The organism is Flavobacterium sp. FlaQc-48, assembly GCF_044007335.1.
In the GTDB taxonomy this organism is placed as follows: domain Bacteria; phylum Bacteroidota; class Bacteroidia; order Flavobacteriales; family Flavobacteriaceae; genus Flavobacterium.
The window spans coordinates 1-57,671 of sequence record NZ_JBIPCR010000028.1 but is presented as its reverse complement, the minus strand read 5'-3'; the positions used below and the strand labels follow the sequence as shown (position 1 = coordinate 57,671).

Genomic DNA, 57,671 nt, shown 5'->3' with positions numbered 1-57,671 from the left:
TAAATCCGAAGTTTTACATTTAAAAATGATTTTTCAAAACTATGAAAACAATAAATAAAATTATACTAATAAGCCTGGCTATATTAACTTATTCATGCGAAGATATTCTCGAAGAAGATATTACAAATGATATTGTACAAATTATTTCGCCGGCAAAAGATGCTAAAATTGAAAGCAATGTAGTCAGTTTTAAATGGAATAACCTAAAAGGTGCAGACAAATACCGTGTTCAGGTTTTTACAAATGATCAGGTATTATTACTGGATTCATTGACTACAAAAGCAAGTTTAACGCTTCCGCTAAATGCAGGAAATTATCTTTGGCGTGTACGTGCAGAAAACTATGCTTATCAATCGACCTACTCCTTCCCTTCTGGTTTTTCGACCATTATCCCCGATGATTTAACCAATCAGCAAGTTGTATTATCAAGCCCTGATAATGATAAGTATGTAAAATTTGTCAATGTAACACTAAATTGGGAAAAACTGAATAAAGCAACAAGTTATAGCGCAAAAGTTATTAATACGGCAACCGGAGAAGAAGTTTTTTCTAAAAGTGATTTAACAGACAACTCTGTAATGCTTGACAAGCCAACATTAGCTGATGGAAATTATGAATGGAGAATAAAAGCAAAAAATACAGATAGTGAAACAAAACAATATTCATCCAGAAAATTTAATATTGACACGACTCCACCCAATCAGCCCAAAAACACGCTTCCGGCAGACAATTCGAATCAAACAGTTAATACGGCAGTAACGTATACGTGGAGCATACCAGCGGATGTTGGACTCGCAAAATCTCCAATTTCATATGTAGTCGAATTTGCCAGCGATGTTACTTTTAATTCTATTGTTCAAACAATTAACAGCAATACAACAACACTACAATATACATCTACAACGACAGGAGTATACTACTGGAGAATTAGAGCTATTGATGGAGCTGGAAATATTGGAACTAATAGCACAGGATACAAGTTTACAGTAAATTAATAATGGCAAAAAAAAAGATCAATATAATTCTAATTATCGTAGTTTTAGGCCTATGGGGAACCGTAGGTTTTAAGACTATTAATCGCTACTTTGGCGATAACACCATTATTGCAAATACTGAAATGCAGACAAAAAATGTATCTCTTAAAAGAATCGATAAAGATACATTTGAGTTAAAAAAAATAAATAGAGATCCGTTTTTAAACAAGGAACTTCAGGAACAAGCAGCCCCGGTAAAATTGGTTCCTTATCATAACCCGATAAAAAAAGTGCCTGTAATAGTACCTAAAAAACCAATTGCAAACGTTAATTGGCCTACATTAAAATATTTTGGATATTTAAAGTCTAAAGACCAGGAATTGTTTTTGCTAAAAATAGATTCAAAACTGCATAAACTCAAATTAAACGATCCTGTAGATGGTTTGGTTGTAAAACGAAAATTTAAGGATTCTATCGAGGTATCTTTTAACTCACAAAACAGAATAATTCATTTGAGGTAGATGCTATAGCTAAATTATATTTTTAATTTTTTCTTACAGTTTAAGTACATACGGTACATAAAGGTTTGAAAATAAATTTAAAAACGAAAAAAGCTTCAGAGAAATCAAGGGCAATGAAAAAGATCCTTGTTTTGATCGGGTTTATTTTTTGGACAACAAAAAAACGCTTATAACAGGATTTAAAAATATCTGTTGTAAGCTTTTTTCGTTTTATAACTGTTTTCTTATTTACATTTATATGAGTCTGTTTTTGACTTGTAGAGGGTGTTTTGTGTAAGCGTATTTATTTTATAATTTCTTATATTAATTTGAGTATTCTTTTTAAGTTGACTTTAAAAAGGTTCTGTCGCATCTGTCAGAATCAAATATAAGAATTTAAGTAATTTAAAAGTCAGCACGCCAATTTACAGAATGATTTAAACATAGCTATTCCTGGTCCAAACATTTGATTCTTTCTCAGCATATGTACAACTTCAATTCCGCTTAAAGTTCGTCTGGCCGATTCAAAACTTTTAAAACCCAATCCGTTTTGTATGCGCCACTTGATAAAACGATGATCCTGTTCGACAATATTGTTGAGATGTTTACACTGCCGGATTTCAATCTTTGGGAACGAACGTTTGTTATATACTTTATAGCTCCACTTTTATCAATATTTATTACTCTTGGCCGGCAGTTATTACTAATTGCTTTAATTAGAAAAGACTGAGCGCTCATTCTCTGTCTTTTTCTGGTCAAAAGAAAGTCTGCTGTATTGCCTAATTTATCTACTGCTCTATATAAATAAAACCAAATACCTTTTACTTTAATATTCCTCTCATCCATTCTCCAACTCGTACCCACTCTGCCTTTTCTCTTCTTCATCTCTGCCTCAAACAAAGGTATAAACTTATAAACCCAGCGTTGGATTGTGGGCAGATTGAATTAAAACCATTAAAATAAGTTACAATGTTTAGGTATTTTCGTCAAACTTGTAAAGGAAAAACCTTAAATTGTACTGAATCAATACTTTAAAGTAATTTCAGCGATAGCTGATTAATATAAGTTCAGTATGGAAGGAAATGTTAGATATTACGATCCTATTTTTAAAGAGAATGCTGTTCTATTAAGTCATAAAAGAGAAACAGTTCTGGAAACTGCAAAAGAACTTGACATCACCCCTAAAATGCTTTCTAAATGGCGCTGTATATATAAGACGTTTCGAAAAGGGAGTTTCCCCGGCAGAGGCCACAAAAGGATGTATCACATAAATTCAAAAATCTTCGAATTAGAAAACAAACTTACTGAATCACAGCTACGTTTAGAAATACTGAAAAAAGGCAGTCAATATATACATCAAGGGAAGCAGGAACTTTATAATTTTATCTATAAAAACAGAAAAAAATATTTGATAAGTAAAATGTGTGAGGTTCTTGGTGCTTCTACATCAACATATTACTCATGGACACAACAACCTTTTACAAAAAGGGAAACTCGAGTACATCTTCTTAAAAAAGAAATAGTTTCCGTGTTTTTCGAATTTAAACAACACCACGGAAGTATATTAATCACGAGAGAGCTTCATCGCAGGGGATATCAGATCTCAGATACACAGGTATCATTTTGGATGAAACAGCTTGGACTGCGAAGTAAAGTGAAAAAGAGATTTAAAGTAACAACAGACTCTAAACATAATCTCTATACCTCGCCAAATGTCTTAAACAGACAATTTAAAGTGGACAGACCTTCTAAGGTATGGGTTTCGGATATTACCTATATACAGATTGATAAAAGATTTTTATATCTAACTGTTATTATAGACCTATATGATCGAAAAATAGTAGGCTGGAATTTGAGTTCCGGTCTTTCTACTGTAACAACTATTATTCCTGCCTGGAATATGGCCGTAAGTAACCGTAAAATTTTAGATGGATTACTATTTCACTCTGACAGAGGTGTACAGTATGCCAACAAAGTCTTTACCAATATTCTAGATGGCTATAAGTGTACCCGAAGTATGAGCCGCAAAGCAAACAGCATCGATAATGCTGTTTCAGAAAGCTTTTTTAATTCATTAAAAAGAGAACTAATATACAGTCAGAAAACATTATTAACTCCAAAAGAGATGAGAGCAGAGATATTTGAGTATATAGAAAACTGGTACAACAAAAAAAGGAGACATTCAGCACTTAAATATAAGACAATTGAAGAGTTCAATGCAGAGATATAATGTCAAAAGATAAAATGGTTACTTACATTTATGAAAGCAAATAAAAAAGATTACCACCGTGATTTCAAACTCAAAGTCGTTAAGCTAAGCTTTGAAAAAGTGAAACTAGAAGACGTAGCTCGAAAATTCAACATAACATGCGCCTCGTTGTTGCACTGGAGAAAAAACTATATTATAAACGGCGAAGAAAATTTCTCTATTTTAGGAAAAACAGAGTTAACTCTCCAGGAAAAAAAAATATATGATCTTGAAATAAAAATTAGAAAGTTAGATATTGAATTTAAAATTATTAAAGGAGCAGCAGACTACCTTCAAAAAGGACCTCCTTTTATATTTGAATATATAGCTAAAAATGAACAAAGTTATTCAAGTTATATGATGTGTAAAATTCTTGGTGTAAACTTAGGAAGCTACAACAAATGGAAAAATGAATATGTTTCTGAAAGACAAAAATGGAAAATGATGGTTAAGCAAGAAATAGCAACGATATTTATATCATCTCAAAAGCGTTATGGATCTAGGCGCATAACAGCAGAGCTTCACAAATCGGGATACCAGTTATCTTCTAATACAGTGCTTATCTATATGCGAGAATTAAATCTGAGTGTTTCAGTAAAAAAATATAAATTAAGAACTTGAAAGTGTTTATCTTTAGGTTATCTCCAATCATTCCTGATAATTATTTAGTTACCGATGCATTGGAGTTTCCTCAAATTTTGCGCTAAAAAGCTAAGTTCCTTTTTAATGATATTTCACCAGTCTAAGTTTTCTGGCAGAATCGTGGCGTGCAACTCTTCACATGGTACTTAATTCATTAAAATCAAACTCTTCCAGATTGTGGTTCGAATTGCAGTGCGGACACAATTAGACTTATAATTATTCAGAAAGATTTTTGCTTTCGATTTTTTTTGATAAACTGGCAGATGAAAGACCAGACGAACAGGTCCTGCAGTCAATTATTTTAGAAAACTTGATTCTGCTGTATAATCAGGGTATGATTCTATTAGATGAAATGACTGACCGGAGCACTATCACTCCAAAAGGGCTTAAAGCTGCGGCCTTAACGGAAGACAATTGCAATAATGTGGCTGTAATTTCTTTTAACCCAAAAAAGTAAGATTTCCCTAAATAGCAGATGGCTGGAATACAAACTTTTTTACAAATAAGAATTCCCATTTCATCAGAAATTTCTAGGCGCTTTTTATAATATTCCGTGTCTGGACGCTTTAGCCTCCGAAGGATATTTTTTATTGATAAATAACATTAAAAAATTTTCAGCATAAAAAAAAACATTCTATATTTGCACCCGCAATGAGAAAATGATTGCGTCTTACTGGAGGAATGGCAGAGCGGTCGAATGCGGCAGTCTTGAAAACTGTTGACTGTAACAGGTCCGGGGGTTCGAATCCCTCTTCCTCCGCTGAAGGCTTAAAAGTTTAGTATGTATAGACTTATTGAAAAGGCCTTAAAAATTAGTAGCCCTGCAAATCATTAGATCTGCAGGGTTTTTATTTTTTATAGCTTTTCGCTATGAGAAAAAAAAAAGGATCAATACTAAAACCTGTAGAGTAACAAAAATTAAGCATAAATATTGCTGATTCTAAAAACTAGAATAAGTAATATCCTCTTCTGGCATGAAAATACTTCCACTTAACAATTTTCTATCAGTAATTACAGAAAGCACATTCCCTAAATGATTCGACAACTCATATTGTTTGTCTCCTACAAAACGGTAAGCTGTAATAGGCGCTCCAACTATAGTTGCTTTTCCTTCTCCTTGAGCCAGTCCTTCGCAGACATCACCTACACCATTAGCATTAGCGTCTTCCTGCAATGGGTTAGGGATTGTGGGGCAATTATCGCATACATCGCCTATACCGTCACCATCTGTATCGATCTGGTCAAAATTTGCGGTGAATTTGCAATTATCGCAACTGTCTCCTACCCCATCTCCATCGCTGTCAAGCTGGTCAAAGTTAGGAATATATTTACAATTATCACAGGCATCGCCTCTTCCGTCTTTATCAGTGTCTTCCTGCAATGGGTTAAATACATAAGGGCAATTGTCATTAATGTCTAAAAGTCCGTCGCCATCGCTATCATCAGCTCTTTTGCCACAATAACTTTGCGAAAAAATATCACTCCTTAATGTCGCTTTTTCCCCTGTTGTAGAAGTAGTTGCCGTACCTTTTCCTTCATCAAAACCAAAATAATTGGTTTTGATATCCTCCGGTTCCTGACCGCTATCTACTCTATAGGGATTCGTGCGGGAGCGGTGAAGTCAGGAGACATTCGCACAGCACACACAATAAATTTATTCTTTAACTAGAACTCTTCGAAGAGCTGGGGTCAGAAGACATTCGCACAGCACACACGACAAATTTATTTATTCTTTAGAACTCTTTGAAGAACTGGTATCATTTTTTAATATATCATCGTAATTAATTGTCCAAGCATATCCATCAAAATTTAATAAGTTGATTGTTGATTCTTTTTCAAAGATATTATTTTTTAAAGCATAAATATCTACAGTATTTTTGAACGAGGGATTATATGATATATAGTATAAATTCTGGCCACAATTGAAATCAGTTAATGGAAGTAAACTATCGCTACTTTGAAGCTCAGGAAAAGGAACTACTTTATTTTCCCGAATATTTATCAAAATTCCTAAAATTTGATTTCTTATATTAATATCTCTAGAATTACTTAAATATAATAAATAATAATCACTCCCAAGTAATTGAAAGTAATATCCTTTTGAAACACTATCAAACGTCTCTAAATAGTCAGAAGTTAGTTTATAATTATATGTGCTTATTGAAATATCTGATATGAATTTTTTTGTCTTCTTTATTTTTACCGTACTTAAATTATTCATTCTAAGACAATAAGAAATATTTTTTAATTCTTTAAATCTTATATTAGACTTACCTATTCTGTGATAATCAAAAATAGAATCATTTCTTTTATCTAATTTAGTCAATCCGTAACCATAATCGGTCAACCCGTGTTCAAGTAGCATTTTTTCCAAGCCAATATTTTTACCTTGAGAAAAACCTATGCTAATACTCAAACTAATAAACAGTGTCACAAATATTTTAATCATGATTTTTTCTTACTTGTTAATTTAGGTCTTTCTAATTTTATTTCTTCTATACAAGTACTACAATCTTTATTTGAGGGACTATTGTATGATTTTTTTGCCTTGTAAAAGTAATGAGTTGCGTTAACCCCATAAGCAGTTGTTTGGGATACTTTTGTAACTGTTGACCCTTTAGCACTCTGTCCAAGCGTATAAGTCATAGCGTTCGCACAGCTGTACACAACAAATTTATTTATTCATTAGAATTCTTTGAAGAGCAGGCTCTTCGAAGAGCTAGATTTTATTTTATAACTTTAAAATGTAAAAAATTACTATTATTATTTAATTACTATTATTAAAATAGTAAGCATAAATATAGATAGAAAAATGTAAAACAACAACGCTATTAATTTTTTAGTTTCATAATGATACTCAAGAAGTAGTTTATCGTTTAGTTTTAAAACATCACTTTTATCAAGTGAAATCATTTTTCCTTCAAAAGAACTTGTAAATGTTTTATGCTTTTCATAGAATTCAGGATGTTTTTTTTTAACATGAGATGACATTTTAAAAGCTAAATTTAGAAGTTTAGTAATATAGAAGGGATATAAAATAAATCCATAAATTAAAGATAAAAAATTGAAATATGGCACTTTCAGAATAATCAGAAGTCCTGTAATGATTGTTACACTTAAAAAACTAATATATAAATTACGTATATTCATCATTTATCCAATTTTTTATCAATCATTTGAACTGTTGTTTCCATAGTTTTAATATTTCCTTGCGTTGCTGTGATATTTGCATTAGCATTTTTTAAATCTTTTTTACCCTCGTTATATTGCTCTATAGCCCATTTCTTATGAAGCTCTCCATTTTGACCTTTGTAATAATCTGAAGTTTTAAACTTAGAAATTTTTTCTTTTGCATCTTTTATATTGGAAAGAGCCTCTTTTTTATCTTTTTGTACACTAGTTAATGTCTCCTTTGCACTTTTAATCTGACCTGATAAGGATTCCCTAGCACTTTGCAACAAAGTAGTATACTTAGCTAAATTTGAAATAGGTTTTATTTCAGTATTACTATAAGCATAGTCTACAGAAACAGGGAGAAGACCCGCACCTAAACCAAAGGAAAAATAACCTCCTATATATTCTCCTGAAGTAGCAAGTCCTACAGAAGCACCACCAGGTACCCCAATAAGTGTTGCATTAAAAGACGCTCCACCAGTATGTCTCCAACCAGATGCATCTCTAGGTTTTGTTTCAACCCAACAACCTCTTATAAACCCAAACACGAAAATAAAAATCAAAGGGCTAAGAACTAATATCGATTTAAAATTTGCCTTCATAACTACTCTACTTCTTGCGGAATTGCATTTGTTCCTGTTGTTATCAATACTTTAAAATATTCCCCAATAACTTTTCCTCCAAAACTTTCTCCTGAAAAATAATTATCTGTTGCCTTCCCAAAACGGTTGCTGAATATTGCAGAACCAGCCTGTGCCGACCATTTATTTAATGAATCTGGCACTTGAGGAACTTTGCCGCTAATAAGATCATTAGGAGTCCAAGTGAATGTCTCTCCGAAAACAGCAGGGTCAGGAGACATTCGCACAGCACAGCTACACTTCGTAGAGCGGACAATGCATTATTCATCCTCTTTATCAAGATTATAAAGCCCCTTACTTTGTTCAATAAATGCTTTCGTACTTTCTTTCATGTTATCAAGATCATCTAACCATAATTTAGAGTATAAAATATATTTTCTAGACTCACTTATTTTTAAATTATACAATCCTGATAATACAGCAGAAGCTTGATTGACATTTAAATAATATAAGGATTTTAAATCATATATAACGTCAATATAACTCTGCTTTTTTTCTTTTAAAGCTTTTATTATTTCCTCAAATTCTTCTCTTTTCATTAATATTTTGATAAATCATAAACTTTATTTTCTCCTTGAGTAGTTTCTGGTTTTGCTGCCGACCCATCTATTCTAAATCCTTTAAAATCAGCGGTCTTAAATCCTTGGTTTTTTGCCCATTTCAAAAGTGAATTTCTTATTTCCATAATACTTTTCATTCCTACTTTTCCTCCTTGTTCTTTGATAGGTCCAGGGTATAATTCAATGAATTTCCTTCACCTTTCAGTTCATCGTCCTTTTCCTGCCCTTGAAACCCGTATCTGTACGAATCTGAACTACCATGTCTGGTAGGAACAAGCATACCAAAAGGATAATAATCAGAATAACTCAACACATCGGGGCAATAAAATAATTCAACCATTTTTAACATCATCTTAATTTATTAAATCATTCGATTTTTCTTTTGGAACTACTTCAACAGTCACTTCATTCTCAATAAAAAAATCATAAAGCGGTTTTAAATCACCTCTATTCAAACACATAAACCAAATTTTCTTCTCTTTATCTAAAGAATTTAAATAGGTAATACCGACAGCCCCAGGGTCTCTAGAAGAAGGTAAAGCAATACAAACTGACTTAATCTGTTGCATATTTATAATTTCCTTTTCTTTTCTTAAAAAATATGATTTAATAATCTGTTTATCTATGATTTCAATTTGATATATAAAGTTTACAGAAAAAAGATAGGCTACATACAATAGGATTACAAAATATATAAGCAAATAAATCTGATTTGGCCTTGTAAATAATATGAAAGGTGCAAAACCTCCGCAAAGTAATATGTAAAACAAATTTAAGCTGTTGGTGTAAGAAGTTGTATATCTCATAATATTAATTTCTATCTTCCGCATTATTAACACTTTCTAACTCGCCAATGGAATCGGCAGTCCCTTTAGCAACATTAAAAGAGCTTTTTACAGCTTCTGTTCCTCCACTTGCACTTCCTAAACTATTTATAGAAAAGAATCTTGAAAGCCCTCGAATTACAGCCTTGAACGCATGGAATGATTGTTGCTTTTCCTTTGAATCCAGCTGGCTATCAATTAGTGAACTATTATTTTCTCCACCACCTGCAATCTCATCCACATCAAAAGCAAGAGAAACAATCGTTCCAACTTTTTCAATTTTTTGGAAATTTGTATATGCTTTCAAGCCTATCCTTTCCTCTAAAAACATAATTCTATATTGTTCTTCATCTATTTATAACAATACCCTATTGAAACACCTAATCTGATACATTACCAAACTATTAAATTTGTACCTCTAATCAATTTGATAATTCATTCGATTTTTCTTTTGGAAGAATTTCAACATTTAATCCGTTTTCTATAAAAAATTCATATAGCTTTTTTAAATCATTATTATCAAAACAGGCAAACCAAATTTTGTCCTCTTTTAATTTTTTTAGATAAACAATACTTATCGACGCTGTTCTATTGTAACCAGGCATTAGGATACAAACCGTTTTAATTTGCTCAAAATTTATAACCTCTTTCTTTTCTTTCAAAAAATTTGATTTAAAAATTTGAGTATCTATTATTTCAATTTCATATATCTGATGAATTGAAAAGAGGTATCCAATAAACAAAACAAAAATAATGTATATTGCTAAATATATTTTGTTTAGCTCTGGAAATATAATAAAAGGTAGGAAAAAACCAATAAGTAATATCCAAAATAAATTTAAACTGTTAGTGTAGGAAGTTGTATATCTCATCTTTTATTTTTTGTCTTCAGCATTATTAACACTTTGTAACTCACCAATAGCATCCGTAGTTCCTTTGAATGAACCTATTGCGCCTTTTACCGCCTCAGTGCCTCCACTTGCACTACCCAAACTTTTTATTGAAAAAAATCTCGAAAACCCACGCACAAAAGCTTTAAACGAGTGGAAAGATTGCTGTTGTCCCTTTGTTTGTAGTTGACTGTCAATTAATGAACTATTATTTTCTCCACCACCAGCGAGTTCATCTGCATCTAAAAATAAAGAGACAATTGTACCAACTTTTTCAATTTGTTCAAAATTTGTTACTGCTTTTACTGAAATACTCTCAAGTGCTAAAGGAGCTAAAACTCCTGTTTTATAATTACTGACTGTAGTTGCGTATTTACCTGACCCCTCAATTGATTTATCAGGTACTGGATAAATTGGATTAAAAGTTTTAATAGCTTTCATATAATTCCCCCAATTACTCTTTTTACCAACCTCTTTAGGGTAAATCCCAGCTTTATTCATGTTCAATTGTGATTTATCACCCGTAAAAATGGCCTTTACCATTCCGTCTGTACCATAAATATTGTATTGAGCTTGTGATTTGGTACCTGGCCAATCAGCATTAGGATAATTTCTTGTCGTATATTCTCGCTCTTTAAACATTTCATATTTACCTCCAGCTCCTTTGAAAACTCTGTAAACATGCATGTTCAAATGTTCAGCACCTTCAAGTTCGATACCGTCCATTACTCTATTCTCAGAAAACGCATAAGAAGAGTTCCAAGGATATTTTGAAGCCAGCGGGTCGATAGCAAAGAACCTACCAATTCTAGTGTCATGCATTCTAAAGGTATAGCTTATTGAGTTCCCTTCGCCTCTAATTTCATTATCCATTTCCTGACCCAGGAAGCCATACCAGTATTTTTTTTATAATTTAACTATCGCTTTAATAGCGGAAATAACTCTTTCTGCTTCCCAAGAAGGGATATTTTTCCCAAATCTAAATTCAGTTTCATCACTTTTAATTTCTATAGTTCCCTCACTTATTAAATATTGCATTTCTTTTTCAGCCGCACCAAATCCCAAATAATCCATCGTTTCATTATCTAATGGATGTTTGGTGAAATTTTCTTCCCCTACATACTTAATATGTCTTATTTCTTTAAGTTCAAATCTAGTTTCTTGAAATTTTCCCAAGCTTTTATAGACAACTTTTAAAATTGTCTCATCTACGATAACATATTCATCATAGAATGTGCTTGCTATATATTTCTTTGCAATTATATATAAGAGAATTGCCAATCCAAAAAACAATAGTGAAAAGAGTATATCTTCTTTGATTTGTAAAATGCCGATAAATGCAAAACCTCCTGTTGCTACAAGTGATAAAAAAGCTGTAAATCCAAAACCAAATTTTAAAATAGCTTTATTGTCTTTCTTTATATTAATCCTAGTTTCTGTATTTGTATTTTCCATTAATTTTTTTGTCCTTTTCTAATTTTAGCCGAGTTATTTTAATATTACCTTTCCCAATCTACTCCATTGTATTCAAAACTTTGTAAAGCTTTATATCCAACTATGCGAGTTGTATTGGATTTTAATTCAATTCCTAAGCTTCTCCTATCATAATTTTTAAAAAATCGGACTTGGTAAGAATTTTTAAAGATGGGATTCTCACAATTCAAGATAAGCTTAATTTTTCCAATACTATCAATTTGTATGTCCCATTTAGTATTATCCTCTTCATCTTCTGCAGGATATTTATAGATTTCAGGGATTGAAAAAAATCCCTTGCGAAAACTAAAATAATTTATTAGTAAATCATTTTTACAATCTTTATTATTAATTTCAAACTCATCAATAGCCCAATTACCTATAATTTTTTCAGAAATTACTTCTTTTTTAGATTGGCAAGATGATGTTAATATTAGAATACCAAAAATTAAGTATTTCAAAGATTTGATTATATGTTTTTTATTATTTAACATTAGTATTATCTTTTTTAGTTTGTGTTGTTCCTTTTTATTTTAATCTTTTTCGCTGCTGCATCTATCTTTCTTTTTTCTTGTTGCCCTTCCTTAGTTAAATCGTGATAAATCTCCATTCCTGCCTTTACGATTTCTTTAGTATATACTGGAGTACCATCCCCCCCATATAACATTACGTTGGCGATTAATGACAGATTTTTTGTATCTCTCATACCTGTAGGAATATATGTTTTTTGAGTAGATTTTAATGCCTTTTCTATAGCAGGCAAAACCTTTTTTGTTAATATATCCTGATGCTCAGCCAACAAATTAGCATCTTGAGTTATTAAATGATTTTTATACCATTTTAAACTTGTTGATATTATTGCAACTGCTACAGTAGCTTTATTTGCTTTTACTGAATTAGAGTAATTCAATTGTGTATCAATATTTCTTTTGAAGTTATATTTATTAGCATGATTTATTGATTCATTCTTTCCTCCAAAAACATCACTTTCATCAAGAATTCCTAAAGTTAAGTCTTGTTCTACAAACCCTATTTTAATATCTTCTTTTACAGAAGTTCCTTCATATATATAACGTCCCAAATAGATTAAGTCTTGTTTTGGAAATCTATATAAAAATCTATCCCAACTATCATAAACATTCGTATGAAGCATATTATAAGAAGCTTCATTAACGTTATCAACATTAATCATGGCAGCACCATAGGTCATTTTTATGCGAGACTCATTATGTCCTAAAAATTCCAATCCTTCCAATTCCATTCCATCAATAACTCTATTTTCAGCAAATGCATAAGGTGAGTTATGAGGATATTGTGGACTTAACGGGTCTAACGATAAGAAACGTCCAATCCTCGGGTCATGCATTCTAAAGGTATAATTCAATGAATTTCCTTCACCTTTCAGTTCATTATCCATTTCCTGACCTTGCAAGCCGTATCTATAAGTGTCTGAACTTCCAGGGTAGCTTTAGTTATTTATTCAATTTTCCTTGTTGTACTTTCATACCATTTTTTAAACTTATAAAGCTTAGATTTAGTAGTGTATACGTTACCATTAATTTTAATTATTTCATTGAAGATTGTGTCATTTGCAAATTCTTCAATAATTTTCGGGTCATTAATTTCTTCAGTTCCTTTTAATAATTGGCGACCATAAAGTAAAAAACTACAATCACTGATCCATTTTATTTTATATCTAACAACGTTTCCATTCCGAGTGAGTGTTTCAGTATGAAATCGATGGTTTCGTTGAATGACAACTTTACCACCAAATTTACTCTCCACTTCAAACTTGCCAGTTTTAAACTTATCGCAATCAAAAGATGTTTTACCCAAAAAAAGAATAATTATTAATAAATTAAGTTTCATCATCATTATTATATGTTTTTTCAATTCGAACTAATGTTTTTTTTATGTTCTGAAAATCAATGATTTTTCCATATTTTTATCCAAATTTCCACTTTCTTCCGTTAGCTGAAAGAGTCAATTACAGCGTTTTCTCGTTTTTATAGATGTTCTTTATTTTATTCTGCTTGCGGTGGTTCATACTTAAATCCAGCGTTAACAATCTCGGTTGAATCCGTGACCTCTTGGTCTAAATGTATTTTAGAATACTTGGGTTCAACACTTGATAAATCAACTCTATAGTACTTATTTATACTATTTCTTCTATCATAGTCAATATACTCCTCCGATGAATATTGGACATCATTTAGAAAGAAATGGTAACTAGCCTTGGTAAAGCTTTTTCCCAATTTTATATCATATACCTTGGCAATTGTAGTGAATTTATTTTTATTAATGATTTCATTATTCTTGCTTTCATTTCTATTTGAAAGATATATAAAGAAGGCAAATGTTAAACAAAAAAGAATAGCAAATGTTTTTTGGGTTCTAGTCATAATAATTATATTCAATAAAAGCCAAATCCCCGAATCATATCTAGTATTAGGTCTTCTTGTTTTAACGAATGCTCTTCAAGGCTCATCGTTGCTGAATTACCTCCATATCATGTGGCGGAATAATCAAAGGTACTTTAGGTTCTCCTAATATAAACCCAGCGTTAGCAATCTCGGTTGAATCCGTGACCTCTTGGTCTAAATGTATTTTAGAATACTTAGGTTCAACACTTGATAAATCAACTCTATAATATCTATTCAAATACTTACTTCCTGATTTGTGAATTGATTCCCATGATTCGTATTTAATTCCATCATAATAATAATAAAATTCAGCCGCAGTAAAACTTTTCTCTGGCTTTATTTCTGAAACTTTTGCAACTGTAATATATCTATATTTATCAATCATGTATTTTTTTTCTTTTTGATATTTTTGAGATAAAAACGTGGCAAAAACTAGTGCTGAGCAGGTTAAAACAATCAATATTTTTTGGCTTGTAGTCATATAAATTAAAATTTAGAATTAGTTTTTTTTCTATCAAATGACTTATCAATTTTAAAGTCTAATACTGAATCAGTAGAATTTTTCAAGTCAGTTCCTAGTTTCATTGTTGATGTACTTATGATACTACCAGCAGTATAATCCAATACATTTTTGGCAGGTTTGTACATCTGTGAAGAAGTTTCGAATTTAGCTCCTATTTGAGCTCCTACAAAATTAGCTACAAAAGTTGAAAAAAAAGTTGAATCAAAATTGTTTGTATCCCATCCGTTCTCCATTGTAAAACTTATATTGGATTGTCCAAGATTAGAGAGCAAGGGATTTCCTAGAATTGTTGCAAAACCAGTTTGTGCGATGTTAAATTTACTAAAACCCCCATTATAGGCAATTTGACCAGTAGCATCTGCAAGACCACTTATTACTGCTTTTGTTCCAGTTGCATGAAGTAAAGGAGCACCAAAATAACCACCTGCATCAAGCATAGCTGCTGAGGCTGTTCCTCCAACACCACCTGCAAAATAACCCGCTGTTGCCGTTGTGCCATACCAAGTAGAATAAGCTTCATAAGCTACTCCTACTTGAGGAATTCCATAAGCGGCTCCCGCCAATAGTGGCGGAGCAGAAACAGCTAGAGCCGCACTTTTCCCTGCAAAACTTAATCCATGTGCTCCAGGGTATCTTTGAGGATTATTTTTAATTTTAGAAGGTAAAGGAAAAAGTATTGACATAATAACACTTCCTGCATTTGTTCCAGATTCTTCTAAACCTTCTAATTCTACAAATTGAATTACCTTATTTCCGCTAAAACTATACGGAGTATACCATGGGTATTTTTTTGTTAGTGGGTCGATAGCGAAGAATCTACCAATCCTCGGGTCGTGTATCCTAAAGGTATAATTCAATGAATTTCCTTCACCTTTCAGTTCATCGTCCTTTTCCTGCCCTTGAAACCCATAACGATAGCTATCGCTTTGTCCATGTCTAGTTGGCACTTGCATTCCAAAAGGATAATAATCAGAATAACTCAACACATCGGGGCAGTAAAATAATTCAACCATTTTTAACATCATCTTAATTTATTAAATCATTCGATTTTTCTTTTGGAACTACTTCAACAGTCACTTCATTCTCAATAAAAAAATCATAAAGCGGTTTTAAATCACCTCTATTCAAACACATAAACCAAATTTTCTTCTCTTTATCTAAAGAATTTAAATAGGTAAAACCGACAGCCCCAGGGTCTCTAGAAGAAGGTAGAGCAATACAAACTGACTTAATCTGTTGCATATTTATAATTTCCTTTTCTTTTCTTAAAAAATATGATTTAATAATCTGTTTATCTATGATTTCAATTTGATATATAAAATGTACTGAAAAAAGATATGCTATATATAAAAGCACTACAAAATAAATAATTAAATAAATCTGATTTTGTTCTGGAAATATTATAAACGGTGAAGAAAATCCGAAAAGTAATATCCAAAACAAATTTAAACTGTTGGTATAGGAAGTTGTATATCTCATCTTTTTAATTTTTATTTTCTATTTTCAGCATTATTAACACTTTGTAACTCACCAGTAGCATCAGTAGTTCCTTTAAAAACATTCAGAGAACCTTTTACAGCCTCTGTACCACCACTTGCACTGCCTAAACTATTAATAGAAAAGAATCGTGCAAAACCTCGAACGAAAGCTTTAACAGCGTGAAATACTTGTTGCTGTCCTTTCGTCTCCAATTGGCTATCAATTAGCGAACTATGATTTTCTCCTCCACCAGCAATCTCATCCACATCAAAAGCAAGAGAAACAATCGTTCCAACCTTTTCAACTTTTTGAAAATTTGTCACGGCTTGTATTCCGACACTTTCAAGTGCCAGAGGTGCCATAACTGCGGTTTTATAATTGCTGACCGTTGTTGCATATTTGCCAGAACCCTCAATTGATTTATCAGGTACTGGATAAATTGGATTAAAAGTTTTAATAGCTTTCATATAATTCCCCCAATTACTCTTTTTACCGACCTCTTTGGGATTAATTCCAGCCTTATTCATGTTCAATTGTGATTTATCACCCGTAAAAATGGCCTTTACCATTCCGTCTGTACCATAAATATTGTATTGAGCTTGTGATTTGGTACCTGGCCAATCAGCATTAGGATAATTTCTTGTCGTATATTCTCGCTCTTTAAACATTTCATATTTACCTCCAGCTCCTTTAAAAACTCTGTAAACATGCATGTTCAAATGTTCAGCACCTTCAAGTTCGATACCGTCCATTACTCTATTCTCAGAAAACGCATAAGAAGAGTTCCAAGGATATTTTGAAGCCAGCGGGTCGATAGCAAAGAACCTACCAATCCTCGGGTCATATAAAAAAGAATCTACATTTTTTTTCTCTGTTTTTCCTTGTTCATTCATACCTAATATCGTTAATCTTATAAATAATATAAGGCATCCGAATAATAGTAATGCACTTATAATAATTCCTAGGGTTGGCATTCTTATTTTTTTTTTATATTAACTAAATCCTATACTTCTCTTACTAAAACATATGTCATGTCTAAACTCAAAATCTTCTTTAACCTAATCCTTTTGTTAAAATTAAATTAGCATTTTTTGAATCCAAATAAAGATAGATATCATCTTTCTCAATGAAAACCTATAAAAGAAAAATGATTAATCCACCAAGTCGATGGCTTTTTCTATTATAAAACCTAATACCAGAATCATATCCAGTATTAGGTTTTCTTGTTTTAATAGATGCTCTTATTTTTTCAGACTTTCTTCATACTCTTGAGGCGTATTATACTTCAACATAGAACGCATTGCTTCAATATAAGTATCCTCACTATCCAAACTTAATTGTATTATATAAGATTCTCCTGTATCTTGAATTGTATCAATATGCATATTATAAATACCATTAAATCTCTTTTCTTCACAATTTCGAATATTGATTTTCAAAGTATCGATATCTTTAAAAATCTTGTAATCAGTGGAGACAAACCTACTTTCCCTATTATCTCTTTTAATTATCCATAAATGATTATGATTTTCAAAACCTATTACATCATATCTCTTTAGGGTTAAATCTTCATTCTTATAATAAAATTTTTCAATACTCCATTCACCTTTTACCATATCAAAATATATGTTTTTTTGATTGGTACTACAAGAAACTATTGCATAGAATAAAATAAACACTAATATCTTTTTCATATCTTAATTCGATTTTTTAACTGGTATGGAAGTATCTGAATTTTCAACAGGAACAGTCCAGCTATTTACATTATTAATTTGTTCTACCTGAGCTTTAAAATTTAACAATCGGAATTTAGCAACAGGAAGAGATACTTCATTAATAATTTTTTCAGCTGTTTCTCTTATTTTTCTTCCTTCATTTCCATTTCCTCCAAACAACACAATATTTGCAATATCGGTCATATCTTTGATGTTTACATTTTCTTTTTTGATTATGCCCTTTTTAACAGCATATTTCAAATCACTTAAAACTTGACCGACAATCGGATTATTAGAATTTAAAACTTTTCCGCTCCAACTATCTTTTATTTCCCATGAACGCATCTGTTTATCAAGAGCAATTTTATCATCTACCATGGCTTTTGTGTCTATAAAGTCTTTTATTCCTTTATAAATATCATAAGTTAATAAGATAGCCATTGCACCTCCTTTTGCAGGCATTGGTGTCGGTTCATAAGTTTTACCGAATGAGGAATTTGAAACAAAATCTTTGTTACCAAATTTTTGTCTTCTGTCTATTTCGCCATTACCTTTATTATATCTTACATCCTTATTCAGTTGATAATTACTGTCTGTGAAAGTTCCATCACTATTACCACTAAGATTATCAGCATTATTATAACTAGCTGTTAATCCAAAGATATTTTTTGATGCCGCACCACTAGTTGAAATATTTACTAAAGGAAAATTTTCTCTATACGTTTTTTGGAAATTATCGTTAAAGTTTTCTAGTTTTATCTGAAGTCTTCCAGATGTAAATTCAACTCTTGCTTCATGAAAACTTAAATATTCTAATCCTTCAAGCTCCATTCCATCAATAACTCTGTTCTCACTAAATGCATAAGGTGAGTTATGAGGATATAATCTAGTCAACGGATCTATTGATAAAAACCTACCAATCCTCGGGTCATGCATTCTAAAGGTATAGTTTATTGAGTTCCCTTCGCCTCTAATTTCATTATCCATTTCCTGACCCTGGAAGCCATATCTGTACGAATCTGAACTACCATGTCTGGTAGGAACAAGCATACCAAAAGGATAATAATCAGAATAACTAAGAACGTCTGGCATGAAAATACTTCCACTTAACAATTTTCTATCAGTAATTACAGAAAGCACATTCCCTAAATGATTCGACAACTCATATTGTTTGTCTCCAACAAAACGGTAAGCTGTAATAGGCGCTCCAACTATAGTTGCTTTTCCTTCGCCTTGAGCCAATCCTTCGCACACATCACCTACACCATTAGCATTAGCGTCTTCCTGCAATGGGTTAGGGATCGTAGGGCAATTATCGCATACATCGCCTATACCGTCACCATCTGTATCGATCTGATCGGCGGTTTCTTATTTCTAGTCTTTGTAGATTATCGTTGCGGGTGCGAAGTCAGGAGACATTCGCACAGCACACACAATAAATTTATTCTTTAACTAGAACTCTTCGAAGAGCTGGGGAACTCCATAACCAGCCCCAACCAACAAAGGAGGAGCAGAAACAGCTAGAGTTAAAAATATTTACTCTTTTCCTTTATTTTTTAGACTCTCTTCATACTCTTGAGGCGTATTATATTTTAACCTAGGTCGAATTGCTTGAATATATGAATCTTCTTTATCTAAAGCTAATTGTATCAAGTATGACTCTCCATCATCTCGAATTGTATCAAGGTAAAAATTATAAATACCGTCAAATCTTTTGTCTTCACAATTTTTAATACTCATTTTTAACGTGTCTAAATCCTTGAAAATTTTATAATCAGAAGATATAAAATTGTTGGAACGATCTTCTCCTTTCATTATCCAGGAATGGTTGTGTTTTTCAAAACCCATTAAGTAATGTCCAGTTGAACTTATATCCTCTTCTTTATAATAAAGTTTTGTAATTTGCCATTCACCTTTTACCATTTCAAAATATTTATCATTTATTGAAGAGCAAGAAACTACTATCAGTACTATTAAAATTAAACTTTTTTTCATGTCTATTTTACTTTAGCATTAGTTTTTTCCATTTTCTCCATTTCGCTAATTTGAGATTTTTTTTGTAGAAACCTAAATTTAGCCACAGGAGCAGAAACCTCATTAATTATTTTTTCTGCTGTTTCTCTAATTTTTGGTGCTTCATTACCGTTTCCTCCAAACAATACGATATTTGCAATATCGGTCATATCCTTAATGTTTTGGTTTTCTTTTTTGATGACGCCTTTTTTAACAGCATTATCAATATCCATTAAAACTTGAAAGACTATTGATTTATTTGAATTTAAAGTTTTTCCACTCCAGCTATCTTTTACGTCCCATGAACGTGTCTGCTTATCAAGAGCAATTTTATCATCTACCATGGCTTTTGTATCAACAAAGTCTTTTATTCCTTTGTAAATATCATAAATTAAAAATATAGCCATTGCTTGCCCTTTTGCGGGAATTGGAGTTGGTTCATAAGTTTTACCAAATGAGGAATTTGAAACAAAATCTTTGTTACCAAATTTTTGTCTTCTGTCTATTTCGCCATTACCTTTATTATATCTTACATCCTTATTCAGTTGATAATTACTGTCTGTGAAAGTTCCATCACTATTACCACTAAAATTATCAGCATTATTATAACTAGCTGTTAATCCAAAGATATTTTTTGATGCCGCACCACTAGTTGAAATATTTACTAAAGGAAAATTTTCTCTATACGTTTTTTGGAAATTATCGTTAAAGTTTTCTAGTTTTATCTGAAGTCTTCCAGATGTAAATTCAACTCTTGCTTCATGAAAACTAAGATATTCCAATCCTTCCAATTCCATTCCGTCAATAACTCTGTTTTCACTAAAGGCGTAAGGTGAGTTATGGGGATACGATTTTGTTAATGGGTCAACTGATAGGAAACGTCCAATCCTCGGGTCATGCATTCTAAAGGTATAATTCAATGAATTTCCTTCACCTTTCAGTTCATCGTCCTTTTCCTGCCCTTGAAACCCATAACGATAGCTATCGCTTTGTCCATGTCTAGTTGGCACTTGCATTCCAAAAGGATAATAATCAGAATAACTCAACACATCGGGGCAGTAAAATAATTCAACCATTTTTAACATCATCTTAATTTATTAAATCATTCGATTTTTCTTTTGGAACTACTTCAACAGTCACTTCATTCTCAATAAAAAAATCATAAAGCGGTTTTAAATCACCTCTATTCAAACACATAAACCAAATTTTCTTCTCTTTATCTAAAGAATTTAAATAGGTAATACCGACAGCCCCAGGATCTCTAGAAGAAGGGAGAGCAATACAAACTGATTTAATCTGTTTCAAATTTATAATTTCCTTCTCTTTTTTTAAAAAATAAGATTTAATAATTTCTTTGTCAACAATTTCTATTTGATAGATAAAATGTCTTGAAAAAAGGTAGGATATATATATAATTAATATAAAATACATCGTTAAATATATCTGATTTACTTCTGAAAATATAATAAATGGAGATGAAAATCCAAAAAGTAATATCCAGAACAAATTCAAGCTGTTTGTGTATGAGGTTGTATATCTCATCTATTTAATTTTTAATTTCTACATTATTAACACTTTATAACTCATCAGCAGTATGCGGTCATATCTCTTAACATTGATTATCAAACTTAATTCAATTCATTAATTTGTTCAATTTTTCTTTAGGAACCACTTCAATGGTTAATTCATTCTCAACAAAAAATTGATAGAGTTTTTTTAAGTCCCCCATATCCATACATATAAACCAGATTCTTTTCTCTTCATTTAAAGAATTAAAATAAACAATGCGTACTGCTGGCGGGTCTCTAAAATCAGGAATCGAGATAATAACCGATTTAATCTTGTTCATAGTTACAATTTCTTTCTCCCTTTTTAAAAGATAAGATTTAATAACCTGTTTATCCACAATTTCTATTTGGTAAATAAAATGTATTGAAAAGAGATAGGCTACATATAAAAGTATTATAAAATATACTGACAAGTAAATCGATGTGTGTGTCAATATATATCTATGATTCAATTCAGGAAGAAGTACTAGAGGAAGAGAAAATCCAAAAAATAATATCCAAAATAAATTCAAACTGTTGGTGTATGAAGTTGTATATCTCATAATATTAATTTCTATCTTCTGCATTATTAACACTTTCTAACTCACCAACAGCATCAGTTGTCCCTTTAAATGCACCAGTTGCATTCTTTGCTACCTCAGTTCCTCCACTTGCCTTAGCTAAAGCATTGATAGAAAAGAATCTTGACAGACTTCGAATTATAGCTTTGAACGAGTGAAATGATTGCTGTTGCCCTTTCTTTTGCAATTGGCTATCTATTAATGAACTATTATTTTCTCCACCTCCAGCAAGTTCATCTGCATCTAAAACCAAAGAAACAATTGTACCGACTTTTTCAACTTTATCAAAATTTGTATATGTTTTTAGCCCTACACTCTCAAGAGCTAACAGAGAAATTATGGCATACATCGCCTATACAATCACCATCAGAATACTTTCTTATTTTTATAGATACGCTCTATAGCTTATTTTGTTGGGCACGAACCAGAGGCATCGCGCTAGCGACTGTGTTACCTAATGCTCAAGCCAGCAGAGGGTTACCAAAAAGGTTCTCTATATTGTTTTTTATATTTTGATGCTATTTTTTCGGGAAGTTCTTTCCAGCCACTTTTAGGTTGTACCAAGGTTGTATCTTTCACGCTATAGTTAATTAATAATTGATTATATTTTGGTTTATCCTTTGAAACTTCTATATAAAAATAATCAGCTTTAAACTCTCTTAATCTTTTAGTTTTAGATAATTCATTTTCATTGGCTACTGTATAATTACCTTCATATAATTTATCGTTTAAGTAATAATCAAAGAAGAAACAAGGACCTCCTTTGTTCCCTAATTCAACGTTTTTAATCTTTACCCTAACATATACAACATTTGTTAAAGCCTTCTCTCTTTCTTTTGAAGTTAAGTACATATAAACAAAAGCACTTATTAAAATTATTATTCCAAAGATGTTTGGTATAATTTTACTTTTAAAAAAATTCAGCATCTCTTTTAATTATTTACTTTGTCTTTAATTTCATTTTGTGCTCCATAATTTGCAAACTGAGCAGTGGCTGAAGTTAATCGAACAAGTCTTTCCTTATATATCCTGAGTTAATTTTTTCTGGTAACTCTTTCCAGCCTTGCTTAGGTTGTATCAAGGTTGTATCAATAACACTATATTCAAGTAATAAATCATTATAATTAGGTTTGTCCTTTGAAACCTTTAGATAAAAATATTTTCCTAAGTTACTTTTGATTTTTTCTTTTGATTCTTTTACCATTGTTGTGTTAGCAATAGTTTGTGAATCTTCAAATAAAACATTATTAATTTTATATTTATAATAAAAATATGGACCTCCTCTCATTGAAGTATTTATGTCATTAATTTTTACTCTAACATATACAGCTTTTTTTAACGAAGCGTCCTGTTCTTCCCATCGCTTATAATAGACAAAATAAAAAGCCAAAGCCAAAATTATTAATAACAAACTATTTTGAAAAAACTTATTTTTTAAGATGTTTAATTGTTTCATAGTACTATTTTAAATTTTCTTTAATTCCATTTTGTGCCCCATAATTTGCAAACTGAGCAGGAACTTCATAAAGCAATTTACTGGATTCTTTAAGTACGTTACTAGGTAAATCTGAGCCATCAATTACATTACCGAAAGAGCCATTTTTTTTACCAAAGAAATAAGAAGAAGATGTTTCTACAGCAAAATCAGAAAAACTTTTTTCACCATTAAGTACTGTTCTTGCATTAAAACCTTTTTTATTCACGTTTACTTCAAATGCTGCACCTATTATGGCACTAGCTCCAGTCGTTAAAAAACCATCTGCGACTGCTCCTAAAACGTTAATATTATCATCGCTATTCACAGAATATTGTGCAAGTGCACTAATTCCTGTTTTAGCTAATGAAACACTAAAAGTTTGCTCTGCTAAAATAGCAGCACCTCCCTCTAATATTAATGGAGCAGCCACAATTGAAGAAGCTGCGACTGCAACATTTCTTGTTGTTTCCCTAAAGTTTTTTGCCTCTCTAGAATTTGACTTAGCATACCAATTTGCTGCCTTTTTTAAATGAGCGACAGTACCAATATCATGAGTTTTACCGATTACAACACCAGCTCTTGTCATTTTTAGATGAGCATTATCTCCAGTGAATATTGCACTCACCATTCCATCAGTTCCGTATATGTTATATTGATTTTGGCTTTTAGTTCCAGTCCAATCTCCATAGTTATGTTGGGTATAACTACGTTGTTGAAGCATTTCGTATTTACCTCCCGCTCCTTTGAAAACTCTATAAACATGCATGTTCAAATGTTCAGCACCTTCAAGTTCGATACCGTCCATTACTCTATTCTCAGAAAACGCATAAGAAGAGTTCCAAGGATATTTTGAAGCCAGCGGGTCGATAGCAAAGAACCTACCAATCCTCGGGTCATGCATCCTAAAGGTGTAGTTTAAGCTGTTTCCTTCGCCTTTCAGCTCATTATCCATTTCCTGTCCTTGGAAGCCATAACGATAGCTATCGCTTTGTCCATGTCTAGTTGGAACTTGCATACCAAAAGGATAATAATCAGAATAACTAAGAACGTCCGGATAGAACGTATTTCCGTCAAGGAGTTTTCTATCACTAACAACCGAAAGCACATTACCTAAATGATTCGATAATTCGTATTGTTTGTCTCCAACAAAACGGTAAGCTGTAATAGGCGCTCCAACTATAGTTGCTTTTCCTTCGCCTTGAGCCAGTCCTTCGCAAACATCACCTACACCATTAGCATTAGCGTCTTCCTGCAATGGGTTAGGGATCGTAGGGCAATTATCGCATACATCGCCCACACCATCACCATCTGTATCGATCTGGTCAAAATTTGCGGTGAATTTGCAATTATCGCAACTGTCTCCTACCCCATCGCCATCGCTGTCAAGCTGGTCAAAGTTAGGAATATATTTACAATTATCACAGGCATCGCCTCTTCCGTCTTTATCAGTGTCTTCCTGCAATGGGTTAAATACATAAGGGCAATTGTCATTAATGTCTAAAAGTCCGTCGCCATCGCTATCATCAGCTCTTTTGCCACAATAACTTTGCGAAAAAATATCACTCCTTAATGTCGCTTTTTCACCTGTTGTAGAAGTAGTTGCCGTACCTTTTCCTTCATCAAAACCAAAATAATTGGTTTTGATATCCTCCGGTTCCTGACCGTTATCTATGGTATAGCCCAAGTCGCATATCTCTGCCTTAAGGGCATTGTAACTCTTGACTTCACCCGGACGATGGGTAATAGAGGTATACCCTATAGAATTTTTGGGCAATATAATGTGCAGATCCCCGGAATCGCTCCTCATCCCTTTATTCTCAACACCATTATGACCCTGGATTAACTTAGCACTAGTTTTATATTCATTACCATTTAGGGTAATGTTAACACCATATTCATTAGAATATTGACTGCTTTTTATTTCAGCTTTTAAATCCCATTCATCTTCCGGGATAGCAGGTGAAACAATTTCATAATCGGTCGTTGATACATAACTCCTAAAGCTATAACGTCTGTTTCCATCCCCATTTTTATAACTGTTATGTCCTCTGCGGTATTTTTGCAATGTAACTACCGGTATGTAGCCCTTATCTGTTTTCCTGACAGAGATTAAAACTGAACTCAGGTATGAATTAGTTCCGTCTCCGGACCATGAATTTCCTCCTTCTTCATAAACTCCATGCAGGGCAGCCACAAGATTAGTCCCTTTATTTTCTGTATCAATTTTAAAATGGGTATTTACTACTATAGATTCTGTTTTTGTTTGCGAATTATCAAATAAATTGATACTGGTTTCCGGTTTTCCTGTCCAGGCTGCTCTGGCTTTGTCCGTGAGTTTTAAACCAAATTGGTCTTTAATCGTTTCTACAGCCGTGAGGGCTGCAGGCTGTCCCGCCGCCAACAGATTTCCGGACCTGAGGGCACTTTGCACAAGACTGGCCGCAATTTCTTTTCTTCCGCGTTCGACCCCTAAACGACTGCTGCCGTATATATCGTGTTCTGTCAGGTAATACTTTGTTGTTGCACCTTGTTTTACCAGTTCGTAAGTAGCCAATACGTTGCCCTGAGCGTCACGCTGGTAATAAGTTGTAGTAACATCTGATCCGTTGGTTACGGTTTTGGCAGTTCGATTGCCCAGACCATCGTATTCAAAACTTATTATCGTACCATTATTTTTGGTAACCCTATTTACTTTTCCGTCTATGCGCCAATCTATTTTTAGTCCTTCTTGTTTATCACTAATTAATTGCCCAATATCATCATATCCATAATTATCGGCAGTTTGGTTATCAATATCAAGCGAGGTATCATTAGCAGCTCCATTGGTAAATACATTATTAGGAACTGCATCGTTTACATGTCTCAATTTGTTTTTTCCTGTGGTATAAGTATAAGTAAGCTGGTCCATAAGCGTGATAACGCCTGTAGACAAAGGTGCCCAACGATTAAGTTTAGTTAAGTTTCCGTTTCGGTCATAACTGTAATTAGATTGATACCCGCTTGCAGGTGCATTGGTACTTAAATTTTGATTGTACGAAACAGCTTGAGAGGTCATCTCCTTAATCCTGTTGAGCTGATCGTATTTATAATAATTAAACTGTGTGGCAATAGGTTTTTGCTGAATATCGAGCAATGAGGTTACCATTTCTTTTATATTACCATTATAAAGGCTGGACTCTTTTTCTAGATTTGCTCCTTTACTAAAACTGAATATAGTGTTGTCTCTCATATTAAATCGGGATTGATAGTCGCCTTTGTAATAATTTAAGGCAAACCCAAAGGCGTCCTGCGCCACATTTAATCCGTCTTTGCCCGCATCATATTGTGTGCCGAGCCTTTCCCCATTTACTCCTTTTAACCAGCCCTGCAGCGTATAAATGTAATCTAAGGCCTGTACTTTTTTATCACCAATCTCTACACGTGCCAATGGACCGTGCTCGTAATACAGATAATTGGCCTCTTTTTCCCAGATCACATTATCCTTACTGGTGTATACTTGCTGTATCCTGTTATCAGCATCGTATTCATAACGGTGTATGAATTGATCGCTGGCACTCTCGGGCTGATAGGTTACTCTATTTACATTGCCACTAATTAAATCATAATCGTAAACCACTTTTGTGCGGTCCTGATTCAGTTGGTTGAGTTTGTCATTATTGTTGGTATGATGTATCAGTTCTTTTACGTTTCCGTGTACATCATAATCGTATAGTATTGCATTATTATACTTATCGTATGCTTTTATGTCTGTAATTTCTGCTGTTAACTGATCGTAATACACTACTGCGGTTACTCGTTTATGGCAATTATCTGTACTGTAGGTCGTAAACCAGTCTTTGGTACCGTCTACCGGAACATCATATAGTGTTTTGGTGACCTGCTTAAAAGAAGCCCCGAGATTGTAGGGGTAAAGATCTAAAACCGCATCAACAGGCACCAGCGCCTTGGTGCTGGTAAAAATAAGTCTTCCGTTGTCATTGATCGATATGGCTACCTCTGTTTTCGTTTCAAACTGTCCTGCTTCAATGATCCTTCCTAAGCCATCATATCTCGTATAGCTAAAAAGAGACTTTGCTTTTAGCTGATTTGCATTTTGAGAGGCCACAATTCTTCCTAGGGCATCGTATGCAAAACGGCTTACATCGCCATCGGGTGTTTTTTGCCATACCAATTGGTTTAATGAATTGTAACGGTACTGGGTTTGCATATTATGTGCCGGGACTACTGCAATACTATTAACAGGAGTTAAATCCTCTTTTTCAGGACTGTTTTCTCTTACTGTTTTTATAGTCTCATTAGAAGCCGGTGTTAATCTTTTTACTCCTTCCGGCGGAACGGTCTGGATTAAATTTCCTGCCTGATCATAATAATACAGGGTATATTGGTATTCTTTGTCCCGGGAAGTCTGAGTTAATGTCTCGGTCAATCCTTCGAGAGATGCTTTCAGATATCCTTGTTTGAAGGCTTCTTTTTTATTGGCATAAAAAGCGGCTTCTATTTGCTGTTTGTTAGATTCTTTTACGGTCTTGGCATATAACTCACAAGGAGATTGTGTTTTGGTTATTGGTATTTCCAGACTAAATCGCGGTACCATAACTGCCGGGGCACAAATTTTATTATTGATGACATACTCGTCAGCAAATACTATCCATGTTTTTAATTCTTCGGTTTTAGCTGTTTTTTGCCCGTCCACATAAGTAGCATAAGCCGTAATAGCCTCCGGAGTTTTCAGGTTACCATATCTTAATTTGGCAGCACCAAACTCTGCAATGGTAATAAAAAGCGGGTTCTGCACTGTTGCGATTTGAAGCTTCGTTAAATACGCCAGATAATCTGTACTGATATACCCAAAATTGGCCTCGCAGAAATAATTTCCATCTGTTGCCAGATTTGCCGGAATGACATAATCCGGTACTTTTGTTTTTACACTTGTTTTAAACTCATTCCATTTATCACCGCATACTACCGGAGCAACAGTTGGCGGGATGCAAAAGGTGTCACATGGCGATAAAACTGTTTGCGACAAAGAACCTGACTGTGTTGCATTAAATGGCAAAATACCACCTTGATTAGTACTAATTTGAACATTACTACTAAGATTCTTAACCAGACTTCTTTGTGGCAGATTGTAGTCCTGAGATAAAAACTGACACAAACTACTGCCACTAGCTTCTGCATCTTCTCCAAGAAAAGTGTTAGTACGTATAGCAGTAACAGTTTCAAGGGTTAAGTTATCCTGAGTTGTATAATTTATCTTTGCAGTTTTATAATCATCTATAAAATCGATTGAATTTATAGTATGTACTGACTTAGAATTTGGTATCGATATGTGGATGAAAAATTGCGAGATAAGTTTTTCTGAAAAATACCTAATAATAAACCCATTTTCAAAATAATGATTAATGCTAAATTTAGAACACTTTACCGGCTCATTATACTTATATATGTGATCTTCAATTTGATTTTGGAGATAAGTTCTTTCTGATTCTATACGTTTTCCTAAATTTGATTTTGTGACTAAATAAGCCATTTTTACAGTCAAGGAATTACTAAAAGTTTCCTCTATATTACCGCTGTACAAATTGTTAGCAATAGCCTCATTAAGCGCATCCTTTAAATTCGTTTCATAACTAAATTCTTCGTCCGGATTATATGCGCACGCATTGACAATAGGGGGAACTAATTCATCGCAACTATCTCCAGAACCGTTCCCATTATAATCCCACTCGCCGCACGGATCGCAACATCTAAAATAAAGAGGTCTATTAGTGTTTCCGGATGTTACTTTAGCGAGAACCTGTCTGTTGAAAAAAGTTTTTCGCAAGGTTATTTTTACCCTATGGTAACGGTCTTCCTGCACATTGTCCAGAAAAATGTTGCTGATACGATCTGTTCCCAGGCTATAACCTCCTAAATCTATTACCATACGTTTAGTATCATTAACAGTAATGGCAATACCCTCACTATTATTTTTCCATTTTACGACATCACCCGGTTTGATCCCAAAATAGGTATTAAGATAACTTCCTGTAAAAACAGGCTCAGCAGAGATATTCAGATCGGTACTTTTTATTGTGCCGCTGGCCTGCAGGTGAAATACCAGGTTTCTAAAAGCGGTATTGAATTGCTCTTTTTTATCGCATACCGGTACTGCCAGCTCTGTACAGCCGTTAATGGCCGCTTTGGTTGTGCCTTCGATAATCACTTCTTCGGGAGTTGTGCAAGTATTGGTGCCATTTTTTCTTTTTACGATTGCCAAAATCTGGAATTTATAGACTTTAGTGACCGAATTGTATTCCGGTAAGGCATAAAGGTTTTTGAACCCTATGATGTCTTCCCATTTTGGGGCTGGCACACTTGTACCACAAGGATTTTTGTAATTGGTTTTGCTGTTTGTAAATGTTAATTGTATAGGGGTTGCAATAGCATTGTTTCGATAAATAAAACCAATATTCAGGTTTCCTGCCGCATCTTGTGTGGCTTTTATTTTAGGCGTTTCTGTAGCGGTTTCTAAATTAAAGTCCGGGTTGATTTGGGCGTCGAACAATTCTCTGGTTAAGAATGGCATACTTGTGGTTTTTAAACCCTCAACCAACAGCCCCTGACTTTGAATAGTAGTATCCAGTAATCCTTTTAGAAAATTTTCTAAGTCGTTTGCCCTTGGGCATTTTCCCGTTTCAAGATACATCGCCTTTTCGACCGTTTTTTTTGTTTGGGCAAGAATTTCCTCATCGGTAAGGGAGGCGTCAAAACTAAAATCAGCCGGGACAAACCTTTTTTCTTTACTTTGGTATAAAGCAACAGTTGCAGCTGAACATGCCAACTCAATACCTGCACTTGCCGGAGTTGTAACGGGTACTACCGGGGTTTGAGGAATTGTATTTATTAAGGCCGTCAGTCTTGCAAAATTATTTGGGGTACCTGTTGTATTGTATTTTTTGAAGATACTCACAAACGTATCCGAGCTTTCAGTATTCCCGATACAATCGTTGTAATTGTTGTTTTTGGCCGCATAAATATGAGAAAAAACTGTACGTGTTTTTTGTTTAAGAGCTGTATAATTTGTTCTGAAATTGGCCCATATTCTTTGTTTTAAAAGGTGATCACTCATACTATTGATATCACTTAACAATAGGGTGTTTGATTTGTTGATAAAAGTTTCATATTCAGATTGTGGTGCAATACCATTCGTATACACCGCAAAATAATACGCTGCCTGCAGCATATTTAATTTTTTGCCATTTGCCAAAGCCATACCATCAAAATTAGCAGTTAAGGCTTCTTTCATTAAATCTTTGCGCAGTACATAATCGGCTTCTGATTCTATGCTGTTTTTATAACTGTAATAGGGATCGCTATCTTTAGTTTTCGCCTCAACATTAAGAAGTTTAGAGATGATTCCGTTTGATGCAAAGACGGTATTGTCAGCTACTTTTTGGGTTTCGGCATCAAAATAGTCGGTGTTTGTTATTTTTTCATCGAATCCATCAGAATTATCCCCATCGTCATTAAATGTATTGCAGAATGCAACATTGTATACATAATACTGGTATTCAGGATGATATTGTAGTAATGCATTTGCCCAGCCTGGTTTCCATAATGGGATAAAATCAGCTACATAACGTAAATATTTTGGCTGTACCAAAAACACATTGGGATCATCACTATTGGGGTCCTGAACTACAATCGCATTTTCTGTTAAAGCTGGTTTATAAATTCCCTCTCCTGTAAGTTCTACCCTAATTGCAGCAATAGTTCCATCTTCTTCTTTATAAGATCCGCCATAAGGATTTCTCCAGCTGTAATTAGATACTTTTATTTCTTCGGGCTTATTAGTCTCCGGATTCATTTCTGTTTTTATAGTATAACCGCCATAAAATAATTGATTGTTGTCATTAAAAAGGCTTAACGGGTCTATGACCTGGTTTTGGTTATCATTTTCATTGTCCTCTTCCGTTTCTAAACCTTCTACAGCCCCATACTGCCCGTGCGGACTCACATCTCCCAACAACATGTCTAAATTGAGATTACACACATTAATAGGCTGCTTACATAGTTCCCTGCATCCGGATAACAATCCTCTAAATTCAAATTTAAAAGCGGTTACTTTAGCAAGTATGTCGTTTTGATTTATACCCGGCGCAATAAATTGCGAACCGTTATAACTGAATGTTGTCGTTGCAAAAAAAGCATTCAGATTTTTAAGGACATATTCTTTTTCGGCAGCAACGACAGAAGATTCCCTGACAACTGTATTTCCAAGAGCAGACTCATCCGCTGAAAGTTTTAATTTGAATGCTTCACATGCTGCGGGAGTGAGGTTATCGCAAACTAATGATTCTTCGCAGCTCCTGCAGGTTACATTACAATCCTCAAAAGCGGTATCTGCTTCTAAAGCAGCTAAATCAGGCAGGCATTTTTTATTTTTTATCAATTCGGCAATATAATCATCGGCATATTGGTTTAATGCGTCCTGATTGAGCTTAAGATCTTTAGTTAAAGGATACGAACCTGTTTTTAAAAAATTACCTGAATATTGTCCTTTATATTCTCTTTTTGCAATACTTAAAGTACTTGAATTAAAAGAGTTCAGATTAAACACTCCTATTTTTGAAGTTAACGGATCAGATCCTGTCAACAATTGTGAGGCACAATCATCCGTCATGCTTATGGCCCAGTCGTAGACAAAAGGGTAATGTTTTCCGTTTAAACATTCATCTGTATAAGAAGCTGCTGTTTTATTTAGTGTATATTCAAATTTAACTTCTCCTTCTTTTAGGATCGAAACGGGTGTAGTCAATCGAATCCCATCTTCATTTATCCCATTACTTCCAGATGCATATTTATCGTTGTTTGACACTAAATCTGTAGTGGTTATCTGATGCAAGCTTGTATTGCTTTCGTCGTCTAAAGAAACCAGGTTCCCGTTATTATCTCCTGCGAGAGCGGTTGCAACTGTTCTTCCTTGCGGATCAAGGTAGCTCACACTGACCTGTTTGTTAGGATCTACCACAATATTTTTTTTGTAATGCGCAAAATCACCTACTTTGTACCCAAAAAGCCGGTTGAGTTCTTCTTGTTTGGGCTGCCCGTAAAAATATTGCATTTCATGGCCCATACCTATTTGATGCGCTGATCCTACACCGCCTTTTCTTTTAATTCTGCCTGTATTATCCGGGGTATATTCTATTTGAGAAAAAGGAAATCCTTTAGCGTCCGGAACTAAATCCTGGTAATTCTGCTGAGGCAAATTATTTGAAGAATAATATTTACCTGCACCCGCACTACTGGACATTCCTGCACCCGGCACAGGAGTACAATCCGGAACGGTGGGATTATCCCAGTCAAAATCATTATGCGTATAAATTGAATTGTTTGCATTTTTATTTAAATCATTATAAAAACGAATCCCGGAAGCCTCTACAGGAGTGGGTAAAACTTCAATCGCAGCCCTGCCCTGATTGTCATAGATTACTTCGCCCACAATGGCTTTATTATTAGAATTTATTTTGGTTACGGTCTGACGATTACGCAAACTCCCGTCAAAATAACTTACTATTTCTTTTTTCTTTCCATCTTCGGCAAAAGAAGCCTGATATTGCCAGTTTTTTTGCCCTGATTCATGTGCCTGATCGATTTCGATAAAATGAGGCCATTCGCTAAGCTGTTTAAAAGAATCTGTTAAACCGGAAGACCAGATTCCGTAAAAGTTCTTAGAAATATCATCCAGAAATCGACCAACGGGTCTTATACGATAAACCAAATATCCTTTAGAATATACCAGTGGAATTCTATAAGTAGTATTTGTGGTTTGAATTCGTGTGCTGTTTAACCTAAAATCCTGTTCGTTTAAAGCAATTAGATTTGGTGCTAATTTTCCGCCGCTTGTATTGTAATTGTCTATCCAGGTCCATTCAAGTTCATATTCTACAGCAGGAGAACGGGAGTCCTTTGTCCAGTTGATAACGAATTCTTCGGCTTTGTCACTAACCTTAGCTACTTGTACTTTGTTTGTTCCGTTGTATTTTATAAGTTTATGAGATACAGGAAATACTGATGTAGATTCTGTAGCGCTTAACTGCATATTATAATAACGATCGGCAGTGAATTTTAATTCTAAATAAACCGGAGCATCAGGTACCGTTATAATCGCATTACCGGAATTATAGTACTTTACAGATTCTACTTTTACATCGGCTTTGTGAATGCCGGGTAATTGGTATACTGCATAATCATCCAGACGATCTCCTTTGGTAACATTGTCATGTTTGATCTTTAAGGTTACCAAAAAAGGATTTGGGTATTTTGTTTGTTTCTTCTTACTGTCCTCATAGGTGGTTACTATCTTTCCGGCCGTATCATAGGGCGTAATCCTGAGTGTAATTTCGCTATAATACACATTGCTGTAAGCCGCTACATCAGTCGGATTATCATTAAATCCAAAATGAATTGATACCACCGGATTAACAGAAGCAAAAACATTTCGTTTATTTAAATCCGCAAATTTAGGATCAGCAATACGCAATGTTGGCTGCCCGTTTAATTGGGTTCCTTGTTTTTTATCTCCTGAAAACTCCTCTTGCTGACTGAACGTAACCCATGAAAACAGTGTAAATACAACTGCTATTAAATACTTGTTACTATACATATCTCTATTTTTTTATTTTATTTATTGAAAATGCCGCTTAATCGATTATTTCATATTTTTTTAACTTTCCGGACAAAACAATTTGTTTTTTGCCTGATGTCGTAAAATAAGTACTGCTGCTAAAAAGAGAAGCCTTAACCGGATTTCTGCTGTAATTGGTATTGGTCACTTCTAATCGCGGATAATGAGCATCGGGGCTTCGGTAATCCTTAGAGAAATTGACTGCAGTATTGTAATAAAAGATTTGTTTCTGCAAAAAATAATTCTTTGTAATCTGTACTACAATTTTTGAATACGGAAGGCTCGAATAAGGTTTTGCCACCATCGTTATTTCCCAGTAGGATTTATAATCCAGAAACTTCGCGATTGTACACAAGTCAAGTAGTGGTTTCATATCAAAATCACCAAAATAATTGACGACAGGGTCTAAAATCTGAATTGCTTTTTCAGCATGGTTAATTTTCAGAAACACTTTTTTTGAATTGAGGATTTCGCTGTCTCCAATTTTCATGTACACCTCATTGAGTTCATTTTTATAAAAGGTACCCATATAACTTTCTTCGATTTTTTTTGAATCAAAATCTTTATATAATGCGTAGTTCGACCGGTATTGTAAAGGTTTTGCCATACTATATTGTTTTCCTAACTTTTGAAAAACCTCACTTACGCTCTGCGTATGGCCCCAGCAACAATTGAAGATGGCCCATATATATATTATTTTTTTGTAAAACATGCCAGCTATTAATTTGTATTTATAAAACTTCCTGAGCGAGTTTCCTGAATGGTTTTGATCCCTTTTTCAGTTTCTTTTTTCACACGAACCAAACCTCCTTCATGATCATACTCATAAAAAGTACTGTAATTATTTTCATCCAGCTCAGACATAAGCCTGAATGTTTCGGGGTCGTATACAAATGATTTCACACTGCCTTGTAACGGATGAATCCTGATATCATCAAAATACACTGGAATACTCTGGCTATTGTTTTCCAGCAGGATACCTATAGTAATCGTATTGGCTGGTATCCTGAATTTTTTAACCACACGTTGCCAGCCATCAATAATGTTTCCGGAAGCTTTTACCGATAAAGAATCAATTTTTTGTGCAGGAATATCCAAAGCTTCTTTATTATTATAAAAAACAATTTTTACAACTGGATTTTCATAGGTTTTGACCTGAGTTAATAGTTCTTCTTTTACCCAGGCACTTAACACATATTCCTGACCGGGCTCCGGCTTAAAAGAAAGACAATCATCGCAAAAATCTTTTATCGATGGTGTGCCGCAAACTAAATTAGCGTCGATCAGTTTGTCTGAAAAATAAGTTTCATCAGACGCTAATAAGTTAAAATCATCATGCCCGTAGTAAGTTGCCAAATCGAATTGATTGATATCTGATTTTGGGAATTGGGTTTCCGGAAAATCTAGCAGGTATTTTAAAGACTTAGCCAGATAGGTCGTGACAGTGTTGGTCAGAATGTCCGGATTGTTAGGATCTGACACTTTATTTGTGTAGAAATTTTCATCTACATAAAATCCTTTTTCAATTCCTACCACATATAAATGCGGTAAATTGGGGTCGCTTCCCGGAGCATTATTGAATCTTTTCATGGTTTGTTTGAGCCCTGCTACATCAGCAGTCTGACAGCCATCTGTTACCATGATAACAATATTGGGTTTCATGGTATAACTTAGTGAACCTTCGAGACCACTTCTCCAATAATCAGAGGAAGCACTTATACCGGTTCCTTTTCTTTTTCCTAAATCATCAATCCATTTATTGAACTGATTTAAGCTTGCCGGTGTATTGGTTACTTTAGTGGGTTTAATAAAATCGGTACGTGTATTTTCATCACTATCCGACATTCCGGTTAATGAAACATAGATATTAGATCCAATAGCGTCATTTGTCAGGGCTTGCTGTAAAACAAATGCCTTTAATTGTTTTTTTATTTTATTGGCTTCTGTTGCACTAACAGATCCCGATTCATCTATTACGAGTGCTGCATGAGATACGCATGATAATTCTTTTGGGCAAAAATCGATATTTCGAACGTATCCGTTTGAATTACCTGAACCATCACTAAAACGGGTTGCAACAGTAATTTTTGTAACCGCATTATCATAGTTACTTAAGTCAATCGCAACAATTGACCCAGAAGGCGATTTAGGTAATTGGACATCTTTTCCAACAGAGGCTTCCGAAAAAGAAAAACCCAGTTCTGTACTTGTATTAATAAAATTGTAAATTTTTGCTTTTGAATCGTTTGTATAGGGAGATAAAGCCGCTATTTCTTTTTTTGCATAGACATTTACATCAGCACCACTCGGCGTACTTGCTAATTTATTAATCAGTGTGATAAATATACGATGTATTTCAGGCGTAAGGTTGTTGGTTTTGGTGCAAGAGGCGTAAGGAATACAGTTTTCTACATTGATCTTTTTATCAAATAATGTTTCGCAATTCTGTCCCCCATCTGTCGTTAGTTTTATTACATATTCACCGGCAAGTTCCGGTGTAAAAACATATTGCCCGGTCTTATTGGTTAGGGTGTTTACTACTACATTGGCAGCATTGGTACTGGTCCATATATACTTTAGATTTGTAGTTGTGCCTGCGGTTTCAAATGTAAAACGAATAGCTTCTTTGGCACAATGTTTATCGATTGCCTTAATATTTTTTGTAAATGTAGTCGAACATCCTGTGGCATCTGTAACGATTAAGCTAACGATATAATCTCCTTCTGCTGCAAATTTGCAGGCATACAATCCTTTCGTATTTGCACCGGGAGAATTCAGGACCTCTCCCGCAACTGTAGCAACAGACCAGGTATAGGTCAGGTTAGCTGCGACAGCTTCAAATATAAATGTACTTTCAATACTGGTATAAAATTTCTCCGAAGGTGATTTGATTTCCCCCGCTATTGATGCACATGTAACCGGATTGAATGTAATTGGTTCTCTCTCTAATACTAAAGAAGACAGATCAGGGTTGCTGCTTTGATACGCTTTACAGCTATACACTCCGCCATCCGCAGCTTTTAAATTTGTAATTGTATACAATCTGTTAATTGCTCCGCTAATGGCAGTTCCGTTTTTAAACCACTGATAGGTATCAGCCGCTGCAAACCTGCCATCTTCGCACATGGTCAGGGTTGCCTTTTCCCCAATTCCGGAGGTAATTGTTTCTGCAGTATCTGTTTTAGCCTGAGGAGCAATCAGGAAACTAGCAGATGTCTTTTTTTCATATGATAAAAGATCAATAAATCGAAACTTATTAAATCTGATGTCCAATACATTTGCTATTTGCAAATTGGGCAATACACCTTCAAATAAATTGTTTTGTAAGTATAGCTCGTTAAGCGATAAATTTCTAATTTCGACAGGAATACTGCTGCTCAATTGGTTATTATCTAATGCTATTATTTTTGCTTTTTTCAGCAATCCTATATCAGATGGGACTGTGCCCGTCAATTTATTATAGCTTAAATATAAAGTAGTCAAATTCCTGAGTTGCCCGATCTCATGAGGTATCGAACCTGTTAACTGGTTGTTTGTTAAATCTATATAGACTAATTTTTGAAGTTCCCCTATTTTTGACGGAATTTCTCCGCTAAGCTGATTTTGCGCTGCGTATATATACCCCAGATTGGTCAGTTTGTTTATCTCCTGCGAGATGATCCCGCTAAGTGAGTTGTTGTCTATTGTTAATTTAGTAAGTGCTTTTAAATTGTAAATATTTTGAGGTATCGCTCCGTTTAATTTATTTGAATTCAGGGACAGCATTTCGACATTGATTAGTTGTCCTGTTTCTTCGGGTATATTCCCACTTAATTCATTAAATGATAAGTTTAGTATTTTTAAGTATTTTAATTGTCCTATTTCTGAGGGGATAAAGCCATTTAAATAATTCTTGTGTAAAGCCAAAGAGGTAACCTGTCCGTTGGTCACCGTGACTCCATACCATCCGGTTTGTGTTGTGCTGTTCCAGGACGCAACCGGAGTCGAAAAATCCCAGCCGGTATTGTATTTCCATTTAGGGCCGTTTGCACTGTCATACAATGCTTTTAATGCCTCTTTTTCACTCTGGGATATATCCGTGACACTGGCAGTTGCTTTCAGGAGCTGTCTGGGCTGTATTTTTTGCAAAATTTCTTCCTGGCTCTTTTTCATGTCCAGGTATTGCGCGTTATACATTTCGCGCATGCGTTCTATCTCACGATTAAGGTCAGCGGAATTGGTTATACCGCGTTCTTTTAATAAAAGTGTTTCTCTCGCTGCATCAAAACCAATTTCCTGATCTGAAATCAGGAAGGAGTCTGTTTTTTGTTCTGCTTCTGTCTTTTGCACTAAAGATTCCCTGATTTTTTTCATCTCCAGGTATCTTTCTTTATATTGTTTCCTGGCAAAAATTATTTCCCAATCTATCGCTTCATCAGGGAGCCCTCTTTTTTTTAGCTGCTCTGTTAGTTGTTTTACATTCAACCCCATTTCGGCATCTGAAACTTCCTGAGAAAAAATGGAATGCACAGAACATAGTAACATACAAAAAGTAAGGCCCCAGTATTTATTGATTTTAAAACCGTTTACCATAATTAATTCTTTTACCAGGTTTAATATTCTTTAATTTTATTTTTTGGTGATCGCCCACTAATTCGATCTGTTCTCTTATAAAAATGGAGCAACTCACAAATGCTGCAAACCATTTTATACTAGTTTTCAGAACCCTGTCTTTAGGGTTAGAACTAAACTTTAATACAGTGAGCTCAAAACAATTATTATTGTTTTTTACGGAGCAATAACTTTTATTTCTCCATTAGCAGGGACACAAAACTGATCAGGACAAAAATTGACAAACCGTACTTCTGTCCTGTTTTTGCAATCTGTTCCTGAACTTACATTTCCATTTTCGTCTGTTACTTTTCGGCATGTTGTCAGGTATTGGTCCGGAGACACAAATACACTGCTGTCTACTTTTAAATAAGAATTATCAACGGAACCTATTTCCGGATTATAAAGCAGTCCGTTTTCTTCCAGAAAAGAAACGTCATTTTCACTATTTGCCGAAAAAGAAAAACGAATACCTGTTATTTTGTTCTGCGCGTTACGGACAGATGAAAAATGATATATCTTATCGCCTCCTCCGCTAGTTATATAAGGTTTAAGCAAAAAGAGTTCATTGGGTTGGGTACCATTAATTTGTGCATCTGTTTCACCGTTTATTAATCGTGTAATGATATTGTTTAATAAATTCTCGACTAATTTTTTTATTGCTGCAGCATTGGGATTTGTCAGCGTACAGGAATTACAGCCAATTCCAACTCCATCATTTGTAATCGCAAGCACATTTGAATTGTCTGAAACAATATTGCAATTTCCGTTGCTGTCTACCACCTTAAAAGCAAAACTATTATTGGCGACCCCACTGTCTCCGGAAATTTTAGCCTTATAAACTAACGACACAAAATCACCGGGAGCCAAAGTAAAATTTTTGGGGAATGTCGCCTTCAGCCAATTGGCATCAAGTCCGCAGGGAGCTGTCCAGTTGGGTACATTACCGGAAGTTTGTGGCGGACAAAGCATGTCACGATCCATAGTAACAGCGTTTTGGGCATATTGAAAGCTTACAGCCGGTATTGTTTTTAAGCTTGTACTGATTTCAGGGAGACTACAAGTATAATTTATTTTAAAAGTACTTTTTCTGGCCCCCGAACCAAACTCATACTGATCATTGGGCTGGGGTTTCAAATTTATCAACTCAGATAATAAAATGGGATTAGATCCTGCATTGGTAATCTGCATCTTAAAATCGACCTCTTCGCCATTTTTTACATTTATACCGGTATCTTTCCATTCATCCGCTAAAGCGCATTTTACAAACATTTTGCTCTTAACGTACGTCAATGGGGTTATCCTGATATAAGTTAAATTTGAACCCCATACACTAGATACCGGTATCTCTACAAAATTACGTATTACAGTGCCAGCCGTAACATGATCTTTAACCCTTACATTAAACTGAAAGTCAAGTGTCTTACTTGTACATGGAAAGTCAAAACCACTTAAAACGATTGTACCGGATTCCCCAACTTTAGGAACAGCAACAGCTACGGTCCCAATATCAGGAATTGTAAAACTTTTGTTCGCCAATAAATCTTGTAATTTACCATTAGCTCCATAATATTTGAATCCACCTGCATATTCTAAATTCTGATTTAGTACATCAGAAAGTACGGTATTTGTATCTCCTGTGCTAAAGTTATAAATCCTTACTACATAGGTAAAAATTTCTCCAGGCAGACCATTTACATCTGTTGCTGCCTCATAAGTAGTGGCTGCTTTTTTTACCCGAAGGTCACTATATAAAGCTGGACTACATTTTTTAGGCTGTGCAGCATTACTACCACTGGTGATTACCTTTTCATCTGAAGTAAATTTATAATTGAATGACAATTTAGCCTCCGATGCAGGAGGGTTTACTTTGTCATAATTGAAGTAAATTACAAAAGAATTTGAAGGTTGCATTAAAGAACAGGAAGTTTCAAATTCAACTTTACGGGTTAAGGAACCGGAATAAGGGATTGGGCTTCTTTCGCCTGCACTGTTCAAATAAGTGATTTTAAAAATTGATCCACAAGGTGTAGATCTATAACCACTTCCTGTTACATTTAATCCCATGGGAAGATCTACGATAAACTTTTGATTGGGATACGAGAAATTCAAAGGGGATGTATACAAATAAAAATAAACATATGAATCTGTATTACAATCAGTTACACATCTTAATTGTGATTGCAAAATAACTATTGGAGTTGTTCCACCACCACTACCACCACCGCACGAAAGATCTCCGCACAAGGAGTTACTGGTTGAAATTTGAGTTTGTACATTTACGATAGGAGAGCTAATATCAGCACCACAGGATTTTCCTTTAACATAAGCACTAATCTTTTTATATCCGGATGTACAGTCATTTACGCCATCCAGACAAGGATATCTTACATAAAGATCATAATATTGGTAATCGCCATAAAGAGATAGTTTTAGATCCGGAATATTGAATACTGCAGTTTGTACATTAGCTCCTGCTGTTATAACAGGGTCTACAGATTCATAAGTATCTCTTTTATATATTCCTATAATTTCTGCACATTTGTCCAGTTCTAAATAAAATTTTGCATCCATAATAGTAAATCCGATATTGTTGCTGCCATTGTGTGCAGTCAATGTATATTTGATCATTTTCCTGAGACAATACGGTTCCAGATCCTGCTCTTCGGAACTTTTATATAAACTAACTCTTGCGTTATTTAAAGTTTTTGACGTTACTGTAATCGGAGTTGCGGCAACCGGAGTTGAATTACAGCCTGTTGATACAATGCTGGCTGTAATTTGTTGTATAACACCATCACAAGTACCGGGTGCAAATTGCGCTCCTATAATGATGGTCCTGCTGACCCCTTCTTTTTCATTTACAATACCGCTAATCGTTAAGGTCGTTTCTCCATTTGTGGTTTGAGGAATTACGATCACTTCTGGTGGTATTGTACTGGAAGCCGGCATATAGGTAAGTTTTCCTATCTTTAATGTTATGGTCTGGCTGGTACATCCTGTGGGAGTACTGGTCGGGTTTAGCTGGATGCTAAAGGGGGTTCCGTTTGGCTTTTCGAGACCATCTAACACCGTGAGCAAACTCTGGCTATTGCCGTAATAACCTGATAGTACCAGTATCAATAAGATAAGGAGTCTCTGTTTTTTTAATTTAAAATAGTTTAGCATATTTCTATATTTATTATATCTATAGTAAGTCAGACCTGGCTAACTAAACACAATGAATGAGTAAGACGTCTTAATACTATAAATCTCAGGGCTTATATTGTTAGTTTTTAGGGGTTACTCCGGCTGTAGCACACGAAACAACTTGTTTTTTGATGACGGCTTTTTTAGCCGGGGCGATTTTTAAACTTTTTTTACCGGTATGCGACTGCTTGTCAGATATACTTGCGTGATTGATTTTTAGCTGCCCCTGAAAATCAAAATGTGAAGCAGCACCGCAGTTTGAAAAATCATAATCTTCAAATCCGTCAGAGGCCAGCTCGCTGTATTTAGTATTAGAAGCTACAGCCACAGGAAAACGATTGTTGTAACCGTACAGGACCGAAGAATAACGTTTTAAAGCATCTTTATTTTCAATTTCCTGTCCGGCAGGATTGTACTGGGTAACCTCTGACGCAAATGTCCATTTGTCATAAAATGTTCCGGTTGTTATTTTCCAGGTATTGTTTGAGAATACATAGAAGGGATAAAAATCAGTATAAAAGCCTGTTTTTCGCGGCGTAGGATCAGTGGTGTAATTTCTTCCTGTTAAGTAAGCATACGATTTACTGGCCCTCCAATTTCCCAAGACATTGTACAGGTATGGATTATAAGAGCGTTTAATAATATCGTCTTCTTCATCATTTTCATTGGCGTTTTCATATTCAAATTTTAATACTCCATGAGCTGCAAAAACCATTTTAGGCAGGTTACACTCACATTGAGAGGGCCAGATGTTGTTGTATTGTACAGCAGAGGCGTTAACAATTCTATTGTTGGATGTGGCTGACATAAACGGATTACTTCCTATATTACCTTTGGTTGTTATCCTGTTATTGTTCCCGTCATAACTATATAATGGATTTGTCATGGAAGTCACACTTGCCATAGAAGCCATTTGCATGTTTCGGTATCCGGAACGGATTACTTTTATTCTGGCCGTATTGATAACATCGTTTTTAATTAACAATCCTTTTTCATCAATCAGCTGGAAATTTGCTGCAGTTACTTTTACTGCCCAGGCTTTCATCATTGTTTTGGTTCTGCCATCTGGCGCGATACCATTAAGCCATAACTCATCTCCATCAATAAGATAATCGGATTCGTTATGAAGGCCCTCAAATTCGTATTGATTGCTGCCGATTTTATTAATATCCCATTCCAGTCCAATATTTTTAGAAGCCTGTCCCATACCATCATAACTCCAATAAGCCGGAAAATTGAAATTGAAATACTTATCATTGTACTCATTGACCGTTTCTGTCAATAATACATCACCTGTTTCAGCATCCCAGGCCAAATTCTTTGTACTTACTACTGATCCCAAATCATACGCAACTTTTTCAGAAAGTATACCGGTACTATGAATAACCTTAGTCGTGACCGCAGTTCTAATCTGACTTTCATGTTGGGAATAACTTGGTATTGGTGTCGGGATTACTACAACGATAAGAGTAAAAGGTAAAGTTGCCACGTTTAAATGAATACCTTTGGTAGAAGTAGTGGTCTTACTTTGTCTAAAATCATTGATTACATCATAATCAACGCCCACTAATTTAGAAGCTATAACTCCTTTTGAATCTATTGTCTGAACTGTATTATCTAGTTTTCCCTGATTATTATTTTGAATTGTTGTATTGTATTTATAATCAATACCTGATATCAAACCTTTTTGTCCCTCACCATATACGCGTTGGTTTTTCATTTTACCATCCATATCATTCGTATGGATCATATATCCCTGAGACAATGTAATATGGTCCCTGACATTTAAATTAAGTATGCTGGCTAATGCGGTCGAGGTATCGTACTTTGATGACAGCCCAGTGCGATCAACAATAGTGGGAAAATCTTTAGAGGTGTAAAATTCTGTGACAACAGACCCGGTGGCATGTTTTTTTACTGTTGCTGTTAATTCACTTTTATCATTGTATTTATTTCTTGGTAAATTAGTTACCGTTACCCTGCTATAGGTCACTTTTGGAGAAGGAAAAAAAGATTCGCCAAAAGGTTCTTCTACATAATTATCTGTATCAGGACCTAATAGCAATTCTCTTCTTTTTTCGTCGTAAGAAGGTTTTACAAAAGGATTTTCTTTACAGCCCAAAGGTTCGTATGTGGCTACTCCTGAAGAGTTTCCGCTTTCTGTTTCGTATGAATATCTTTGTCCATAAGATTGCTGGTAAGTTTTATTACCGCTATGACTGGTCATAATGTCCCATTTGTCATGAATTTGAATATCCTTAACTCTACTGCCTCCTCCTATTTTTTTTCCATCAGGTTGCAGGAGTCGAATCCAGGATTTATTGGTAACGAATTTTGTTGCAATACCTGTTTGTTCTAATTTAGCATTTGGGCTCTTAAAAATATCCAGAAGTGTTGGCATCCAGCCTATCAGTTCCATAACAATACTTTTTAAATCATTGGTATCTTCTTCATTATACATGCTATAAACAAGTCTATTGAGGTTGTGTCTCCCAAAATTCCAGCCTGCTTTTATAATTGGATTTACCTCGTGTGCATTAGGATCGAACCCGTCACCTTTACCAACATATTTTACCGGTATGGCAACATATTGTTTTCCGTTTGTTTCCAGAAATCCAAATCCTGAAGTTGCTCCCTTTTCTATATTAAGATATCCGGTGACATAGTCGTATTTATCGGTTCCGTCGATTCCCGGTAAGGGATTAGGATTCACCATATTCAATAAAAACCTGAAATATAAGGGGTTACCATCATCTCCAATATTTTTTAGATACTTGTCATAAAAAATCTTTGAGATTTGCGGATCCTTAATAGATAAATTCTCCTCTATTTTATGATCCAGTGCTACATAAATGTAAGCGCCTAAATTTCTTTTTTGTATTTTATCTTCAGAATCAATATTAGCCGCTGTTAATCCTTCTTTTGTACCACTTCCTACAACTTTAAACATTTGCATTGCTGCCTTATCCTGCACATAGCCATAATCATCAGCTTCGTAATTTAACTCCATTACACCGCCAGAAGGCAAACGAACTGATTTTAATAACCAGGCGCTTGCATATTGATCTGCATTTTTCCTATTACTCTGATCTACAAACGGGTATTCAGGATTTGATAACTTAGATGTCGTTTCCGGACCTAACTGCTCACTTACAGGTTTGTAGTTTCCCCATACATCATACGCCTTCATATTGTAGGAAGGATTGTTTATTTCATCTTTTTCAATATGGTAATCGGGAGTCGTTTCTACTAAATTTTTAGGAGCGTAACCAAAAACATACGGAGTAAATTTCCCCATATTTGATTTTTTATAAGTAAAATACACTTTACTTAATGTCAGTTTTCCTTCCTTGTTTATGCTGTTGTCAATACCCTGACATAAACTATAGTTGTACTCAAAATGTGCCTCTTTTACAGGAATGGCTTTTTCTCCGTTTACGGTATATTCCGGTTTTGAGTAGAGAGAAATTTTATCTAATTTATACATTTTAGAATTATCTCCACGGCCACCGTTTTCATCTTTGACTCCATAGCCATCATTTCTTGCTGAAAGATGAAAAACAGCAATATGTGTTTTTGTTATAATTTTTTTTACATAAAGCAGTTCTTTTTCTCCATATTGATAATTTGCTTTGTTATCTTTTTTACTGGATCGCAAGCCTTCATCATAATTTGCCTTATTTTCTGAAAAGGGTATTCTCCACTTGTAAAGCTTTGCCTGGTCCGGAGTTTTGTTTTCATACTCAAATTTGGTATAAGTTCCTAAATCATCATCAGTAGGTCCATCATTTTCTAAATCCTGATAGTCAGACGATAAAACAGACGTTAATAAATAAGAGTGTGCATAAGCCGGCGTCGTTACCCGGTTAAAGTACTGGTCACCACCTTGCTTGTTGTTAACAGAGTTGTCTCCTAAAGCAGGATTATAGCTAACTAAATTCGTTTTGTAATCGACTTTAGGAGTCGTTCCTATATCAAATGTTGTTTCTTTTTTAATCGTATTATATGCGGTCCTGCCATACACATAACGTTCTCCTCCTTCTTTTGTAATTCTTATTTCTGCCGTATGATGTGCTTTGGCAAATTCACCAGACTGGTTTTTTAATCCGTATTTTTTTAATTCCGCTTTGGTTAATTTCTGTATCGATTGGTTTCTGGACAAACGCGATGATTCTCTTTGAACTACTTCGGTATTAGCAATTGCTGCACTATTCTTATAATAGTTCAAACTTGTAGTTCTGGAAAATTTACCGCCGCTCAAGTTAATTTTTACGGCATCATAACCACCTAATTTAGTATTGAATAAATCTAATTCCTTGTCCAGATGTGTTCCTCCGATGTTTTTAAAAAATACTTTTTCATAATCGGGCCTGTTTCCTGTTTTTTTCTCTCTGAATCTTCCTAAAGCAGGATTTGAATTTTCCCATAAAGAACTGCTGCTCTTTCCGAGAGTTGCAGTAGCATCAAGACCTATATGTGCCCCACCACCGGCACCCACTTCTGCACCCAGCGTACCTCCATTAGTATCATCATGGATTTCATTATCATAAACATAGCCTACCTGTGATTTATAGGGACGATACATTCCTGAAACTCCTTGTCCCTGAATACTATATAAGTCATAGGCATTATTGGTTAATGGCAAAGAAGTCGTGTTTTTATTAAAGGTTCTGTCTTTTTCCCTATTAAAGTCTAAGATATCCGATTTTCCGGCATTATAGGTGTTTTCAAAGCCATACGCCTTTTCAATTTTATATCTTTCATAATCTTTAATTCCCTGACTTGTTCTGTATCCTGAAAATTTAGTACCTGGTTCAAGACCCCAAAATTCAAATTGAAGATTTAAATTAAACATATAATTTGAGGAGACCATTCCGACACGTTTCGTTGGGGTGAATGACGAGTTTATTATAGAAAGAGACCTGGATAATAACGGATCTGAACCAAGAAATTTTCCTGTCGTCTTTTCATACTTACTTATACTGGAAGACATTGTCATACTTTCTACCCCTTTCCTACTATTATAATTTACGCCGGCATTGACTCCCAGATTGTAGTTGTCCGAATCTACATTACCGAATTTTTTTGAAAATGAAAGATTTGGAGATACCGAGACTCCTTCTGAAGCGGATGACTCCAAATTCATACCAACGCTTAAATTATTGGCTATCTGAAAACTCATCCCCCCATTTGCGGAGACTCCAAAACCATCATAATTATTGTATTTAATCCCCATACCAATACTCGCTTTTGCTTCTTTAATTCCAAATGCAGCAGCAAATACATTAACATTTGCCCCAACAGTTACATTAGGTCTCATACTATTTTCGTAGATCATTTCATCGCCATTAAAATCATCGGGTAAACCTCTTAATTGCCTTGAAATCTGACCAACATTCAGATCCCAGCCCAATCCAACCCATGAAGCTTCCTGATCCATAGTAACTCCGGAATTATAAGCTAAGTTCAATGGGTATCCTCCAACATCCATTACCGGAATATTATAATTAAAATCGCCACTCGATAAGTCTACCATATCAGAAGTTCCTATTGGCGTAAAAGATTCAAATTCCGGTTGAGAGGGACCGCCTGTCAATGCATAAATTTGCATAGGCTGAAATGTTTCCAAAAGAATCATCATTGCTAAATAAATAGCTACAGTTTTTTTTAATTTATTTGTTTTTTGCTGGATCATAAGGCTATTTGGGTATAGTTATCTTTAAATTTAAATTTTAATGTCCCTTTATTAAAAAGGTAATCGTTATACACAAGTTGTATTTTATCGTCAGGATCTATTCCGGAGAAAAACAATAAGACTCTTTGATAAGGTGCTATTTTGTAAGTGCGCTCGAAAGTAACCCCCGAACAGGTTATGGTATCGTGTTTTGAAGTGACGATGTAAAAATCTTTGAGAAGGCCAAAAGACATATATTTAACGGCATCATTATAATCAAGACCTGTAAAGTCTTTGGCAAGCAGATCTTTTTCTTCATCTTGTTGGAATGTAAATTCAAAAACCCGTTCCGTTTTGTTTTTTTCGTACAGTGAATCAACACGTGTTAAGTTTTCTTTTCCTAAATCTTTTAGCAAATAGTATTGAATAGGAACTTCAATTGCACTAAATCCTATATCATTGATTTTTTGAGTATGTACACGGGATTTCCATCCTGTCTTTTCAAGATTAAAGTAGCGGTCCCTGATTTCTGTATCTCTTGCATTGGTACTTATTTCTTTTTTACAAGAGAATAAGACTAAAAACAAAAGAATAAAAAATAACTTATGTATGTGGTTCATATCATTTTTATTGAACAAAATTTGGCAATAGTGCTTCTTTTTTTAAGAGGCATAAATTATATGCGATTAGAACTTTAAAGAATTAGCCTTTGCCTTTTGTAAGCGCTTGTTCCTTTTCTCAATAGTATTCTGAATATTTTTTATATGACATTATCAAAACATTCATCTTTGAAATAATAAATTTTAAATCGGCATCTATTAAAAGCAACTTTAATTTTATTAAGCAATAAATTAACAAGATTATTTCTATTGAACAAAATTGTAGCCAAAAACTTATATTAAACAGCAAACATATAAAAAAATTATCAAAAACAAATAATTTCTTACTTTTTTTATTTTAACAAAATAAATAAATACAGAAAAAACATATAAAAAACTGATTCACCTGTTTAAATATTTTTATTTTTGCTAGTTTATTAGAATTGAATTCGTATTTTCGCATTATTAACAACATTTTTTTAACAAATAAAAACCTAGTAAAAATGTTTTATAGAGCAGTAAAATATTATAATTTAATAAAAAAAATCTCTGTTAAAGCATACTCTTTAACAGAGATTTTAATTGTATTGTGCATCATTGGTATACTATTATTAATGGTACTACCCAATCAAACCTCAGTCATCGGGCAGGCAAAAGCTATTGAAGCTCAGGCGATGCTTAATCAGGTTTACGGTTTAGAAAAAAGTTATTTCTACAGACACTCTAAATATTCAGGCAGTTTAGAAGAAATTGGTTTTGAACAAGAAAAAACGGTTGATGACGGTGGACAGGCCGTTTATAAAATTGAAATCATTGAAGCCTCAAATGATTCTTTTTCAGCCAGAGCAACCGCTACATCAGATTTAGATGGTGACGGAAATTTTAACACCTGGCAAATAGACAGTAAAAAAATATTAACCGAAGTAACCAAGGAATAAATTGAAAGTAGTGTATGCCATTTTGTTGCTTTGCTTAGTCGTTGTATTTTTTCAGGATTTGAAATTCAGACAAATACACATTATCTTACCTATTGTGATTTTTGGAGTTTCTTTTTTTTTAACTCCTCTTAAAAAATATGATGTATTAGAAATTGTGCTTTTTAATACGGCTTTCTTTTTAATCACCTTAAGCATTTTAACGATTTACATGAGTCTGAAATCTAAAAAATTCCTTAATCCTTTTCAGCATTATTTTGGACTAGGCGACTTATTACTTTATACGGCTATCACACCATTGTTTATATTAAAAAATTACATCCTGTTTTTTATACTATCGCTCTTATTTACCATCATTCTTCAATTTGGACTGAAGAAATTTACTAAAGAAGAAACAGTTCCTTTAGCCGGGTTCTCATCGTTGTTTCTATTGATTATACTGCTGAAAGATCATCTTATGATTTTTCAAAAAATCGCTTTATTATAATGACACAAGATATCATAATCCTTTCTGAAGTTCAGCACATGGTTTCTAACGAACTTGCTAATCAATATCGGGTACTACCTAAATCTTCTTTTGAAAACACATTAGAATTATATGTAGACGGCTCTAATAATAATGAAGAGGCAAAGGATGAATTAGAACTTTTTTTGGGAAAAGATGTTCTTTTCTATCCAATAAATGCCTCTGAAATAGAAAAAGCATTATCAAAATATTATAGAAAAGAAAGAGCTTCAAATACGAACAAATCTTTAAATGTAGAAAAAGGCGATTTTCTTGAAAACTTATTGGGAGAGGCAAAATCATTAAAATGTAGTGATATTCATTTTGAAGTTTATGAAGATTCTTCGCGTATCCGCTTTAGAATTGATGGGCAATTAATCGAACGTTATAAAATAGAGCGTGATAATTATCTTGAACTGGTCAACAAAATCAAGATTAAAGCCAAATTAAACATTACCGAAAAAAGACTACCCCAGGATGGTAGAATTACCAATGAATCATTTGACATCAGGGTTTCTATTTTACCTACATTATTTGGAGAAAAAATAGTAATGCGTCTTTTAGGCCAGGATGCTTCGAATATCGATTTGAACACCTTAGGTTTGCAAAAAGAAGAACTGGAAAGTTACCTGGAAGCGGTAAAAAAACCTAACGGAATTATCTTAATTAGTGGCCCAACAGGTTCGGGAAAAACAACTACACTTTATGCTACCCTAAGATTATTAAATGATAGCCGTAGCAATATTGTAACCGTCGAAGATCCGATCGAATATACTTTAAAAGGAATCAATCAGGTGCAATTAAAGGAAGATATCGGATTGACATTCTCATCCTCTCTTAAATCATTTTTACGCCAGGATCCGGATGTTATCATGCTGGGAGAAATTCGTGACTCTGAAACTGCTCTAATGGCGATTCGTGCTTCATTAACAGGACATCTAGTTCTGTCAACCATACATACTAACTCAGCAATAGGAACGATCTCCAGGTTAATTGATATGGGAGTTCCCTCTTATTTAATTGCTGAAACCTTAAACTTGTCAGTTGCACAGCGGCTCGTTAGAAAGCTTTGTGAAGATTGCAAAAAAGAAACGATTTGCAATCCTAAAGATTTCCCGCTGAATTTTAAATTCCCTTATGACATTTCTTCCTATTACAAACCTATTGGCTGCAATAAATGCTTTCATACCGGATATAAAGGCAGAACAGCCATTTATGAAATTTTAAATATAGACACTACTATTACAGAAGCAATAAAAAATAATACCATTACAAAATTATATAGCAATGATGAAAACTATAAGTCATTATCACAAAAAGCTTTTGAAATTTTAGCCACTGGTGAAACTTCTCTGGAAGAAATATATTCAATTTTAATAAACATATAAAGTAATGCTTAAACAGTTTTTTTACGTACTAGCTGCGTTATTTTTTACGAATATTATTGTAGCACAGCAGGATATTGTTGAATTAAGCAGGAAATTTGACGAATTATCCATACAAAAAAAGGGACTCAACGAAACCATTAAAATTGATGTCTCAGGAATTACATTACATGATTTTATCTCTTCAATTGCCGAAGAACATCAATTGAATGTCGATATCGATACGGAACTTAATCAACCTGTTGCCAATAACTTTTTTGATGTTACCGTCAAGGATGTTTTTGTTCATCTCGTACAGAAATATGACCTTGAAGTTTATTTTATGAATAATATTATTGTTTTCAAAAAAAGAAAAGCCGTAGTTGTTGTCGAAAAAAAACAGCCCAAGGTTATTGATGTTACTTATAACCCTCAAAACGATTTTCTTTCTGTTAAGTTAGAAAATGACACTTTATCTGCAGTGGGAAAAGCGATAATTGATAAATCCGGAAAAAATTTAATTCTGGCTCAGGATATTAAAAATATCAGAATCTCTTCTTACATCTTAAATCGTCCGTTTGATCAGGTGATTGAAATGATAGCAAAATCAAACGATTTAATAGCCACTAAAGATGATAATGGATTTTATTTTTTACAAAAAAACATGGAATCCAATAGTAACTTACAAAGCAATGGCCCAAAAGCAAAGCAGCCAAAAGTTAGCTTGGGAGTTCCCGGGTTTTATGAAATAAACATTAATAAAAATGGTTTTTTACAAGTGAATGCCTATATCGCAGACGCCGCTGATTTACTTACCGAAGCTGCGGAAAAACTGCACATCAATTATTTCCTATATAATAAACCTGAGAATGAAAAAACAACCCTTTCTGCTGATAATATCACTTTTGATGACCTACTTGCAAACATCTTTAAAGGAAAAAAATACACCCATAAGAAGCAGGATAATTTTTATATAATTGGCGAAGAAGCGACAGAAGGACTGAGAATAACCGAGATGATTCAGCTGGAAAACCGATCGATAGAATCTGTTATTGGAGCCTTGCCAAAAGTATTTTCAGAAAAACTCGAAATAAAAGAATTTATCGAATTGAACGGACTAATCGTTTCCGGATCAAGATCTATTTTAGAGGAACTAAAAGTATACATCAAACAAATTGACAAAGTTGTGCCAATGGTACAAATTGAAGTTATTATTGTACAATACAACAAATCATACGACATCCAAACCGGAATGAAAGCCGGTTTGGATAAAATAAATTCAGTTCAGACCAGTGGTGTACTATTTCCCAGTTCTGACGTTACTTTAAACGGATCTTCTGTAAATAGCTTAATAAATGCCTTTAATGGTTTTGGTCTTTTTAAACTAGGAAAAGTAACGGAGTCTTTTTACCTCAACCTTAAGCTCCTGGAAAACAACTCAGTATTAAAGATAGAATCTACTCCAAAAATTGCTACCATCAGCGGACACGAGGCTAAATTATCTATTGGTGAAACCAGTTACTATTTTGAACAAAGTAACCGTTTAATAAACAACAACATAGGGAATGACATTTTGAACTCCGGAACCTGGAAATCTACTGATGCTAATTTAAGTGTGTCGATAAAACCATACGTCTCAACAGATGAAAATGTAACACTTACCATTGCTGTAGAAAAGAGCTCTTTCCTGGCAAGAGTGGGTGAAGAAGCTCCTCCGGGGAAAGCTACTCAAAAATTTGAATCTTTGGTCAGAGTCAAAAATGGCGAAATGATTTTGTTGGGAGGATTGGATGAACTGAAAAAAGAAAACTCAGGAACAGGAACTCCTTTAATATCAAGAATACCTATTATAAAATGGTTCTTCAGTAGTCGAAAAAAAGCAAAAAGTGATTCTAAACTTCACATTTTTATTAAACCAACAGTTATCTATTAATGTTAGCCACTTTATCTAAATTCATAAAACTGAATGACATAAATGTCGTTGGCGTAATCAAAAAAGAAGATTACGAAATCTACAATTTGCTTACTATAAAAAAGAAAGCGAGCAAAATTTCTATTCTCTCAAAACGAACATTCGAAACTTTTGAATCATTACTAAAAACAGCAGATAAAAAAACACCTTTGTTATTAGTTATCGAAGGTAAAGGCGTTTTAAACAAAGAAATTAATTTTGAAAATGAAGTTGATGTGAATTGGCAAAAAAACATTGATTATAATGCTATTTATTACACTGATATAAAAGGATTAAAATCAAACTTCATTAGTTTTTGCCGAAAAAACATAGTCGATGAAACAATTTCCATCTTTCAAAAAAATGGTTTTCAGATTGTAGATGTTTATATTGGGTCTTTTTTAGCTGCATTGCTTAATAATGTTTTAAAGAAAGAAGTCTTATTATCTAACGATTTACACCTGGAGTTTGAAAATGAAAAACTCCTGAACTTCAGTAAACAAAATGAAACTATAAAAGCGATAGATTATAAGATTGGAGACGAGACCGTTTCAAGTATCTTTTTACCATTGTATGGTGCAATTATTCATTTTTTTGTAAAGCCCAAAGAAGTTTCAAAAACAATTAATTCAACCTTGAACAGCGAAGAATTAATTTATAAAAAAGCATTTAATATTTTAGGAATAACAATACTTACAGGTTTTCTTACCGCTTTATTAATCAGCTATTTTCTAATACAATATTATGGCACTAAAAACTCAGGACTGAATCTTCAAACGGTATATTCAAACCAGTCTTATCAATTGATATTGGACCTTGAAGCGCAAAAAGAAAAAAAACTGAAAATATTAAGGGAATCCGGCGTTTTATCATCTAAGTTTCTTTCTTATTATGGCTACGAAATCATGAAATCTATACCCGGTACTATATCCTTAAACGAGTTAAATATTATCCCATTACAAGAAGAATACAAAGAAAACAAGAAAGCTTTCTTTGATAATAAAACGCTTATCATCAAAGGAGAAACTGATCAGGAAGCATCCTTTAATAATTGGCTGGAAGGACTAAAAAAGATGGATTGGCTGCAACGTTTTGAGATTATTAGTCTAAAAAAAGATAAAAAAAACAAATCAATATTTGAAATCAAAATAACGCTGAAAAATGTTTGAAAATTATTCCTATAAGCAAAAATTCTATGCTCTCACCGGGCTCTTTTTTTTATTGTCGATGACAGCTTATAAAAGATCTTTTCACTCCTTGCTTGATGTCATTACAGAATATCGAACATTGTCAAAAAAGGCAGATGATATTAATCGAAAAGCGAAAAATACTAATGGCCTGACAAAAGACATTGCCTATCTGAACAAAATTATTGGAAAAGAAGGCGTTACAAAAGAAATGGTGCAACAAGGTATTGTAAGTTTTGCCTCTGAAAATTCCACTGAAGTTTCGATAAATGATTTAAAACCAATACATGACTTTTCAGAAGATAATTATCACATCATTACCAATCAACTGGATGTAACCGGAAATAGCAATCAACTTTTAAATCTGGCCTATAATTTTGAAAAGAAATTTGAGCTTTCGCGAATAGTAAGCATGAACTTTTACACTATAAAGAAAAATAATAAATCTGAAGTTTTACATCTAAAAATGATTTTCCAAAACTATGAAAACACTAAATAAACTTATCATCATAGCATTAGCAGTCCTTACCTACTCATGCGAAAATATTCTTGAAGAAAACATTAGCAATGATACCATACAAATTCTTTCTCCAGTTAACAATTCAACAATTGAAAGTAATGTTGTAAGCTTTAAATGGAATACCCTGAATGGAGTTGATAAATATCGTATTCAGGTATATGAATCTAATCAGGTTTTAATTCTTGACTCTTTAACCAACAAAACCAGTATTACATTACCATTAAATGCAGGGAAATATATTTGGAGAGTAAGAGGTGAAAATTATGCTTATGAATCCATATACTCTTTCCCTTCTAACTTTTCAACTTCAATTCCAAACGATTTAACCAATCAGCAAGTTATTCTGATAAGTCCTGAAAACAATAAATTTTTAAATTATATTAATGTAACCTTAAATTGGGAAGCACTTAAAAATGCTGCTACCTATAGTGTAAGATTAGTTAATACAGCCACTAGTGAGGAAATATACACTAAAGCTGATTTAACAGATACTTCATTAACTCTTGCTTTGTCAATTCTCGCAGATGGAACGTATGAATGGCGAGTAAAAGCAAAAAATACAGATACCGAAACAAAACAGTATTCTGCCCGTAAATTTAACATTGATACAACCGTTCCAAATCAGCCAAAAAACATTTTACCGGCTGCTAATTCAACTCAAACTACCAATTCAAGTACGACTTATACATGGAGTATTGCAACTGACATAGGCAATGCAAAATCACCTGTTTCTTATATTGTTGAATTTGCCAGTGATATCGATTTCAACAACATTGTTCAGACTCAAAACACTAGTAGCACAACATTACAACAAACTTTTTCGACAACAGGTATTTACTATTGGAGAGTTAGAGCAGTTGATGGAGCCGGAAATATTGGTACAAACAGTACTGGATTTAAGTTTACCGTAAACTAAATATGAGTAAAAAGAAAATAAATATAATTCTTATTCTGGTAGTGTTCGGACTATGGGGAACTGTTGGCTACAAAATACTTAACAGACAATTGACCACTGATGATACAATTCTTCAAAAACAGAATCAACAAAGTAATGTTACTATCAATCAAATTAACAAAGATACGTTTGAACTGAAAAAAATAAATCGTGATCCGTTTTTAAATAAAGAATTTCAAATTACTAGTACTGCCCCGGGACAAACAGTATTTAATTATTTACCAGTAAAAAAGAAAATTATCCCTGCGATTTCAAAAGCAGATTCAAATCTCAGCTGGCCAGTTCTTAACTATTATGGATATATAGCTTCGAAAGAAAGAAATGAAGAAGTAGTTTTATTAAAAATAGATTCAAAATTATGCAAACTCAAACTTAAAACCGCTTTCAATGGCTTAATCGTCAAAAAAAGATATAAAGATTCTATTGAGGTTTTCTTCAATGGAGAAACAAAAATAATTCAGTTAAGAAATACTGAATAGATATAACTAATAATAAAATAAAAAATATTTTGAAAGCAATTATTTTACGTCCTCTCTTTTTACTCTTTTTTGTATTCATCTTAACCTCTTTTGATGATCCTTACAGGATAAAAAGAACTTCTGATAAAAATTTCAGGTATGAGTTTTATACTACCGATAAGAAAACAACACCAAATAAAAATAAAATATATTACTGGTTCAAAGGTGGACTCATACACGAAGCGCAAGGCGGAATTACGGGTGATTTACTTGACCAAAAGTTTATCAAAATGTACCACACTAATCAATTGGCAGAACAGGGACGATTTAAAAAAGGGGTTAAAGTTGGGGTCTGGAAAACGTGGTATCAAAATGGTATACTGGCTACGATGCAAAATTGGAATAATGGTTTACGTTCCGGTCCATATTTGCATTATGATCAAAGTGGTGCCTTGGTTGAAACCGGTAGCTTCAGATCTAATTTAAAAAATGGGAAATGGATTAATCTAGAGAATAGAGATACAATTACTTATAAAAAAGGCGAAATTATTAAACAAAAAGAAACGTTTACCAAGTCTGAAAAATACAGGATCAAACAGGAAAATACTAAAACAGAAAAAGCTAAAAACATTGAAAAAGAACTTGAAGCAACGTCTGACGCTATGAAACTTGCAGATTATAAAGCAAAGGCAAAAGAAGAAAAAGTTATTGCAAGAGAAAAAGCTGAAAAAGAAAAAGAAGTAAAAACAGCAACTAAAAAAACTGAAAGAGCTGCAAAAAAAGCTGTAAAAGAGCAAGCTAAAAATGAACCGAAAAAAGATTCCAAAATAATAACATTCTTTAATAATCTTTTTAAAAAGAAAGATAAGACACTCAAATAATGGTTAAGGCCCATAGTTTATTATATGCCATCTACGTTTGCTTAATTGTATCTATTATTTGCGGCGCATTGCTGTATTTTTCTAATTTATACAATCAGCTTAACTTGTATTATAATTTACAGGAAGAACTTTACATTCAAAATCAGTCTGTTTTAAATTTTGTTTTGGGGCATAAACTTGCTCAGGCAGCAATTGAAAAAGATGAAAATTCCGGTATCGAAGGCAGCTATGAAACAAAATCACACGGATTACTTTCAGTCGTGTTAGCAGAGTCTTATATTTCAAACGACACTGTTTCTTCTGTACACTTTGTTGGAGCACAAAATCGGGATAAAAATGCCATTTACCTGACAAACTTATCTAAATCGCTTTTCTATTCGGGTAAAGTAAAACTGATTGGAAATAATCAATTACCAAGTACTTTTATCGAAACATCTTATATCAACAATAGCTTAAACAAGCTTACTGCAGAAGGAAAAATTACAATCTCTGAATCGCAGTTACCTGAAA

At 33.8% G+C, this 57,671-nt stretch carries 53 protein-coding genes, 1 tRNA gene and 3 pseudogenes (1 of these 57 running past the window's edge); 17 read left to right on the top strand and 40 right to left on the bottom strand.

Annotation, left to right across the window (positions count from 1 at the left end; genetic code table 11):
• The 3 genes in view from ACHRWY_RS26680 to ACHRWY_RS26670 are tightly spaced (at most 2 nt apart) and all read left to right on the top strand, a layout consistent with a single transcriptional unit that may run on beyond the window.
• A protein-coding gene (locus tag ACHRWY_RS26680) for a hypothetical protein (protein ID WP_395358913.1) crosses the window boundary here: on the top strand, positions 1-58 show its end. The gene continues 467 nt to the left of window position 1, outside the view; 58 of the gene's 525 nt are visible here — the last part of the coding sequence; its start codon lies beyond the left edge, outside the window; the stop codon is at positions 56-58.
• The gene (locus ACHRWY_RS26675) at positions 42-995 is read left to right on the top strand and encodes a hypothetical protein (protein ID WP_395358911.1); all 954 of its coding nucleotides are present in this window, start codon (positions 42-44) and stop codon (positions 993-995) included. Before ACHRWY_RS26680 ends, ACHRWY_RS26675 begins: the two co-directional genes overlap by 17 nt.
• A 2-nt stretch (positions 996-997) precedes the next feature.
• Positions 998-1,495, top strand: a complete 498-nt coding sequence (locus ACHRWY_RS26670) for a hypothetical protein (RefSeq protein ID WP_395358909.1) — start codon at positions 998-1,000, stop codon at positions 1,493-1,495.
• A 391-nt stretch (positions 1,496-1,886) separates the two neighbouring features.
• On the opposite strand, the gene ACHRWY_RS26665 is transcribed toward ACHRWY_RS26670, so the two are convergent.
• Positions 1,887-2,066, bottom strand: a complete 180-nt coding sequence (locus tag ACHRWY_RS26665) for a DDE-type integrase/transposase/recombinase (protein ID WP_395358927.1) — start codon at positions 2,064-2,066, stop codon at positions 1,887-1,889.
• A gap of 71 nt (positions 2,067-2,137) precedes the next feature.
• A pseudogene (locus ACHRWY_RS26660) lies at positions 2,138-2,320 on the bottom strand (DDE-type integrase/transposase/recombinase); the annotation flags it as partial.
• Between the two features lie 226 nt (positions 2,321-2,546).
• Between ACHRWY_RS26660 and ACHRWY_RS26655 the strand changes: the two are divergent.
• The 4 genes from ACHRWY_RS26655 (at position 2,547) to ACHRWY_RS26640 (ending at position 5,124) form a co-directional block, all read left to right on the top strand.
• On the top strand, positions 2,547-3,704 hold the full coding sequence (locus tag ACHRWY_RS26655) for an IS3 family transposase (protein WP_395358907.1): 1,158 nt from the start codon (positions 2,547-2,549) through the stop codon (positions 3,702-3,704).
• A gap of 30 nt (positions 3,705-3,734) precedes the next feature.
• Entirely contained in the window at positions 3,735-4,343 is a 609-nt protein-coding gene (locus ACHRWY_RS26650) for an IS3 family transposase (RefSeq protein WP_395358905.1), read from the top strand.
• A gap of 253 nt (positions 4,344-4,596) precedes the next feature.
• Positions 4,597-4,821 carry a hypothetical protein gene (locus ACHRWY_RS26645; RefSeq protein WP_395358903.1) on the top strand — a complete coding sequence of 75 codons (225 nt, stop codon included), beginning with the start codon at positions 4,597-4,599 and terminating at the stop codon, positions 4,819-4,821.
• Between the two features lie 218 nt (positions 4,822-5,039).
• Positions 5,040-5,124: transfer RNA gene (locus ACHRWY_RS26640), tRNA-Ser, on the top strand.
• A 180-nt stretch (positions 5,125-5,304) separates the two neighbouring features.
• On the opposite strand, the gene ACHRWY_RS26635 is transcribed toward ACHRWY_RS26640, so the two are convergent.
• The 38 genes and pseudogenes from ACHRWY_RS26635 to ACHRWY_RS26450 form a co-directional block, all read right to left on the bottom strand.
• On the bottom strand, positions 5,305-5,745 hold the full coding sequence (locus ACHRWY_RS26635; protein ID WP_395358901.1) for a thrombospondin type 3 repeat-containing protein: 441 nt from the start codon (positions 5,743-5,745) through the stop codon (positions 5,305-5,307).
• 3 nt (positions 5,746-5,748) lie between these two features.
• A pseudogene (locus ACHRWY_RS26630) lies at positions 5,749-5,841 on the bottom strand (thrombospondin type 3 repeat-containing protein); the annotation flags it as partial.
• A gap of 249 nt (positions 5,842-6,090) precedes the next feature.
• On the bottom strand, positions 6,091-6,813 hold the full coding sequence (locus tag ACHRWY_RS26625; RefSeq protein WP_395358899.1) for a hypothetical protein: 723 nt from the start codon (positions 6,811-6,813) through the stop codon (positions 6,091-6,093).
• Between the two features lie 314 nt (positions 6,814-7,127).
• Complete coding sequence (locus tag ACHRWY_RS26620) at positions 7,128-7,517, bottom strand: hypothetical protein (protein WP_395358898.1); 390 nt, start codon at positions 7,515-7,517, stop codon at positions 7,128-7,130.
• Positions 7,514-8,140 carry a hypothetical protein gene (locus ACHRWY_RS26615; RefSeq protein WP_395358896.1) on the bottom strand — a complete coding sequence of 209 codons (627 nt, stop codon included), beginning with the start codon at positions 8,138-8,140 and terminating at the stop codon, positions 7,514-7,516. The genes ACHRWY_RS26620 and ACHRWY_RS26615 overlap by 4 nt, the downstream gene beginning before the upstream one ends.
• A gap of 2 nt (positions 8,141-8,142) precedes the next feature.
• Positions 8,143-8,322, bottom strand: a complete 180-nt coding sequence (locus ACHRWY_RS26610; protein WP_395358894.1) for a hypothetical protein — start codon at positions 8,320-8,322, stop codon at positions 8,143-8,145.
• A 117-nt stretch (positions 8,323-8,439) separates the two neighbouring features.
• Entirely contained in the window at positions 8,440-8,718 is a 279-nt protein-coding gene (locus tag ACHRWY_RS26605; RefSeq protein WP_395358892.1) for a hypothetical protein, read from the bottom strand.
• A complete protein-coding gene (locus tag ACHRWY_RS26600) occupies positions 8,718-8,864 on the bottom strand; it encodes a hypothetical protein (protein WP_395358890.1) in 147 nt (48 codons plus the stop codon). The genes ACHRWY_RS26605 and ACHRWY_RS26600 overlap by 1 nt, the downstream gene beginning before the upstream one ends.
• Positions 8,865-8,878: 14 nt before the next feature.
• Entirely contained in the window at positions 8,879-9,079 is a 201-nt protein-coding gene (locus ACHRWY_RS26595; RefSeq protein WP_395358888.1) for a hypothetical protein, read from the bottom strand.
• A 13-nt stretch (positions 9,080-9,092) separates the two neighbouring features.
• Entirely contained in the window at positions 9,093-9,545 is a 453-nt protein-coding gene (locus ACHRWY_RS26590) for a hypothetical protein (protein WP_395358886.1), read from the bottom strand.
• A gap of 4 nt (positions 9,546-9,549) precedes the next feature.
• Complete coding sequence (locus ACHRWY_RS26585) at positions 9,550-9,894, bottom strand: hypothetical protein (RefSeq protein ID WP_395358884.1); 345 nt, start codon at positions 9,892-9,894, stop codon at positions 9,550-9,552.
• A 91-nt stretch (positions 9,895-9,985) separates the two neighbouring features.
• Complete coding sequence (locus tag ACHRWY_RS26580) at positions 9,986-10,435, bottom strand: hypothetical protein (protein ID WP_395358882.1); 450 nt, start codon at positions 10,433-10,435, stop codon at positions 9,986-9,988.
• A gap of 3 nt (positions 10,436-10,438) precedes the next feature.
• Entirely contained in the window at positions 10,439-11,326 is an 888-nt protein-coding gene (locus ACHRWY_RS26575; RefSeq protein ID WP_395358880.1) for a hypothetical protein, read from the bottom strand.
• A gap of 33 nt (positions 11,327-11,359) precedes the next feature.
• Positions 11,360-11,908: a hypothetical protein gene (locus ACHRWY_RS26570; protein WP_395358878.1), complete on the bottom strand. Its 549-nt coding sequence runs from the start codon at positions 11,906-11,908 to the stop codon at positions 11,360-11,362.
• 44 nt (positions 11,909-11,952) lie between these two features.
• On the bottom strand, positions 11,953-12,420 hold the full coding sequence (locus ACHRWY_RS26565; RefSeq protein ID WP_395358876.1) for a hypothetical protein: 468 nt from the start codon (positions 12,418-12,420) through the stop codon (positions 11,953-11,955).
• A 14-nt stretch (positions 12,421-12,434) separates the two neighbouring features.
• Positions 12,435-13,343, bottom strand: a complete 909-nt coding sequence (locus ACHRWY_RS26560; RefSeq protein ID WP_395358874.1) for a hypothetical protein — start codon at positions 13,341-13,343, stop codon at positions 12,435-12,437.
• A 59-nt stretch (positions 13,344-13,402) separates the two neighbouring features.
• The gene (locus tag ACHRWY_RS26555; protein WP_395358872.1) at positions 13,403-13,801 is read right to left on the bottom strand and encodes a hypothetical protein; all 399 of its coding nucleotides are present in this window, start codon (positions 13,799-13,801) and stop codon (positions 13,403-13,405) included.
• Positions 13,802-13,950: 149 nt separating this feature from the next.
• Positions 13,951-14,328: a hypothetical protein gene (locus ACHRWY_RS26550; protein ID WP_395358870.1), complete on the bottom strand. Its 378-nt coding sequence runs from the start codon at positions 14,326-14,328 to the stop codon at positions 13,951-13,953.
• Between the two features lie 82 nt (positions 14,329-14,410).
• The gene (locus tag ACHRWY_RS26545) at positions 14,411-14,830 is read right to left on the bottom strand and encodes a hypothetical protein (RefSeq protein WP_395358868.1); all 420 of its coding nucleotides are present in this window, start codon (positions 14,828-14,830) and stop codon (positions 14,411-14,413) included.
• A 5-nt stretch (positions 14,831-14,835) separates the two neighbouring features.
• Positions 14,836-15,885 (bottom strand): RHS repeat-associated core domain-containing protein, encoded by a 1,050-nt coding sequence (locus ACHRWY_RS26540; protein ID WP_395358866.1) that lies wholly within the window; start codon positions 15,883-15,885, stop codon positions 14,836-14,838.
• Positions 15,886-15,898: 13 nt separating this feature from the next.
• Complete coding sequence (locus ACHRWY_RS26535) at positions 15,899-16,351, bottom strand: hypothetical protein (RefSeq protein WP_395358864.1); 453 nt, start codon at positions 16,349-16,351, stop codon at positions 15,899-15,901.
• Between the two features lie 11 nt (positions 16,352-16,362).
• Complete coding sequence (locus ACHRWY_RS26530; RefSeq protein WP_395358862.1) at positions 16,363-17,244, bottom strand: hypothetical protein; 882 nt, start codon at positions 17,242-17,244, stop codon at positions 16,363-16,365.
• 348 nt (positions 17,245-17,592) lie between these two features.
• Entirely contained in the window at positions 17,593-18,045 is a 453-nt protein-coding gene (locus ACHRWY_RS26525) for a hypothetical protein (protein ID WP_395358860.1), read from the bottom strand.
• A gap of 3 nt (positions 18,046-18,048) precedes the next feature.
• Positions 18,049-19,356, bottom strand: a complete 1,308-nt coding sequence (locus ACHRWY_RS26520; RefSeq protein WP_395358858.1) for an RHS repeat domain-containing protein — start codon at positions 19,354-19,356, stop codon at positions 18,049-18,051.
• Positions 19,357-19,419: pseudogene (locus ACHRWY_RS26515) on the bottom strand (thrombospondin type 3 repeat-containing protein); the annotation flags it as partial.
• Between the two features lie 183 nt (positions 19,420-19,602).
• Positions 19,603-20,061, bottom strand: coding sequence for a hypothetical protein (locus ACHRWY_RS26510; protein ID WP_395358856.1), 459 nt, complete (start codon positions 20,059-20,061; stop codon positions 19,603-19,605).
• Positions 20,062-20,063: 2 nt separating this feature from the next.
• Positions 20,064-21,155, bottom strand: coding sequence for an RHS repeat domain-containing protein (locus ACHRWY_RS26505; protein WP_395358854.1), 1,092 nt, complete (start codon positions 21,153-21,155; stop codon positions 20,064-20,066).
• Positions 21,156-21,168: 13 nt separating this feature from the next.
• Positions 21,169-21,621: a hypothetical protein gene (locus ACHRWY_RS26500; protein WP_395358852.1), complete on the bottom strand. Its 453-nt coding sequence runs from the start codon at positions 21,619-21,621 to the stop codon at positions 21,169-21,171.
• A 91-nt stretch (positions 21,622-21,712) separates the two neighbouring features.
• Positions 21,713-22,213 carry a hypothetical protein gene (locus ACHRWY_RS26495; protein ID WP_395358850.1) on the bottom strand — a complete coding sequence of 167 codons (501 nt, stop codon included), beginning with the start codon at positions 22,211-22,213 and terminating at the stop codon, positions 21,713-21,715.
• Positions 22,194-22,556 carry a hypothetical protein gene (locus tag ACHRWY_RS26490; RefSeq protein ID WP_395358848.1) on the bottom strand — a complete coding sequence of 121 codons (363 nt, stop codon included), beginning with the start codon at positions 22,554-22,556 and terminating at the stop codon, positions 22,194-22,196. Before ACHRWY_RS26490 ends, ACHRWY_RS26495 begins: the two co-directional genes overlap by 20 nt.
• A gap of 128 nt (positions 22,557-22,684) precedes the next feature.
• Positions 22,685-23,134, bottom strand: coding sequence for a hypothetical protein (locus ACHRWY_RS26485; protein WP_395358846.1), 450 nt, complete (start codon positions 23,132-23,134; stop codon positions 22,685-22,687).
• 73 nt (positions 23,135-23,207) lie between these two features.
• Positions 23,208-23,663, bottom strand: a complete 456-nt coding sequence (locus ACHRWY_RS26480; protein ID WP_395358844.1) for a hypothetical protein — start codon at positions 23,661-23,663, stop codon at positions 23,208-23,210.
• Between the two features lie 4 nt (positions 23,664-23,667).
• Entirely contained in the window at positions 23,668-34,332 is a 10,665-nt protein-coding gene (locus ACHRWY_RS26475; RefSeq protein WP_395358842.1) for a thrombospondin type 3 repeat-containing protein, read from the bottom strand.
• Between the two features lie 37 nt (positions 34,333-34,369).
• Entirely contained in the window at positions 34,370-34,960 is a 591-nt protein-coding gene (locus ACHRWY_RS26470) for a hypothetical protein (protein ID WP_395358840.1), read from the bottom strand.
• A 113-nt stretch (positions 34,961-35,073) separates the two neighbouring features.
• Positions 35,074-38,925 carry a hypothetical protein gene (locus ACHRWY_RS26465; protein ID WP_395358836.1) on the bottom strand — a complete coding sequence of 1,284 codons (3,852 nt, stop codon included), beginning with the start codon at positions 38,923-38,925 and terminating at the stop codon, positions 35,074-35,076.
• Between the two features lie 195 nt (positions 38,926-39,120).
• Positions 39,121-42,066 (bottom strand): hypothetical protein, encoded by a 2,946-nt coding sequence (locus ACHRWY_RS26460; RefSeq protein WP_395358834.1) that lies wholly within the window; start codon positions 42,064-42,066, stop codon positions 39,121-39,123.
• Between the two features lie 145 nt (positions 42,067-42,211).
• Entirely contained in the window at positions 42,212-47,827 is a 5,616-nt protein-coding gene (locus ACHRWY_RS26455) for a hypothetical protein (RefSeq protein ID WP_395358832.1), read from the bottom strand.
• Positions 47,824-48,426, bottom strand: a complete 603-nt coding sequence (locus tag ACHRWY_RS26450) for a hypothetical protein (RefSeq protein ID WP_395358830.1) — start codon at positions 48,424-48,426, stop codon at positions 47,824-47,826. The genes ACHRWY_RS26455 and ACHRWY_RS26450 overlap by 4 nt, the downstream gene beginning before the upstream one ends.
• Positions 48,427-48,908: 482 nt before the next feature.
• Here ACHRWY_RS26450 and ACHRWY_RS26445 point away from each other — a divergent pair, with 482 nt between their 5' ends.
• From ACHRWY_RS26445 to ACHRWY_RS26400, 10 genes are all read left to right on the top strand, one after another.
• The gene (locus tag ACHRWY_RS26445) at positions 48,909-49,343 is read left to right on the top strand and encodes a type IV pilin protein (protein WP_395358828.1); all 435 of its coding nucleotides are present in this window, start codon (positions 48,909-48,911) and stop codon (positions 49,341-49,343) included.
• Between the two features lies 1 nt (position 49,344).
• Positions 49,345-49,827, top strand: coding sequence for a hypothetical protein (locus ACHRWY_RS26440; protein WP_395358826.1), 483 nt, complete (start codon positions 49,345-49,347; stop codon positions 49,825-49,827).
• Positions 49,827-51,233 (top strand): GspE/PulE family protein, encoded by a 1,407-nt coding sequence (locus tag ACHRWY_RS26435; RefSeq protein WP_395358824.1) that lies wholly within the window; start codon positions 49,827-49,829, stop codon positions 51,231-51,233. Before ACHRWY_RS26440 ends, ACHRWY_RS26435 begins: the two co-directional genes overlap by 1 nt.
• 4 nt (positions 51,234-51,237) lie before the next feature.
• A complete protein-coding gene (locus ACHRWY_RS26430) occupies positions 51,238-53,142 on the top strand; it encodes a type II secretion system protein GspD (RefSeq protein WP_395358822.1) in 1,905 nt (634 codons plus the stop codon).
• Positions 53,142-54,329 carry a hypothetical protein gene (locus tag ACHRWY_RS26425; RefSeq protein ID WP_395358820.1) on the top strand — a complete coding sequence of 396 codons (1,188 nt, stop codon included), beginning with the start codon at positions 53,142-53,144 and terminating at the stop codon, positions 54,327-54,329. The genes ACHRWY_RS26430 and ACHRWY_RS26425 overlap by 1 nt, the downstream gene beginning before the upstream one ends.
• Positions 54,322-54,846: a hypothetical protein gene (locus ACHRWY_RS26420; protein WP_395358818.1), complete on the top strand. Its 525-nt coding sequence runs from the start codon at positions 54,322-54,324 to the stop codon at positions 54,844-54,846. Before ACHRWY_RS26425 ends, ACHRWY_RS26420 begins: the two co-directional genes overlap by 8 nt.
• Positions 54,830-55,783: a hypothetical protein gene (locus tag ACHRWY_RS26415; protein WP_395358816.1), complete on the top strand. Its 954-nt coding sequence runs from the start codon at positions 54,830-54,832 to the stop codon at positions 55,781-55,783. The genes ACHRWY_RS26420 and ACHRWY_RS26415 overlap by 17 nt, the downstream gene beginning before the upstream one ends.
• Before the next feature lie 2 nt (positions 55,784-55,785).
• Positions 55,786-56,301 carry a hypothetical protein gene (locus ACHRWY_RS26410; RefSeq protein ID WP_395358814.1) on the top strand — a complete coding sequence of 172 codons (516 nt, stop codon included), beginning with the start codon at positions 55,786-55,788 and terminating at the stop codon, positions 56,299-56,301.
• Positions 56,302-56,330: 29 nt separating this feature from the next.
• The gene (locus tag ACHRWY_RS26405) at positions 56,331-57,161 is read left to right on the top strand and encodes a hypothetical protein (RefSeq protein ID WP_395358812.1); all 831 of its coding nucleotides are present in this window, start codon (positions 56,331-56,333) and stop codon (positions 57,159-57,161) included.
• The coding region (locus ACHRWY_RS26400) for a hypothetical protein (RefSeq protein WP_395358810.1) at positions 57,161-57,671 on the top strand (511 nt) is incomplete at its 3' end. The genes ACHRWY_RS26405 and ACHRWY_RS26400, both read left to right, overlap by 1 nt.

Excerpts from the sequence above, each read along its gene's own strand:
- ACHRWY_RS26485 (WP_395358846.1), bottom strand. The coding sequence starts at position 23,134 with ATGCTGAATTTTTTTAAAAGTAAAATTATACCAAACATCTTTGGAATA.
- ACHRWY_RS26555 (WP_395358872.1), bottom strand. The coding sequence starts at position 13,801 with ATGATGATGAAACTTAATTTATTAATAATTATTCTTTTTTTGGGTAAA.
- ACHRWY_RS26495 (WP_395358850.1), bottom strand. The coding sequence starts at position 22,213 with ATGCAGAAGATAGAAATTAATATTATGAGATATACAACTTCATACACC.
- ACHRWY_RS26675 (WP_395358911.1), top strand. The coding sequence starts at position 42 with ATGAAAACAATAAATAAAATTATACTAATAAGCCTGGCTATATTAACT.
- ACHRWY_RS26455 (WP_395358832.1), bottom strand. The coding sequence starts at position 47,827 with ATGATCCAGCAAAAAACAAATAAATTAAAAAAAACTGTAGCTATTTAT.
- ACHRWY_RS26525 (WP_395358860.1), bottom strand. The coding sequence starts at position 18,045 with ATGAAAAAGATATTAGTGTTTATTTTATTCTATGCAATAGTTTCTTGT.
- ACHRWY_RS26625 (WP_395358899.1), bottom strand. The coding sequence starts at position 6,813 with ATGATTAAAATATTTGTGACACTGTTTATTAGTTTGAGTATTAGCATA.
- ACHRWY_RS26595 (WP_395358888.1), bottom strand. The coding sequence starts at position 9,079 with ATGGTTGAATTATTTTATTGCCCCGATGTGTTGAGTTATTCTGATTAT.
- ACHRWY_RS26415 (WP_395358816.1), top strand. The coding sequence starts at position 54,830 with ATGAAAACACTAAATAAACTTATCATCATAGCATTAGCAGTCCTTACC.
- ACHRWY_RS26600 (WP_395358890.1), bottom strand. The coding sequence starts at position 8,864 with ATGGAAATAAGAAATTCACTTTTGAAATGGGCAAAAAACCAAGGATTT.
- ACHRWY_RS26450 (WP_395358830.1), bottom strand. The coding sequence starts at position 48,426 with ATGAACCACATACATAAGTTATTTTTTATTCTTTTGTTTTTAGTCTTA.
- ACHRWY_RS26580 (WP_395358882.1), bottom strand. The coding sequence starts at position 10,435 with ATGAGATATACAACTTCCTACACTAACAGTTTAAATTTATTTTGGATA.
- ACHRWY_RS26500 (WP_395358852.1), bottom strand. The coding sequence starts at position 21,621 with ATGAGATATACAACCTCATACACAAACAGCTTGAATTTGTTCTGGATA.
- ACHRWY_RS26615 (WP_395358896.1), bottom strand. The coding sequence starts at position 8,140 with ATGAAGGCAAATTTTAAATCGATATTAGTTCTTAGCCCTTTGATTTTT.
- ACHRWY_RS26425 (WP_395358820.1), top strand. The coding sequence starts at position 53,142 with ATGTTAGCCACTTTATCTAAATTCATAAAACTGAATGACATAAATGTC.
- ACHRWY_RS26420 (WP_395358818.1), top strand. The coding sequence starts at position 54,322 with ATGTTTGAAAATTATTCCTATAAGCAAAAATTCTATGCTCTCACCGGG.
- ACHRWY_RS26510 (WP_395358856.1), bottom strand. The coding sequence starts at position 20,061 with ATGAAAAAAAGTTTAATTTTAATAGTACTGATAGTAGTTTCTTGCTCT.
- ACHRWY_RS26470 (WP_395358840.1), bottom strand. The coding sequence starts at position 34,960 with ATGGCAAAACCTTTACAATACCGGTCGAACTACGCATTATATAAAGAT.
- ACHRWY_RS26430 (WP_395358822.1), top strand. The coding sequence starts at position 51,238 with ATGCTTAAACAGTTTTTTTACGTACTAGCTGCGTTATTTTTTACGAAT.
- ACHRWY_RS26505 (WP_395358854.1), bottom strand. The coding sequence starts at position 21,155 with ATGGTTGAATTATTTTACTGCCCCGATGTGTTGAGTTATTCTGATTAT.
- ACHRWY_RS26435 (WP_395358824.1), top strand. The coding sequence starts at position 49,827 with ATGACACAAGATATCATAATCCTTTCTGAAGTTCAGCACATGGTTTCT.
- ACHRWY_RS26480 (WP_395358844.1), bottom strand. The coding sequence starts at position 23,663 with ATGAAACAATTAAACATCTTAAAAAATAAGTTTTTTCAAAATAGTTTG.
- ACHRWY_RS26560 (WP_395358874.1), bottom strand. The coding sequence starts at position 13,343 with ATGGATAATGAACTGAAAGGTGAAGGAAATTCATTGAATTATACCTTT.
- ACHRWY_RS26590 (WP_395358886.1), bottom strand. The coding sequence starts at position 9,545 with ATGAGATATACAACTTCTTACACCAACAGCTTAAATTTGTTTTACATA.
- ACHRWY_RS26565 (WP_395358876.1), bottom strand. The coding sequence starts at position 12,420 with ATGTTAAATAATAAAAAACATATAATCAAATCTTTGAAATACTTAATT.
- ACHRWY_RS26530 (WP_395358862.1), bottom strand. The coding sequence starts at position 17,244 with ATGAATGAACAAGGAAAAACAGAGAAAAAAAATGTAGATTCTTTTTTA.
- ACHRWY_RS26475 (WP_395358842.1), bottom strand. The coding sequence starts at position 34,332 with ATGTATAGTAACAAGTATTTAATAGCAGTTGTATTTACACTGTTTTCA.
- ACHRWY_RS26550 (WP_395358870.1), bottom strand. The coding sequence starts at position 14,328 with ATGACTAGAACCCAAAAAACATTTGCTATTCTTTTTTGTTTAACATTT.
- ACHRWY_RS26535 (WP_395358864.1), bottom strand. The coding sequence starts at position 16,351 with ATGAGATATACAACTTCCTATACCAACAGTTTAAATTTGTTTTGGATA.
- ACHRWY_RS26410 (WP_395358814.1), top strand. The coding sequence starts at position 55,786 with ATGAGTAAAAAGAAAATAAATATAATTCTTATTCTGGTAGTGTTCGGA.
- ACHRWY_RS26490 (WP_395358848.1), bottom strand. The coding sequence starts at position 22,556 with ATGTATGCCATAATTTCTCTGTTAGCTCTTGAGAGTGTAGGGCTAAAA.
- ACHRWY_RS26570 (WP_395358878.1), bottom strand. The coding sequence starts at position 11,908 with ATGGAAAATACAAATACAGAAACTAGGATTAATATAAAGAAAGACAAT.
- ACHRWY_RS26585 (WP_395358884.1), bottom strand. The coding sequence starts at position 9,894 with ATGTTTTTAGAGGAAAGGATAGGCTTGAAAGCATATACAAATTTCCAA.
- ACHRWY_RS26445 (WP_395358828.1), top strand. The coding sequence starts at position 48,909 with ATGTTTTATAGAGCAGTAAAATATTATAATTTAATAAAAAAAATCTCT.
- ACHRWY_RS26650 (WP_395358905.1), top strand. The coding sequence starts at position 3,735 with ATGAAAGCAAATAAAAAAGATTACCACCGTGATTTCAAACTCAAAGTC.
- ACHRWY_RS26465 (WP_395358836.1), bottom strand. The coding sequence starts at position 38,925 with ATGGTAAACGGTTTTAAAATCAATAAATACTGGGGCCTTACTTTTTGT.
- ACHRWY_RS26605 (WP_395358892.1), bottom strand. The coding sequence starts at position 8,718 with ATGAAAAGAGAAGAATTTGAGGAAATAATAAAAGCTTTAAAAGAAAAA.
- ACHRWY_RS26670 (WP_395358909.1), top strand. The coding sequence starts at position 998 with ATGGCAAAAAAAAAGATCAATATAATTCTAATTATCGTAGTTTTAGGC.
- ACHRWY_RS26620 (WP_395358898.1), bottom strand. The coding sequence starts at position 7,517 with ATGATGAATATACGTAATTTATATATTAGTTTTTTAAGTGTAACAATC.
- ACHRWY_RS26655 (WP_395358907.1), top strand. The coding sequence starts at position 2,547 with ATGGAAGGAAATGTTAGATATTACGATCCTATTTTTAAAGAGAATGCT.
- ACHRWY_RS26540 (WP_395358866.1), bottom strand. The coding sequence starts at position 15,885 with ATGGTTGAATTATTTTACTGCCCCGATGTGTTGAGTTATTCTGATTAT.
- ACHRWY_RS26575 (WP_395358880.1), bottom strand. The coding sequence starts at position 11,326 with ATGGATAATGAAATTAGAGGCGAAGGGAACTCAATAAGCTATACCTTT.
- ACHRWY_RS26545 (WP_395358868.1), bottom strand. The coding sequence starts at position 14,830 with ATGACTACAAGCCAAAAAATATTGATTGTTTTAACCTGCTCAGCACTA.